We start from the raw sequence: 57,671 nt of genomic DNA on the forward strand, positions 1-57,671 counted from the left end.
ATATATGTTACCTCGCGCCCGACCCGGTAGCCGTAAGGGATAAGTCGAGGGCACCGCGCAGCGGCGATTTTGTTCGCCAGAGCCCGGGGGTGCAGGGGGCGGCGGCGATTGGCCGCCCCCTGCGCGCTCCTTGCGTCAGTGGCAATATGTGGCTTAGCTCATGAAAGGAGCGCAACAAGATGATAAACCAACATATAACAACATCTTAAAAAAAAGGCCTGACATTGCGCCAGGCCTTCTGCGTTAATTAATCACGCTTTTCCAGCAGGGTCCGGTAAATCAGACCACCGATAATACCGCCGACAATTGGCACTACCCAGAAGAACCACAGCTGTTCTAACGCCCAGCCGCCCTGGAAGATGGCAACTGCGGTGCTGCGCGCCGGGTTAACGGAAGTGTTAGTCACCGGAATACTGATTAAGTGAATCAAGGTTAACGCCAGACCAATCGCGATCGGCGCAAAGCCTGCCGGCGCGTATTTGTCGGTTGCACCGTGGATCACCAGCAAGAAACCGGCACTCAATACCAGTTCAACCACCAGTGCAGAAAGCATGGAATAGCCGCCCGGTGAATGCTCGCCATAACCGTTAGAAGCAAAGCCGCTGGCCGCTGCGTCAAACCCAGCTTTACCGCTGGCGATTAAATACAGCAGTGCCGCCGCAACAATACCACCGACAACCTGGGCTACCACGTAACCAACGACTTCTTTTGCCGGGAAACGGCCACCAGCCCATAAACCAATAGTGACCGCCGGGTTAAAGTGGCCACCGGAGATATGACCGACAGCGAAGGCCATCGTCAGTACAGTCAAACCAAACGCCAGCGCGACACCGGCAAAGCCAATGCCTAATTCCGGGAACGCTGCCGCCAGCACGGCGCTACCGCAGCCACCAAATACAAGCCAGAAAGTACCAAAACATTCAGCTGCTAATTTTCTGAACATATCCACCTCAATTAAAAATTGACCCTGTGAAAAATATGGTCGTTTTATAGGGTCGTCGTAAAAAATGACGACAGAAATAATGCATCGGTATTTTAAAAACGAAGTCGAGCCATTCGCCAGATAAATAAATCCAGTAATTTTGATTTAGGGCAACAGTAAGTTCCCCCATATAGTCATTTGCCTGATTGACAGTGTAGTGCAAACGGCTGAAATAAGCCTTTGGAGGTAATAAAAATAATTTACAAGGTTAATTATTTGATTTTATTGTTTTTTAATGAGAGACAACATGAAGACGTATAACACAATTATTCGCTCATTTTTCAGACATTTGCCATGCTTAATTGTGATGTCGTCACGTATTGTCTCGGCCTTTCCCGTTATACTGCCAGAGTAAAGGATGAGTAACATATTTCTGGAGGGGATATGATTCTTGAGCGCGTTGAAATTGTGGGCTTTCGCGGTATCAACCGATTGTCATTGATGCTGGAGCAAAACAACGTCCTGATTGGGGAGAACGCGTGGGGTAAATCCAGCTTGCTGGACGCCTTAACCCTGCTGTTATCACCAGAGTCAGATCTCTACCATTTTGAACGCGATGATTTCTGGTTTCCGCCAGGTGATATCAATGGTCGGGAACACCATCTGCATATCATTCTGACCTTTCGCGAATCGCTGCCTGGACGGCATCGTGTACGCCGTTATCGCCCGCTTGAAGCATGCTGGACGCCCTGTACTGATGGTTATCACCGCATTTTTTATCGCCTGGAAGGGGAAAGTGCGGAAGACGGTAGCGTGATGACGTTACGCAGCTTTCTTGATAAAGACGGTCATCCGATTGATGTCGAAGATATTAACGATCAGGCGCGTCATCTGGTGCGTTTAATGCCGGTTCTGCGTTTGCGCGACGCCCGTTTTATGCGCCGCATTCGCAATGGAACTGTACCAAATGTACCCAATGTGGAAGTCACCGCGCGCCAGTTGGATTTTCTCGCCCGCGAGTTATCCTCACACCCGCAAAATCTTTCCGATGGGCAGATTCGCCAGGGGCTTTCGGCAATGGTGCAACTGCTTGAGCATTATTTCTCGGAGCAAGGGGCCGGGCAGGCGAGATATCGCTTAATGCGTCGGCGAGCCAGCAATGAGCAACGGAGCTGGCGTTACCTCGATATCATCAACCGGATGATTGACAGGCCAGGGGGGCGTTCGTATCGGGTCATTTTACTCGGCCTGTTTGCCACTTTATTGCAGGCAAAAGGGACATTGCGACTGGATAAAGACGCGCGTCCGTTATTGCTAATTGAAGATCCAGAAACCCGCCTGCATCCGATTATGCTTTCCGTTGCCTGGCATCTGTTGAATCTTTTGCCTTTACAACGTATTGCTACCACCAACTCTGGCGAGCTGCTTTCGTTAACTCCAGTGGAACATGTTTGCCGCCTGGTGCGTGAATCTTCTCGTGTTGCCGCCTGGCGTCTGGGGCCAAGTGGCTTGAGCACCGAAGACAGCCGCCGCATCTCTTTTCACATTCGTTTTAATCGTCCGTCATCGCTGTTTGCTCGCTGCTGGTTGCTGGTGGAAGGGGAAACAGAAACCTGGGTTATCAACGAACTGGCGCGCCAGTGTGGACACCATTTCGATGCCGAAGGGATTAAGGTCATTGAGTTTGCCCAGTCCGGGCTAAAACCACTGGTGAAATTTGCCCGGCGGATGGGGATTGAGTGGCATGTGCTGGTCGATGGCGATGAAGCCGGGAAGAAATATGCCGCAACGGTGCGCAGCCTGCTGAATAACGATCGCGAAGCTGAACGTGAACATTTGACAACGTTACCGGCGCTGGATATGGAACATTTTATGTATCGCCAGGGGTTTTCCGACGTGTTCCATCGCGTGGCGCAGATCCCGGAAAACGTGCCGATGAATTTGCGCAAAATTATTTCAAAAGCGATCCATCGCTCTTCCAAGCCCGACCTTGCCATTGAAGTGGCAATGGAGGCCGGACGTCGTGGTGTGGATTCCGTACCGACGCTGCTGAAAAAAATGTTCTCACGCGTGTTGTGGCTGGCGCGCGGTCGGGCTGATTAACCGCAAAACATCCTTGCCATCTGCGGCTGAATAGCGTCAAGCATCTCGTAGCGTCGACGGTATTCAGCCCGCTTTTTGCTGGCGATATCCGCAATCTCTTTTCGCGCTATTCTAGCGGGAAGCTGATAATGCCGCTCGGTATCGCATTCGCCACCAACCGATTCCCAGAACGCGTTATAGTCAGCATGGATTTTTCCTTCCTTATCGCGATAACGCAGGCTGCGGTAAATATGTGTTTCATTGCTGACAGCAATAATTTGTTCGACCTGTAAGCGTTGGGCGAAGAGGCAGACCGCTTCCATCACGAGTCGTTTAGGAAATAGCCCGTGGCAGGCTTTCGTCGCATTCTGGATCTGTTGGTGTGGAATTTCCCATTTCGCACCTTGCAGCCCGCCTATAAATAACGTCCTTTTCCCCTGATACTCACACAGTGTAAATGTGATCTCCGCCAGAGGAATACCTTCGCTGTTGCGGAACAGAATTGTGCTGTCACCTTCCTTATCCATTGAGATCATCATGGTCAGTTCAAGCGTGAACTGCTCGCCGTTTTTTCCTTCCAGCTTCGCAAGTTGCAGTCCCGGGGTGTTCAAATATAAGCTGAACTCTTCCGCCGACATGCACGCGCGCAGCAATGCATAATGGTAACGTAACGCCTCCAGCAATTGCTTACGGGTCATATTCACGGCAAGGTAAGGGCGATGCAGGCGAACCGGCAGGCGCGGCTGACGCGTTAACAGCGTTCTGAGATTAGGCCAGTGGGAGAGTTCGTTCATCCACTCAACGCTTAAACGCGGCATAATCAAAGAGCGCAGCAAAAATTTCTGGCGAAACCGACGGCGATGCCAGAATTTACCCGGCCGCCACTGACCCCCTGCCAGATTAAGGAAAAGAGACATGCTGCTAAGAGATTCAGATGGTGTAAATGCTCGTTCAGTGATCTGAGACATATTCATAAAATCAATGATTATACGTAACACCGATTTCACCATCGGGCATCTTAACCAAACATCAATCGTATAATTACTAACGTAAATTTTCGGTTTTTGTTGATGTTTCGTTGAAGTTGGCAGCCCCGTACGCGCATATGGAGCATTCAGAGTATTTATGAAAAAGCGAAAAAACCTTAAGAAGCGTTACGCTATTGCGCTGGTGATAGTCATCGCTGCGCTGATTGCGTTGTGGAGAACACTCAACGCGCCCGTGCCGACTTATCAGACATTGATTGTCCGCCCCGGTGATTTGCAGCAAAGCGTGCTGGCGACTGGAAAGCTGGACGCGCTGCGTAAGGTTGATGTGGGCGCGCAGGTCAGCGGTCAGTTGAAAACGCTGTCGGTGGCGATTGGCGATAAAGTAAAAAAAGACCAGCTTTTAGGGGTTATTGATCCTGAACAGGCTGAAAACCAGATCAAGGAAGTGGAAGCGACACTGATGGAGCTGCGTGCGCAAAGGCAACAGGCAGAAGCAGAACTGAAACTGGCACGGGTGACATACTCACGCCAGCAACGACTGGCGCAAACGCAGGCGGTTTCGCAACAGGATCTTGACACCGCAGCGACGGAGATGGCAGTTAAACAGGCGCAAATAGGTACTATCGATGCGCAAATCAAACGGAATCAGGCGTCACTCGACACGGCGAAAACGAATCTCGATTACACCCGCATCGTTGCCCCGATGGCTGGGGAAGTTACGCAAATCACCACTCTGCAAGGGCAGACGGTGATTGCCGCACAACAAGCGCCAAACATTCTGACGCTGGCAGATATGAGTACCATGCTGGTAAAAGCGCAAGTGTCGGAAGCGGATGTCATTCACCTGAAACCCGGTCAAAAAGCCTGGTTCACCGTGCTTGGCGATCCGCTGACGCGCTACGAGGGGCAGATTAAAGATGTGCTGCCGACGCCAGAAAAGGTCAACGACGCCATTTTCTACTACGCCCGTTTTGAAGTGCCAAACCCCAATGGTTTACTGCGGCTGGATATGACTGCGCAAGTCCACATTCAACTCACTGATGTGAAAAACGTACTCACCATTCCGTTGTCAGCACTGGGGGATTCGGTTGGCGATAACCGTTATAAAATCAAACTGCTGCGTAATGGCGAAATACGCGAGCGCGAAGTGACGATTGGCGCGCGCAACGACACCGATGTTGAGATTGTCAAAGGTCTGGAAGCGGGTGATGAAGTGGTGATTGGTGAGGCCAAACCAGGAGCTGCACAATGACGCCCTTGCTCGAACTAAAGGATATTCGCCGTAGCTATCCTGCTGGAGACGAGCAGGTTGAGGTGCTAAAGGGTATCAGCCTGGATATTTATGCAGGTGAGATGGTGGCAATTGTCGGTGCTTCGGGCTCTGGTAAATCGACCCTGATGAATATTCTCGGCTGTCTGGATAAAGCGACCAGTGGAACCTATCGCGTTGCCGGCCAGGATGTTGCCACGCTGGACGCCGATGCGCTGGCGCAGCTTCGTCGTGAGCATTTCGGCTTTATTTTCCAGCGTTACCATTTGCTTTCGCATTTAACCGCCGAGCAGAACGTTGAAGTACCCGCCGTCTATGCCGGATTTGAGCGTAAACAGCGATTGCTGCGCGCTCAGGAGTTGCTGCAACGACTGGGACTGGAAGAACGTACAGAGTATTACCCCGCCCAGCTTTCCGGTGGCCAGCAGCAGCGTGTCAGTATTGCTCGTGCGTTAATGAACGGTGGGCAGGTGATCCTCGCCGATGAACCTACCGGCGCACTGGACAGCCATTCTGGCGAAGAGGTGATGGCGATATTGCATCAGTTGCGCGATCGCGGGCACACGGTGATTATCGTTACCCACGATCCACAGGTTGCGGCTCAGGCGGAGCGGGTAATCGAAATTCGTGACGGCGAAATTGTGCGTAATCCTCCCGCCATTGAAAAGGTGAATACTGTCACGGGGACGGAATCGATAGTCAAAACGGCGTCTGGCTGGCGGCAGTTCGTCAGTGGTTTTAATGAGGCGCTGACGATGGCGTGGCGGGCGCTGGCAGCGAATAAAATGCGCACCTTACTGACCATGCTGGGGATTATTATTGGTATTGCGTCGGTGGTTTCTATCGTCGTGGTGGGCGACGCCGCCAAACAAATAGTGCTGGCGGATATTCGTTCTATTGGTACGAATACTATTGATGTCTATCCCGGGAAAGATTTTGGCGATGACGATCCGCAATATCAGCAGGCGCTAAAGTACGACGACTTAATCGCCATCCAAAAACAACCGTGGGTCGCCTCTGCCACGCCCGCCGTCTCGCAAAACCTGCGCCTGCGTTATAACAATGTTGATGTTGCCGCCAGCGCCAACGGTGTGAGCGGCGATTATTTCAATGTCTACGGCATGACCTTCAGCGAAGGGAATACCTTTAATCAGGAGCAACTGAACGGCCGCGCACAGGTGGTGGTTCTCGACAGTAACACCCGCCGCCAGCTTTTCCCGCATAAGGCCGATGTGATTGGTGAGGTCATTCTGGTTGGTAATATGCCTGCGAGAGTCATCGGCGTGGCGGAAGAGAAACAGTCGATGTTTGGTAGCAGTAAAGTGCTGCGCGTCTGGTTGCCTTACAGCACCATGTCCGGGCGGGTTATGGGCCAGTCGTGGCTGAACTCCATCACTGTAAGAGTAAAAGAAGGCTATGACAGCACCGAAGCGGAACAACAACTCACCCGTTTGTTGTCGCTGCGCCATGGCAAAAAAGACTTCTTTACCTGGAACATGGACGGCGTCTTGAAAACAGTCGAAAAAACCACACGTACTTTACAACTGTTTCTGACGCTGGTGGCGGTGATTTCGCTGGTGGTAGGCGGCATTGGCGTTATGAATATTATGCTGGTGTCAGTAACAGAGCGGACGCGGGAAATTGGTATTCGCATGGCTGTTGGCGCGCGTGCCAGCGATGTTCTGCAACAATTTCTGATTGAAGCCGTGCTGGTTTGCCTGGTGGGTGGCGCGATGGGGATAATGCTGTCGCTGTTAATTGCCTTCACCCTACAGCTTTTTTTACCCGGCTGGGAGATAGGCTTTTCTCCACTGGCGTTGCTGCTGGCGTTTTTATGCTCAACCGTTACGGGCATTTTATTTGGCTGGCTACCTGCACGAAATGCGGCACGGCTGGATCCAGTGGATGCTTTGGCGCGAGAGTGATTTTTGAGATAAAAATGCCAGCCGATCGGGCTGGCATTTTGCCTTTAGGATGTACACAATGAGACAGAAGAGCTATGCGACTGCTACTTCTACTTCGACGGGCACAATAACACTGGCGTGATTGCCTTTTGGCCCTTGGTGGACATCAAACTGAACGGGTTGTCCAGCTTTTAGCGTTCTGTAACCATCCATCTGGATGGTGGAATAATGAGCGAAAATATCTTCGCCACCGCCTTCAGGGCAGATGAAACCGAACCCTTTGGCATTGTTGAACCACTTAACAGTACCCTTTTCCATGCTTCGACATCCTTCGCAAATCTTATACAAGTAAGATGGAATAAACCGGGGTCAGAGAGGGGGCAGTTCAAAACCTCGCCAACTCTTGAAATACAATTTAGAGAAATGGGGCGAGTCGTCAAGCGTTTGACAGGGGCCAGGGGGTAGGTATGCATCAAAAATTTGAAGCAGTTAACGCTATTGACAGTAATGTCACTGATGTCGCTTATACCAACGATAGATGATAATTATCTATCATGTGGAGTAGATTGGTCAGGCAAATACGCTCTTGTCAGCGGCAGAGCGTTCTGCCGGTAACCGTAACCGAAGATGATAACTGACAATGGGTAAAACGAACGACTGGCTGGACTTTGATCAACTGGCGGAAGAAAAAGTTCGCGACGCGCTAAAACCGCCATCTATGTATAAAGTGATATTAGTCAATGATGATTACACTCCAATGGAGTTTGTTATTGACGTGTTACAAAAATTCTTTTCTTATGATGTAGAACGTGCAACGCAATTGATGCTTGCTGTTCACTACCAGGGGAAGGCCATTTGCGGAGTCTTTACCGCTGAGGTTGCAGAAACCAAAGTGGCGATGGTGAACAAGTACGCAAGGGAGAACGAGCATCCATTGCTGTGTACGCTGGAAAAAGCCTGAATGCAGGTATAAAAATTGGGGGAGGTGCCTATGCTCAATCAAGAACTGGAACTCAGTTTAAACATGGCTTTCGCCAGAGCGCGCGAGCACCGTCATGAGTTTATGACCGTCGAGCACTTGTTACTGGCATTGCTCAGTAACCCATCGGCCCGGGAGGCGCTGGAAGCGTGCTCCGTGGACCTGGTTGCGCTCCGTCAGGAACTGGAAGCCTTTATTGAACAAACCACACCTGTTCTGCCCGCCAGTGAAGAGGAGCGCGACACGCAGCCGACCTTGAGTTTTCAGCGTGTATTGCAGCGTGCAGTCTTCCATGTTCAGTCCTCCGGTCGCAGTGAGGTTACCGGTGCGAATGTTCTGGTCGCTATCTTTAGCGAACAGGAGTCGCAGGCGGCGTATCTGTTGCGCAAACATGAAGTCAGCCGTCTTGATGTGGTGAACTTTATTTCTCATGGCACGCGTAAAGACGAGCCATCTCAGTCTTCTGAACCAGGAAACCAGCCGAGCAGTGAAGAACAAGCTGGTGGGGAGGACCGTATGGAGAATTTCACGACCAACCTGAACCAGCTTGCACGCGTGGGCGGAATTGACCCGCTGATTGGTCGTGAGAAGGAACTGGAGCGCGCCATTCAGGTTCTCTGCCGCCGCCGTAAAAACAACCCGCTGCTGGTTGGGGAGTCTGGCGTCGGTAAAACGGCGATTGCTGAAGGTCTTGCCTGGCGAATTGTTCAGGGCGATGTGCCGGAAATCATGGCTGACTGTACGATTTACTCTCTCGATATCGGCTCCCTGTTAGCAGGCACCAAATATCGCGGCGACTTTGAAAAACGGTTTAAAGCGTTGCTCAAGCAGCTGGAACAGGATACTAACAGCATCCTGTTTATCGATGAGATCCATACCATCATTGGAGCGGGCGCAGCGTCTGGCGGGCAGGTAGATGCAGCCAACCTGATCAAACCGTTGCTCTCCAGCGGTAAAATTCGCGTGATTGGATCGACGACCTATCAGGAGTTCAGCAACATTTTCGAGAAAGACCGTGCTCTGGCGCGTCGCTTCCAGAAAATCGATATTACTGAACCGTCGATCGAAGAAACTGTGCAAATCATCAATGGCCTGAAACCGAAGTACGAAGCGCACCACGATGTGCGTTATACCGCGAAAGCGGTGCGTGCGGCGGTGGAGCTGGCGGTGAAATACATTAACGATCGTCATCTGCCGGACAAAGCGATTGACGTTATCGACGAAGCGGGCGCTCGCGCACGTTTGATGCCGGTAAGCAAGCGCAAGAAAACGGTGAATGTGGCGGATATCGAGTCCGTGGTAGCCCGTATTGCACGTATCCCTGAGAAGAGCGTTTCTCAGAGTGACCGCGATACGCTGAAAAACCTTGGCGATCGCCTGAAAATGCTGGTCTTCGGTCAGGATAAAGCCATTGAAGCGCTTACCGAGGCCATCAAGATGGCGCGTGCGGGTTTAGGTCACGAACATAAACCAGTTGGTTCATTCCTGTTTGCTGGTCCAACCGGGGTCGGGAAAACCGAGGTGACGGTACAGCTTTCCAAAGCACTGGGTATTGAGCTTCTGCGCTTTGATATGTCCGAATATATGGAACGTCATACTGTCAGCCGCCTGATTGGTGCGCCTCCAGGATACGTTGGTTTTGATCAGGGCGGTCTGTTGACCGATGCGGTCATCAAGCATCCGCACGCGGTGCTGCTGCTGGACGAAATCGAGAAAGCGCATCCGGACGTATTCAACATTCTGTTGCAGGTGATGGACAACGGCACGCTGACCGATAACAACGGGCGCAAGGCCGATTTCCGTAACGTGGTACTGGTGATGACCACCAACGCCGGGGTGCGTGAAACCGAGCGTAAATCCATTGGTCTTATCCAGCAGGATAACAGCACCGATGCGATGGAAGAGATCAAGAAGATCTTTACGCCGGAGTTCCGTAACCGTCTCGACAACATTATCTGGTTCGATCATCTCTCTACAGACGTGATCCACCAGGTGGTTGATAAGTTTATCGTCGAGTTGCAGGTTCAGTTGGATCAGAAAGGTGTTTCTCTGGAAGTGAGCCAGGAAGCGCGTAACTGGCTGGCCGAGAAAGGTTACGACCGGGCAATGGGCGCACGTCCGATGGCGCGTGTCATCCAGGACAACCTGAAAAAACCGCTCGCTAACGAACTGCTGTTTGGCTCGCTGGTGGATGGTGGCCAGGTGACTGTCGCGCTGGATAAAGAGAAAAATGAGCTGACCTACGGGTTCCAGAGTGCACAAAAGCATAAACCGGAAGCCGCGCATTAATCAGATTGTTAGGTAAGTTGATGAAGTCCGTAATCTCGTCAGGGGTTACGGACTTTTTGTTTATGGGGTGGAGGAAGTTCAGACCCTTTTTTTGATGATGATGGTAATTTGTTGATAATTAGTGCTGCTGGAAGGTAAGGATAAAAAAGGGTGGCAGCAGGAAAATGAGATGGTTTTGCTTTATTAACAACGGGCTAAACGTGTAGTATTTGAGTTCACTGCCGTACAGGCAGCTTAGAAAACATCATGAACGCGCAGCAAAATGCGGCTATTGTTCACTGCCGTACAGGCAGCTTAGAAAAATCCGGATATGGTGATTTATATCTACCCGCAGTTCACTGCCGTACAGGCAGCTTAGAAAGGTGCGACGGCAGCAGCCAGCTCCGGGACAGAGTTCACTGCCGTACAGGCAGCTTAGAAACAGTCCGCCAGCTCGTTCGTGCCGCCTGATAAGTTCACTGCCATACAGGCAGCTTAGAAAAAAAGATGTCCTCCTGCCGAGTACAGCGGAATGTTCACTGCCGTACAGGCAGCTTAGAAATAAATTTGAGGGTGAGGGTAAGCGGGGTTTCCGTTCACTGCCGTACAGGCAGTTTCACAAATACGATGATGGCAGAAATTTAGCTGCGTTATGGCGTTCTCAACTCCGAACCATTAGCCACAACACGCAATAACAATTGTGATAATTGCGATAGAAATCAATTTCTCGCACAGAAATCAATGCTGTACTAATCCTAACTCCTTCAAATAAAAATAATCACAGGATGTGTTTATGTCTTCCAATTACCTTACTCCATCTGACCTCAAAACCATTCTCCACTCTAAACGCGCCAATATTTATTATCTGGAAAAATGCCGGGTGCAGGTGAATGGTGGGCGAGTGGAATATGTTACCAGTGAAGGTAAGGAGTCGTACTACTGGAATATCCCCATTGCGAATACCACGGTATTGATGTTGGGGATGGGAACATCCGTTACTCAGGCGGCGATGCGTGAATTTGCCCATGCCGGGGTGATGGTGGGCTTTTGTGGTACGGATGGCACGCCGCTGTATTCGGCAAATGAAGTTGATGTTGATGTCTCCTGGCTCAGTCCGCAAAGCGAATATCGTCCTACTGAATATCTTCAGCAGTGGGTTTCTTTTTGGTTTGCTGAAGATAAACGACTTGCCGCCGCGAAACGTTTTCAGTTAATCCGCCTGACACATATCGATAAGCACTGGTCCAGCGCGAAAATGCAGCGTGAACACGCCTTTCAGCCTGATGCTAATGCACTGCAGACCCTACTAAATCGTACTCGTGAAGAAATAGACGCGGCAGAAAACCATACGCAGCTTATGCTCGTAGAGGCCAAATTGACCAAAGCACTCTACAAAATGGTGAGCCAAACCGTGGGCTATGGCGACTTTACGCGCGCAAAACGGGGCGGTGGGATTGATATGGCCAACCGCTTTCTCGATCAGGGTAATTATCTGGCTTATGGGCTGGCGGCAGTTGCGGCGTGGGTAACCGGGATCCCGCATGGTTTAGCAGTAATGCACGGTAAAACACGTCGCGGCGGCCTCGTTTTTGACCTTGCCGATCTGATTAAAGATGCCCTGGTTATGCCACAAGCATTTATTGCCGAAATGGCGGGAGAAGATGCTCAGGAGTTTCGTCAACGCTGCATCAATATCTTTCAACAAGCAGATGCGCTGGATGTCATGATCACCTCTTTGCAAGATACGGCCCAGGCACTGGCTAAGGCTGATTAATGAATGTTCTGATTATCTCGCGCTGTACAAAAAACGCCCGCGTGGAAAGCTGCCGTATTATTGATCAGTTTGCTGAACGCACCGGTGATGCCGCATGGCAAACGGTGATTACTCTGGAAGGCGTTAATACACTCCGCCGTTTACTGCGCAAAACTGCCAGGCGAAATACCGCAGTGGCATGTCACTGGCTGAAAAAGAACGGGCAAATGGAGTTGATGTGGATTGTGGGTAATATTCGTCGTTTTAATGCACAGGGACGCGTTCCCACGAATCGAACAACCCAAACCAGCCTGGTGAACAAGGAAGAAAATCGCTGGCAATGCGCGGAGAGCATTGCGCTGCTGGCGGCTATCGCCGGGTTGTTTCATGATTTTGGTAAAGCAGGACGCAGCTTTCAGCAAAGCCTGACCCATAAGAGCGCACGCAGTTATCAACCTTATCGGCATGAATGGATCTCACTGCGGCTCTTTCAGGCGTTTGTTGGTGAACAGCCAGACGATGTGTGGCTGGAGAAACTCGGGGAATTAACGGCAGATGATGAAGTTGCGATTCTTGAACGTCTGCAAAAAGACACGCCTCATTTTTCAAATAGTCCATTCAGTTCGCTGCAACCGCTAGCCAGGACGGTAGGTTGGCTGATCCTTTCCCATCATCGAATGCCGGAGAATCTTTCTCCACAGCCGGAACAATCATGCAAAGGTTGTGAAAGTTGGCTGGAGAAGCAACTGAATGCTGACTGGAATGCCGTTAACCACCGCAAAAATGACTGGACGCAACAGGATTTTGAGCAAGTCTGGCAGTTTCCATCAGGAACGCCGCTTCAAAGCGCGAGCTGGCGGGAAAAAGCGCGTCAGATTTCTCGCCGGGCAAGCAACGCGCTCGGTTTAAAGACATACGGGCAGATGGAACAGTTGTTCCCCTTACATATGGCGCGTTTTTGCCTGATGCTTGCCGATCACTACTATTCATCTAATGACGCGCAGCAAAAATGGCAGGACCCGGAATATATCGTCTGGGCAAATAGCGATCGCCAAAGCGGCACGCTCAAACAACGGGTAGACGAACATCTTGTGGGCGTCGCGCATCATGCGTATCTGCTTGGGCGGCAACTGATGCACACACGGGCATCGCTTCCGGCAATTGCCCGACATAAAGGTTTTAGCCAGCGGGCCACAGATGTGAAATATCGCTGGCAAGATAAAGCCTGGGATGTGGCGCGAGCGCTACGTGAACGAAGTCGGGAAGAGGGATTTTTCGGCGTCAATATGGCCTCGACGGGGTGTGGTAAAACCTTTGCGAACGCCCGCATTATGTATGCACTTGCCGACGAGCGAGAAGGGTGCCGATTTACCGTTGCGCTGGGATTGCGCACGCTGACTTTGCAAACCGGCGATGCTCTGCGCAGTCGGCTTGGACTGGGTGAGGATGAGCTGGCGGTACTGATTGGTTCGGCGGCAGTTAAGCAACTGTGGCAGCAGGAAAAAATAGACAATGATTACGGAAGTGCTTCGCAAGAGCCGCCAACAGAGGAGCAACAGTTCGTTAAGTACGAAGGCAGCCTGCATACCGGGGCGCTGGAAAAATGGTTGAAGGATGACAGCAAACTTAAGGAGTTAGTTAGCGCACCGATTCTGGTCGCGACGATTGATCATCTTATTTCCGCGACCGAGGGTGTGCGTGGCGGGAAACAGCTTCCGGCGATGTTGCGCCTGTTAACCAGCGATTTAGTGCTCGACGAACCTGATGACTTTGATATTGCCGATCTTCATGCGGTATGTCGTTTGATGAACTGGGCCGGGATGCTGGGAACACGGGTATTACTTTCCTCGGCGACGCTACCTCCAGGGCTGATTCAGGCGTTGTTCGCGGCTTATCTCGCCGGGCGTAAAATGTGGCAGACGTCTTGTGGTACCAACGGCAGGCCCGTCAATATCTGCTGTGCCTGGTTTGATGAAAAAGATGCTGATGCAACGCAAATTTGCGACGGGCCTGGGTTTCGTGATGCACATGCAAAATTTGTTGCGCGGCGAGCGGTAATGCTGGCTGAAAAAGAGCGACTGCATTTCGGGCGTGTTGCTTCAATTTCATCTGCATCAAGCACGATACAAGACGTTAGCGAAAGTGTGGCCCAGACGGTGCATACGCAAATGCTGAAGTTGCATCAGGCGCATCGCCAGCGACACGAAAGCGGTAAAACCGTTTCGCTGGGCCTGGTGCGCTTCGCGAATATCAATCCACTGGTTGCGGTGACCAAAGCTCTGATTGCCATTCCTTCACCAGAAGATGTCTGCATTCATTACTGTGTTTACCACTCCCGACATCCGCTGGCGGTGCGTTCAGATATTGAGAGGCGACTGGATCGCGCGTTTACTCGTCATAACGAACTCGATTTCTGGAACAACGAAGATATCGCAGATGCCTTACATAACCGTCCGGAATCGCACCATCTGTTTGTGGTGTTGGGGACATCGGTTATCGAAGTGGGGCGTGACTGGGATGCGGACTGGGGAATTATCGAACCAAGCTCCATGCGCTCGATTATTCAATTTGCCGGACGTATTCAGCGCCACCGTAGAAATGTGCCGACCAGTGAGAATCTGGTTATTTTGCGTAGCAATATCAAATCATTGCAGAAAAAAGCCCCCGCATTTTGTAAGCCTGGTTTCGAAACAAAAGAACACTTGCTGAATAGCCACGATATTTGCGAACTGATTCCGATTGCGGACTACAGGACGATTAACGCCTTGCCGCGGATCCTGTCTGCCAATAATGACAACAAACTGGCGGAGCTTGAACATAGTCGTTTATCCGCCGAATTGATGAGCAGTAAAAGCAAACATGTGGTGGCGGCGCAATGGTGGCGTGCACCGCTAAGCTGGAACGGCTGGATGCAGCGCCAGACGCCATTTCGTTATTCCCCTTTGCCGGAGGCGGTGTTTTTTCTGCATATGGATGATGAAGAAAGCGAAGCGCGTTTCTATTCCCGCACGGGCGACAACGAGCGTAAAGCGCAAGGGAATTTCAGGCGAGAAGAAGTGAGATGCGCCAGCGGCGTCGCTTGCTGGGGCGTGATGGATTACCAGCACGTTTTGTTGAATTTAGCTGATAAGCAAAGTTGTGAGATAGCAAACGTTGGGGAAAAGTTTGCGGAAGTGAGAGTGCCGGCCAGTGAAGAAGATGCGGTCAATGACTGGCGTTATCACCCCTGGTTAGGTGTGTTTCGCAACCTGTGATGGGGGCGAGCTGCCTGTACGGCAGTTTACAAGTCCGTATCCGGAGATACCTCTATTTCTAAGCTGCCGATGGCAGTGCGTGAATGTTAGTCATTAAACTATTGTGTGGCAAATATTTTATGCATGATAATATCACTCTTAGTTATTGCATGGGTTTGGCTAGATTAAAGCGTAGATACCTCTAGGTGAGCTATCCATGATTATCACCACGGGCGTTGCCCCTTTTGCTGTATGCGTCGTTGTACTGAAGCCTGTTTGGGCTACGGAGATTTTTCAGTGAAGTCAGGGAGCAACTTCAATTTGATGGATTAACGAAAGGAGCCGAAATGGAAAAAACGGCGCTAATACAATTTATTACTGGCTACATCGCTTCGCGAAGGCAACCCAAAATCGAAGCCTTTGAAAAAGAAGCAGCAAAGCGACAGGAACAGGGCGAGGACGCCAGCGTTATCGCTCTGGAGCGGCAGGAACTTGAAGCACGCTACCTACCACGTAACTGGTTAACGGATGCGGCGAAACGTGCCGGGCAAATCAAATTAGTCACTCATGGCGCTAAATTCAGTCATGGTGATTCTAAGGCCAGCAGCTTTTATCTGGATACCTCCGCTACCGAAAACTATTTAAACACGGCATCGTTGGCAAATATCGCTACTGACGCGATTGGCAACGCCGCCGCACTTGACGTCGCAAAGTTGCTACAAACCGATGTGAACGGAGATTCACTGCTTGCCAGCCTGAAGCGTGGTGATTATCAGGCATTAAGTACGTTTGCAGAGGATAAAGCGCAACTGGAGCAGTGGGTAGCTGGGTTTAGCCAGGCATGGACAACTGGACGGCCTGCCAGCCATAAACTGGCAAAACAAATCTATTTCCCTGTTGCGGATGGCTATCACCTGTTATGCCCACTGTTTTCCAGTTCACTGGCGCAGGCGATGTATGAAAAGCTAACCGCCGTGCGCTTTAGTGAGGAATCGAAAGCCATTCGCGATGCCCGCAAAGCAGGAAAATGGCACTCCCAGCCAGATATCTGGTTTCCTAATCTTGCCGAAATGCATTTTGGCGGCACAAAACCGCAGAATATTTCTTTGCTCAATAGTGTGCGGGGTGGCCGAGTCTGGCTGTTGCCATCAATGCCGCCAACCTGGGCGACGCTGGATCGCGCGCCACAAAACATGCGCAGTATTTTTTCCCTACGCGGCGATTTCAATCGGGCGGCTTCAGGCATCATCGCCCGAATGACTTACCTGCTGAAGGTTGACATAAATAATGTTCATATCCGAACTGCGCGGGCGAAATATATTGATGAGTTGATTGATCTGCTGTTCATGCAGGCGTCTTCATTTCAGCAAGAAAAATGGCAGGGATGGTCCGCGCAATCACCAGACTTACCTCGCCACCAACAACTTTGGCTGGACCCGTGGCGAAGCCTCTCAGATGAGACTTTCAAACAGGAGCGTGAGAAAAACGACTGGCAAGAGACAGTAGCCGATGATTTCGCGCGCTGGCTGAACTATCGCCTGAAAAAAGCCCATTTCGATGTCGGTGCTGTCGAGCAAAGGGAGTGGCGCAGTCAGTCCCTGTTTACTCAACGGATGCGTGAAATGGAAGCCGTTTTGCAGGAGGCGCTGAAATGAGTTATCTGCTCTTGTTACCCCATGTACGCATCGAAAACGCTAACGCCGTCTCCGGGTTGACCTGGGGATTCCCGTCGATGACCCATTTTCTCGGTTATGTTCATGCGCTTTCTCGCAAAGTCGTGGATGAATTTGGCGTAAGTTTTGACGGTTGTGCGGTAGTAAGCCATGAACAGCATATTCAGGCGTACAGCTCCGGGCGCGATTTTCAATTCGCTCTCACCCGTAACCCATTAACCAGAGAAGGTAAAACCGCCTCGTTCAATGAAGAGGGCCGTATGCACCTGACGGTTTCTCTGCTGGTTGAATGTAATGGCGAAATTACCAATGGTGAATATGGCAGAAAAGCCCTTTGCGACCATCTGAAAATGCTCTGCCAGAGCCATAAACTGGCGGGCGGCAGCATTGTTGACATGCGCGAACCGCAGCTTTTTCATGCGCCTGAAGATGAAAAGCAACTGCGTAAAATCATCTGGCGTTTAATGCCTGGCTATGCGCTTTACGATCGCAGTGAATGGCTGGCTGAACATCACCAACAACATCCCGATATATCGTTGCTTGATGCCTGGCTTGATTTTGCTGCCGTTAAATATCAGGCCGAATCTCCGGCAGAAGACAACAGCGCACAATGGGTATACCAGCCGAAGCCAATGCCTGGTTTCCTGGTACCGTTAATGTGTGGCTACCAACGCATTTCTCCTGTTTACGCACCCGGTGAAGTTGAAAATGCGCGCGATACCTCGACACCATTTGCCTTTGCCGAAGCCGTTTATGGCATTGGCGAATGGCGCGGATTACATCGTATTACTGGCTTGCAACCGCTGATGTGGCGTTACCGTACAACGGACACTGGCTACTATTGCTCGGCAATACCAGTCGTTGACGACCCTACGATTAATGAAGATGACGATACAGAATAAGGACATAATTATGGCAAAGGCCCCTGTAGCAGTAAAAACGGCGTCAGTACTGGCATTTGAGCGCAAACTGGCAACCTCTGACGCGGTGATGTACGCAGGTAACTGGCAAGGAAATGAATGGCAACCTATTGAGATTCAGGAGAAAGCCGTTCGCGGAACCATCTCCAATCGCCTGAAAGATGCAATTTCCAGTAATGAGTTAAAGCTGAATGCAGAAATCCAAAAAGCCAACTTGCAGCGGGTAGACGTGGCAGCGCTTCCGGTTGATGCGGATACGTTAAAAGTGATGTTTACACTGCGCGTGCTGGGTAATTTATCCACACCGTCAGTATGTAATGATATGGCCTATCAGGAGGCGCTTTCCGACGTTATTGAAGGTTATATCAGCGAACATGGCTTTAAAGAGCTGGCTCTTCGCTATGCCCTGAATCTGGCAAATGGTCGTTTTCTGTGGCGTAACCGTATCGGTGCCGAGCAAATTCAGGTGAAAGTCACCGCTAACGACAAATCATGGACTTTTAACAGCCATGACTTCTCTTTATGTCAATTTGAACAGGGCCAGAGTAGCGTCACGAAACTGGCGGCAACGATTGAACAAGGATTAAGCGGAAAAGAGTGGGTAATGCTTACCGTTGAAGCGCAGGTTCGTCTTGGTGCCGGGCAAGAAGTTTTCCCGTCGCAGGAGCTGGTACTCGACAGCAACAGTAGCAAAAGTCGCGTGTTATACCAGGTGGCTGGCATTGCCGGTATCCACTCTCAGAAGATTGGCAATGCTTTACGTACCATCGATACCTGGCATCCAAAAGTGGATGAATTAGGTGCTATCGCTGTGGAACCTTACGGTTCTGTAACCAGTCGCGGTGTGGCTTGCCGCCAACCGAAAGAAAAACTCGACTTTTATACCTTACTGGACAATTGGGTGACCAAAGGGATGAAACCAGACGTTGAGCAGCAGCACTACGTGATGGCTGTGCTGATACGCGGCGGTGTCTTTGGTGAGAAATCGGAATAAGGAGCTGCCAATGGATCACTACCTTGAGATCCGCGTTCTGCCAGATCCTGAATTTTCGAGCGAAATGTTGATGGCGGCGTTATTTGCCAAACTGCATCGGGCATTAGGTGCAAGAGGGCAAGGCGATATCGGCGTAAGTTTCCCGGACGTAAATGTTATGCCAGGAGCGCGTTTACGCTTGCATGGTAGCGCTCAGGCATTGCAGGCGCTTGAAGCCTCAGCGTGGCGTAAAGGACTTACGGACTATTGCCAATGTTCACCGGTCACTCCCGTACCAGAAATAAAGGGCTGGCGAGTAGTAAGCCGTGTGCAGGTTAAAAGTAACCCCCAGCGTCTGCTAAGGCGTTCAGTGAAAAAAGGCTGGCTTACTGAAGAACAGGCGATTGAGCGACTGGCGACGCAAGCTGAACAGCGGACCGACTTACCTTTTCTTAATATGAAGAGTTTGTCGAGTCAGCAACAGTTCAAATTGTTTATCCGACACGGGGATTTGCGTACAGAACCGGTTAAAGGGGTATTCAGTAGTTATGGATTAAGCGCAACCGCTACTATTCCCTGGTTTTGATTGGTTAGTTGTAATGTATAAAAGACCTGGCCTTACCGTCAGGTCTTTTTGTCTATTGAAAAGCCTATTTCTGGCTGGAAATAGAATAAATAATTCAATGCCCTACACTTTCATCAGTATATGGATATTTATTTAAAACAAGCAATCCTCAATTAATAATACGTATTAATCTACCTTGTAATGACATCAAATAATGACGAATAGTAAACAAGGAAAATATTTTTATGGGTATTTTTTGCTGGGTATGTGTTTTTTATAATTTGATTTAAATCACGAAAACAACTTGTTTACATTGCGATAGAAAATGTAATTTGCGAAATTCATTTCCGAGAGGACAGAAACTCTTAATCACCTGGAATAAATTAGTTAAGGAATAGACTATGAAACGTTCAATTATTGCAGTTGCAGTATTATCTTCTCTTTTTATGAGTGCAGGGGCTTTTGCGGAAGGGAATCAACAGGGCGAGTTGATTATTACCGGTAATATCGCAGGAACTACTTGTCAATTCGATGGATCAACTACTGCAACAATTACGATGAACGAGATTGGGGCTGATCAATTTCAAGGTAAGGATGCAGGCTATATTCACGACGCTTATTCAAATACAACAATTTTACCGCTGAAAGTTATATGTACGGGAGACAATGCACCTAAAATTACTTTCTCCAGGGATCAATTTGACGTAGGCAATAGCGGTATTACTCGTAACACCGCAGAAGAAAATGGTGCTGGTTTTGCTGTCTATTATGAGGGGGCGGACGGTCAATCTCAACAGATTAAAGGTGATGACTATATTCATTTAGTAAAAAACAACACTAATGAATATGAGTTGAATTTCAGGGCGAAATACGCAAAAGCAGGTGCTGAAGTGAAGGCTGGCTCGGTTAACTCTGCCCTGACAATGACTGTCGTGACAGATTGATACCGTGTTTATCGGCGGCTTCGGTCGCCGATTTTCAATAACAAGGATTGTTATCATGAAAAAATTAATAGCCTTCTTGCTGGCCGGCATGGTCACGCCTGCGTGGGGTGGCATCTATATCTACGGCACTCGTGTTATTTATCCAGAACAGAAAAAAGAGATTACCGTTCAGTTAATGAATGAAGGTAATCGTAGCGCCCTGGTTCAGTCATGGATTGATGATGGCGATACCAGCCAGCCTCCAGAAAAAATTCACGTCCCGTTCGTGTTGACGCCACCGGTCGCTCATGTAAAAGGGGGCGAGGGACAACAACTCAAAATCAAAAAATTGGCGAATACCCTACCAAAAGATCGCGAAAGCTTGTTCTTTCTCAATGTCCTGGACATTCCACCTAATAGTGAGAAAAATGAAGGTAAAAACCAGATTAAATTCGCGATGCAAAACCGCATCAAATTTATTTATCGTCCGGAGGGTATAGCTGGTGTCGATAAAGGAAGTTTTTCTCGACTGAATATAAGAACTGTCAGTAATGGTATTAATATAAAAAATAATTCAGCTAACTGGATAACTATTCCTGAACTGAAAGGTAATACCAAATTAAATAAAGAAACGCTGGTACTAGCACCCTGGTCAGAACAGACCGTCACCACATCTTCCGTTGTTAGCCAGTACAATGTTACGCTGATTGATGATCATGGAAACTACTTGAGTGAAAAAGTAAAAACCGTCAAATAGATCAGGGATTGATTATGTCTAAACTTAATTCTATTACGCTGGCTATCCTGTCGGTGTTGGCAACTTCGTCTGCATGGGCGGAAGATGAAACATTTGACACCCATTTTATGATTGGCGGATTAAATGGGGAAAAAATTTCTGACTATCATATTGATAGTGATAAGCCGATGCCCGGTATCTATGATATGGATGTTTACCTGAATAATCAGTGGCGCGGACATTATAATGTCGATATTAAAGATGATCCGGATGCAACATGTTTATCCTGGGAGCAGTTAAAGCAAATAGGTATCCTCACTGAAGAAATTAATATCGATAAAAGCGTAGAATGTGTACCACTTCGGGAAGCGGTACAGGGCGGCAGCGTTGACTATGATATTGGGCATTTTAACCTGAAGTTAAGTGTACCCCAGGCCTATGTCGTTGAGTATGAACGCGGATATGTCCCGCCTGAGGCATGGGATCGCGGGATTAACGCATTATATACGTCTTATTATGCCAGTCAGTATTACAGTAATTATAAGCACGGAGGAGATAATAAAAGTAGCTATTTAAATCTGAATAGTGGTTTGAATCTTCTGGGCTGGCAGTTGCATTCAAATGCCAATTATACGAAAAGTGACGAGAGCAGCGGTAAATGGAAGAGTAACACGTTATATCTGGAGCGCGGAATTCCACAAATTCTTGGCACATTGCGTGCTGGTGAAATGTATACCGGTTCTGATGTTTTTGATTCCGTGCGTTTTCGCGGTGTACGCCTGTGGCGCGATATGCAGATGTTGCCGAACTCTAAACAGAATTTTACTCCAGTGGTGCGTGGTGTTGCCCAAAGTAACGCACTTGTCACTATCGAACAAAATGGCTTTGTGGTTTACCAGAAAGAGGTTCCGCCAGGTCCATTCGCCATTGATGATTTGCAACTCGCTGGTGGTGGTGCAGATCTGGAAGTTACCGTTAAAGAAGCTGACGGTTCGGTGTCGCGTTATCGTGTACCTTATTCATCTGTACCAAATATGTTGCAACCGGGCGTTTCGAAATATGAATTTGCTGCCGGACGTAGTCGTATCGAGGGAGCCAGCGATCAGTCAGATTTTATTCAGGGAAGCTATCAGTATGGCCTTAATAATTTGCTGACACTCTATGCTGGCGCGCAGTTGTCTGATAATTACTCATCGTTTGTTCTCGGCACGGGATGGAATACACCGATTGGTGCTGTATCGGTTGATTTTACCCATTCCCATAGTGAACAAGATAACGGTGATGTGTTTAATGGTCAAAGTTATCAGATTGCCTGGAACAAATATCTCTCTCAAAGTGGAACGCAATTTTCGCTGGCGGCCTGGCGTTATTCTTCTCGGGATTATCGTACTTTTAACGATCACGTGTGGGCAAATAACAGGAAAAGCTATAATCGAGAAGATGACTCAGTTTATGATATCGCCGACTATTATCAGTACGACTTTGGTCGTAAGAACAGCTTTTCTGTAAATATAAACCAGTCATTACCGGAAAAGTGGGGGTATTTATCAGTCAGTGGTCAATGGCGAGATTATTGGGAACGTAGCGGGACAGGGAAAGATTATCAACTCAGCTATTCGAACTCCTGGGAACGTCTTAGTTATACCTTGTCTGTTAGCCAGACCTACGATGAAGATAACCGCGAAGATAGACGCATTAACTTATATTTCTCAATTCCCTTCTCGTGGGGCGATGGAATCACTGAAAAACGACGAGATTTATTTGTTTCTAACTCGACCACTTTTGATAAAGACGGCTATCGGTCGAATAATACCAGCCTCAGCGGTGTAGCGGGGAGTCGCGATCAGTTCAGCTACGGGGCTAACTTAAGCCATCAACATCAGGGCAGCGAAACAACAGCAGGTGGAAACCTGACCTGGCGTGCGCCATTGGCGACTATTGGTGGCAGCTATAGCCAGTCGAAAAAATATCAACAGGTTAGCGGTAATATTCAAGGCGGTTTAGTCGCGTGGTCGGACGGGGTGGCACTGGCTCCCAGACTTTCCGATACGTTTGCCATTGTCAAAGCGCCTGGACTGGAGGGAGCGGCGGTGCAGGGATATCGTTACCTGACCACGGATAGCAGAGGCTACGCTATTTATGACAACCTGACGCCGTATCGTGAAAATACGTTGATGTTGGATATTGCCGACAGTAAAAGCGATGTGGCGCTACTGGGTAACCGTAAAAACACCGTTCCTTATCGTGGTGCGGTAGTGATGACGCAGTTTGAGACTGATAAACGCAAACCCTGGTATTTCATCTCCCAACGACCTGATGGCTCTCCGTTGCCGTTTGGTTATGAGGTTGAAGATGAAAGTGGCAATAATGTGGGCTTAGTAGGACAGGGAAGTCGGATATTTATTCGCACTAATGATGTTCCCGCGTCGATTCGCGTCTCGGTTAATAAACAGCAGGAACAATTCTGCACTATTACCTTTGATAACGTTATTGATGAGAATAAAGTTTATATTTGTCGTTAAAGGATTTGTTTATGAAGAAATATTGGTTTTTGTTTCTACTGGCTTTGCCATTTTGGGGGCAGGCTAAATGTACTTTGGGGCCGAATACAACAGCAAGCCAAACGATAGAACTAGATATGGCACAGGAAACGGTAACGGCTGTAATTAATACAAACTTAGTTGATACGTTCACATGTAATGCAACAAGCGATAAAATGTATTATGCAACACCGTTAAAAGATTATATTGTTGAACTTAAAGAGTCTGATTCGCAGAAATCAATCTTTATGAAATTTAATCTTGAGAGTAGTGCATTCCCTGTTTCTACTGGAATCGATTCCTGGAATGCTTCTCCAAAAGAATATAACACTCAGGATGTTATAAATACCAAGCCGTTCACTCTTAAGGCAGAATATGTTGGGCCAACGAGTAAAGTAGACCATACAATAACCACCAATATCGACAAGATAACCATCCCGCGTCCTGCCATTAGCATACTAACAGATAACTCTTGCAATGATAGTATCATAAAATGGTTTTTATGTTGGATTAGTGGGCGATTAGATAGTGATGTTTCTTATACTCAGAATATAGAATTTAGCATCAAACACAAACCCACAACCTGTAGTTTCTCGCAACCGACTTACGAAATAAGAATGCCAGAAACAACGATAAGTGAGATGCAATCTGCCAATAATACAAAATCAGGCTCTATAGATCTGGTTTTAAATTGCGACAGTGTTTATAACGTCACGACTAATCCAGTAACTTTTAAAGTTGCGCGCGGTGAATGGGATGATAGTGGAACCATTCTGAAAAATACATCGCTTAATGGTGCTAAGGGGGTTGGGTTCCAGATTTATAATGGTAACGAAACGACACCGCTAAAGCTGGGTGATACTCTGATGAACAAACTAACTAAAATGGCGGCCATTGAGAATCAGTACACCTTCCCGATTACCGCGAAATATGTCCGCGTGAATGAGGAAGCACTACAGCCAGGAGAAGTCCAAAGCAAAGCCATATTTGCCGTATCCTACGACTAGTGGGTATAGTAATCAGCCACTGATTTTCACGTACTTTCGAAGAGGAAGTACGTGTTTTTTATTTAAGGCACATCAATGTGAAAAAAAAGCCCGTACTTTCGTACGAGCTCTTCTTAAAATATGGCGGTGAGGCGGGGATTGACTCGCTTCGCTCGCCCTGCGGGCAGCCCGTTCACTGCGTTCGCGGTCTGTCCAACTGGCTGGCGCCAGTTGTCGAACCCGGGTCCGGGCTTCTCATCCCCGCCAGGCTGTGCAATATGCGAAAAAAAAGCCCGTACTTTCGTACGAGCTCTTCTTAAAATATGGCGGTGAGGCGGGGATTCGAACCCCGGATACGTTGCCGTATACACACTTTCCAGGCGTGCTCCTTCAGCCACTCGGACACCTCACCAAATTGTTTTGCTGCCTGACCTCATGGGTGGCAACGGGGCGCTACTATAGGGAGTTGGAGTAAAACGGTCAAGAAGAATTTATAGAGATTGATTCGTTTGGTTACGCAATGAACACGCTGTTTGCGTGACGGAGATTATGACCGTATGTGTTCTGTTCAATTGTTTATCAAAAGCTATGCATAAAATATGAGATTGAAGAAGTACCAAATCGACCCTTTTTTTAGGTTGAAATGTAACTCATTGATTTTGTTTATTGCTGTTTTGAAGTCTGGAAAAAGGGTTTAAATCTGCGACTTTGTAAGTTTTAACAGTAAATCAATCGGATAGTCTGCTATTATTCCAGTTCACTGCCGTACAGGCAGCTTAGAAATCTTTCATCTCCTCCAGTCTCGCCCACGCAATGTTCACTGCCGTACAGGCAGCTTAGAAAAATTCTATGCATACTAAATTATTGACACTGAAGTTCACTGCCGTACAGGCAGCTTAGAAATTAAAAAGACCTTCCGTGGCTCAACATGTATTGTTCACTGCCGTACAGGCAGCTTAGAAAATTCACGCAGGCGCTGAACACCGCGCGCGCATGTTCACTGCCGTACAGGCAGCTTAGAAAAGAACGGCGACATTGTGGACGTATTAGTAATCGTTCACTGCCGTACAGGCAGCTTAGAAAAGATCTGCCAGCGCCTCTGCGGGGCGGTAAACGTTCACTGCCGTACAGGCAGCTTAGAAACGGCACCAGCAATGGAATTAGCGAAAAGCGGGGTTCACTGCCGTACAGGCAGCTTAGAAAGTGTACGCGCATTGGAGTAACCGCAATTAACTGTTCACTGCCGTACAGGCAGCTTAGAAAGTTCAATTATCAAATATTACCCGCGATATGATGTTCACTGCCGTACAGGCAGCTTAGAAATGCGATAACGAAGCTGTTGTTTCGTCGCCGTTGTTCACTGCCGTACAGGCAGTTTTCAAACTTAACTCACCATCCTCCAGTATTTATTCCCCGTAACTCCAAACGCAAAAAAGGCCGGTTAAACCGACCTTTTACTCGTTCTTTCTCTTCGCCCATCAGGCGGTAAAACAATCAGCGACTACGGAAGACAATGCGGCCTTTGCTCAGGTCGTACGGGGTCAGTTCAACAGTCACTTTGTCGCCCGTCAGGATGCGGATGTAGTTTTTGCGCATTTTACCGGAGATGTGTGCAGTAACCACGTGACCGTTTTCTAACTCTACGCGGAACATGGTATTAGGCAACGTTTCAAGAACGGTACCTTGCATTTCAATATTGTCTTCTTTGGCCATCTAATCCTCTGGGGTATCACTACCGTAATTTGAACCGGCAAGATAATGCCGAAGTTCTGTAAATAAGTAAAGATTTGTGCGCTAATTCGCAACAAACAGGTTTGGCACATAACTCCGAAAACACACGGCTAAGCCGCACTATAAGCGCAACGTATAAGGGAGCGGTGAGATAAACGGTGGGCGTTACCTGACGCGAAAAATTCCTTATCGGCAGCGGAGTAATGAGCATAACCAACTCTGCGACCGCAATTATAACACTCTGGGGAGAAATGTGCCGAAAACATTCATTCTTGTGGTGAAAACAATCGCCGTGGTACCCAGAAATTATTTGGTAACCGTTCGGGGCGCAGTTGATTGAGATAATTGAGGTAATCCCGGCGAGGGATTTCGCAGGCACCAAGCGAGGCCGTATGGTCATTTAATACCTGGCAGTCGATAAGCTTGCCGCCGTGGCGGATAAATTCGTCACAAAAAACCAGGAGCGCCGTTTTCGAGGCATTCTCCATGCGGCTGAACATCGACTCGCCACAAAACAGTGTTCCCTGCGCCACGCCGTACATGCCGCCGACAATTTCGCCTTCACGCCACACTTCTATGGAATGGGCATGGCCCAACTCGTGAAGACGATGGTAGGCTTCGACGACGTCACGCGTAATCCAGGTCCCTTCTTCGCGATCGCTGGCGCAGCCTTCAATGACCTGACCAAACGCGTAATTCAGCGTGACGCGATAGGGAGAGCGCTTATGAAAACGTTTCATGCTGCGGCTGATATGCAGTGATTCTGGCCATAAAACCGCACGTGGATCAGGCGACCACCAGAGAATAGGATCGCCAGGAGAAAACCACGGGAAAATACCGCGCTGATAAGCCATGAGTAGCCGAGCAGGGCTAAGATCGCCTCCCAGCGCCAGCAGACCGTTAGGCTCACGTAATGCGCCCTCCGGGGAAGGGAAGGCTATTGAATGGCGAGAAAGCTGAACCAGGCGCATGACTGCAAAACTCCACTACGCAAGTCGGATCGTTCAATAATAGCTTACAAACCCTGCTTAAACTGGTAATAACGCCCCTGTCTGGCAAGCAGTTCTGCATGGGTACCTTGTTCAATAATTTGCCCGTTGTCCATCACTATTATTTGCTGAAAATGTGAAAGTCCACGCAGCCGATGTGTAACCATCAATAGCGTTTTCTCACGCATCATTTCAGCCAGTAATTCGAGGATCTGACTTTCAGTCGTGGCATCTAAGCCTTCGGTTGGTTCATCCAGCAATACTAACGGCGCATCGTGCAATAGCGCACGGGCGATAGCCAGACGACGCAGTTCGCCGCCGGAAAGCTGACGTCCGCCTTCTCCCAACCAACTGTTGAGCCCTGTGTCTTCGAGTAGTTTCTCCAGACCGACGCGACGGAGAATTTCAGCAAGAGTCTCATCAGCAGCGCCAGGTGCGGCGAGTAACAGATTATCGCGCAGTGTGGCGCTAAACAGATGCACTCGCTGTGGCACAACGCTGATGGTCTGGCGCAATGTCGATTCATTCAGGTCAGAGATCGGGCTGCCGTTAAGCAAAATCTCACCCTGTTGTGGGTCCCATGCGCGGGTTAGCAGTTGTAACAACGTTGATTTGCCGCATCCGGTTCGCCCGAGAATCGCAATATGTTCTCCGGCGTTTGCCTGAAGAGAAATCCCTTTGAGCGCTTGTTGGGATTGTTCCGGATAAGTGAACGCAACATCCCGTAATGTCAGGGAAACCTGCTCAGGAACGGCAGACTGAGTATCCGGGAAGGTCACTTCTGGTTTTTGGTCCGTTAAGTCAGTGATACGCACGGCAGAAGCAATAACTTGCCCCAGATGCTGAAATGCACCTGTCACCGGGGCCAGGGCTTCGAATGCAGCCAATGCACAGAAGACAAACAGCGCAATTAACGCGCCTGGCTGGCTATTACCGCCAACGCCGCCGGAGGCCATCCATAGCATCAGAATCACCGCCAGCGCGCCAATCAACAGCATAATTGCCTGCGAGAGCGCAGTCAGTTCGGACTGACGACGTTGCGCTTCCAGCCACTGAATTTCGGTGTTCTCTAACTGCGTACGATAACGATCGCTGGCACCAAAAATGGTCAGTTCAGCTTGCCCTTGCAGCCAAGCGGTTAACTGTTGGCGATACTGCCCGCGAAGATGAGTCAGATTTTGCCCGGTGCTTTTCCCCGCACGATAAAACAGCGGTGGCATCAGGAAAAGCGTCAGTAACATAATGCCGCCCAGCGTAAAGGCGAGGGTGAAATCAAGGAAACTTAACCCGATTGTCACCACCATAATCACCACAAAAGCGCCCACCAGCGGCGAGATAACGCGCAGGTAAAGATGATCGAGCGTATCAACATCCGCCACCACGCGGTTGAGCAATTCGCCCTGACGATAGCGCGCCAGTCCGGCAGGGGAGAGGGGCAGCAATTTGCTGAAGGTGTAAATGCGCAGATGCTGCAACACGCGGAAAGTCGCGTCGTGACTTACCAGACGTTCAAAATAACGCCCGGCAGTGCGGGTGATTGCCGCGCCACGTACACCTGCGGCAGGCAGCATGTAGTTAAAGCTGTACAGTCCTGCAACTCCCGCCACTGCCGAAGCGGAGAGGAACCAACCAGAAAGCGTCAACAAGCCGATACTGGCGAGCAGTGTGACAATTGCCAGCACAATACCAAGGCTTAACATCCACTTATGACGCTTATATAGAGCCAGATAAGGAAGTAACGCGCGCATTTAAATCTCCTCCTGACGGTGGGCCAGCAACGTGGCGAATGGACCGTTAGCCACGCTTAAATCAGCGTAACAACCTTGCTCGATAATTTGGCCATCCTGCATCACCCAAATGACGTCCCAGTCGGCGAGATTTTCTAACTGGTGGGTGACCATCAGCGTTGTCTGGCGCTGCGAGGCAGCGTTTAGCGCCTGCATCACACGCTGCTCGCTGTGTGCATCGAGGCTGGCTGCAGGTTCATCCAGTAATAACAGTGAGCAGGGATGAAGTAATGCACGCGCTACGGCCACACGTTGTGCCTGACCTACGGAAAGGCGAGCTGCCTGATCGCCCACGGGAGTATCGATACCTTGCGGCAGGAGCGGCAGAAACTCACTGACCCAGGCGTTATCCAGGGCCGTTTGTAACTCTTGCTCGCTGGCATCCGGTCGTGCCAGCAGCACATTGTCTCGTACTGTTGCCGCGGGTAATTGCGGATTCTGGCCAACCCATGAGAGATGTTTTCGCCATGATTCCGGGGATAAATCCCGCAATTCAATGCCGTTGATTTGCAGCGAGCCTTGATAAGAGAGAAAACCGGAAAGCGCATTTAATAGTGAACTTTTCCCGGATCCGCTTCGTCCCACCAGTACCGCACGTTTGCCTGCAGGTAGTGTAAAGTTCAGCGGGCCAGCCAGTGTTTTACCTTCAGGCGATGTGATAAACAGATCTTTGGCTTCAATGGTCACTGGTTCGGTAGACGTTAACTCAACGTCACCACGCTGTGGATGGGCGAGCGGTGTTTCCATAAATGTTTTCAGGCTGTCAGCCGCGCCAACAGCCTGGGCTTTGGCATGATAAAACGTGCCGAGATCACGTAACGGCTGGAAAAACTCGGGGGCGAGGATCAACGCAAGGAAGCCCGCAGACAACGTCACGCCCGTGCTGTAGTGACCGAAATCCAGCTCACCAAGATAAGAGAAACCAAAGTACACCGCGACCAGGGCAATCGACAGCGAGGTAAAGAATTCAAGAATACCGGAGGATAAAAACGCCAGGCGTAATACTTCCATGGTCCGTTGGCGAAAATCTTCCGAAGCCGAACGGATACTTTCAATTTCAGCCTCGCCACGACCAAAAATACGCAGGGTTTCCATGCCGCGCAGACGATCGAGAAAATGCCCGCTTAAGCGAGCAAGCGCGAGAAAGTTGCGTCGGTTAGCATCGGCAGCACCCATCCCAACTAAAGCCATAAACAACGGAATTAACGGTGCAGTGCCGAGTAAAATAAGTGCCGCGGCCCAGTTAGAAGGGAAAATTGCGACGACAATCAGTAGTGGCACTGAGACTGCCAGCGCCATTTGCGGTAGGTAGCGAGCGTAGTAATCATGCATATCGTCAATTTGCTCGAGCACCAGCGTCGCCCAGCTCCCCGCAGGTTTGCCCTGAATCCAGGCAGGCCCCGCCTGCTGCAAACGGTCAAGAACCTGGCGGCGGATGGCAAAACGAATATGTTGCCCGGCGTGATAGCCCACCCGTTCGCGTAACCAGACCACCCATGCACGCAGCACAAAGGTCATCACCAGCAAGGTAAAGGGAAGCAGCAAGGCTTCTCGGGGGATGTTCTCCATGATCATATGTTGCAGAATTCGCGCCATAAACCAGGCCTGGGCAATTATTAATATGCCGCTCACAAAGCCCAGCAGACGAGAAATATTCAGCCAACGTTGGGAGATGACGCTTTGCTGTTTTAACCAGCGGGTTAACTCTTTTTGACGGGATTTATTCATTGCACGCTTAGCAGGTGAGTTATCAGAATTATTTGCAGAGCAATGTTACAACGGGGAAAAAATAAAGGCGACCCATAGTCGTATGGTGTCGCCTTCTTTACTTTTGTTACTGATTTGTAAAATTATTTTGCATCAGCTAAACCGTCGAGGTAGCGTTCCGCATCAAGTGCTGCCATGCAGCCTGTACCGGCAGAAGTAATGGCCTGGCGATAAATATGATCCATCACGTCACCTGCGGCAAAGACGCCCGGAATGCTGGTCTGGGTGGCATTACCATGAATACCCGACTGCACTTTGATGTAGCCGTTTTCCAGTTCCAGTTGTCCTTCAAAAATAGCCGTGTTCGGACTGTGACCGATAGCAACAAACAGACCAGCAACGTCGAGAGACTCGATATTATCGCTGTTTTGCGTATCGCGCAGACGAACGCCAGTGACGCCCATCTGATCGCCGATCACTTCTTCCAGCGTACGGTTGGTGTGCAGAATGATGTTGCCGTTCTCCACTTTGTCCATAAGACGCTTAATGAGGATTTTTTCCGCACGGAAACCATCGCGGCGGTGGATCAAATGTACTTCGGAAGCGATGTTAGACAGATACAGCGCCTCTTCAACTGCGGTATTGCCACCGCCGATGACCGCCACTTTCTGATTGCGATAGAAAAATCCATCGCAGGTTGCACAGGCAGAAACCCCACGGCCTTTAAAGGCTTCTTCAGAGGGCAGGCCGAGATAGCGTGCAGAAGCCCCGGTGGCAATAATCAGCGCATCGCAGGTATATTCGCCGTTATCGCCAGTCAGGCGGAACGGACGATTCTGCAAATCCACTTTATTGATGTGGTCAAAAATAATTTCAGTTTCAAACTTGGTAGCATGTTCATGCATGCGTTCCATGAGCAACGGGCCGGTCAGATCATTTGGATCTCCTGGCCAGTTTTCTACTTCAGTGGTCGTCGTCAGCTGGCCGCCTTTTTCCATGCCGGTAATCAGCACCGGTTGCAGGTTGGCGCGTGCCGCGTAGACAGCAGCGGTATATCCCGCCGGGCCTGAGCCCAGGATAAGCAGTTTACTGTGTTTGGTCGTGCCCATGAGATCCCCATAGTTGTTGGCAGACAATGGGCAGGATTGTAGGGAATTTACAGACGTAAAAAAAGAGTATGACGATTTTGTTAACGATTTGTGCAATCGTCAAAAGCGATAATCGTGTCAAATTCTCCTGTCATTCTCCCGTCATTATCACGTCTGCTACTTAATTTTTCCGGTTTACAAGCCGATTAAATGATGATTAAACGTCACTGTTAATGAATAACTGGCATGTTGTACTAAAAAACGATGTTTTGCTTTGACAATCACCTGGTGTTTTGCGAAAACATTCGAGGAAGAAAAAAACAGTATTGTTATGTGCGCATAATCATGCATGTAAATACCATGTTTACCGTGCTAGTGAAATCTACGCATGGCGTGGACAGACGCCATTCGTGATGTCGATAGCTGCCTCAAGGCAACGGTCTTCTCACCGTAGACCCAGGCATTGCGAGCCGTGAATCTTAATGATTTCGGTCTATCGTGACAGGTAGCGACTCTGAACAGTGATGTCTTCAGGGTCAGACAGGAGTAGGGAAGGAATACAGAGAGACAATAATAATGGTAGATAGCAAGAAGCGCCCTGGCAAAGATCTCGACCGTATCGATCGTAACATTCTTAATGAGTTGCAAAAGGATGGGCGTATTTCTAACGTCGAGCTTTCTAAACGTGTGGGACTTTCCCCAACGCCGTGCCTTGAGCGTGTGCGTCGGCTGGAAAGACAAGGGTTTATTCAGGGCTATACGGCGCTGTTGAACCCGCATTATCTGGATGCATCACTTCTGGTATTCGTTGAGATTACTCTGAATCGTGGCGCTCCGGATGTGTTTGAACAATTCAATACTGCTGTGCAAAAACTTGAAGAAATTCAGGAGTGTCATTTAGTATCCGGTGATTTCGACTACCTGTTGAAAACACGCGTGCCGGATATGTCAGCTTATCGTAAGCTGCTAGGGGAAACCCTGCTGCGTCTGCCTGGCGTCAATGACACACGGACATATGTTGTTATGGAAGAAGTCAAGCAGAGTAATCGTCTGGTTATTAAGACGCGCTAACACGGAACAGGTGCAAAATAAGCGTATTTTGATTACACTCCTGTTAATCCATACAGCAACAGTACTGGGGTAACCTGGTGCTGTTGTCCGTTTTAGCATCGGGCAGGAAAAGCCTGTAACCTGGAGAGCCTTTCTTGAGCCAGGAATACACTGAAGACAAAGAAGTCACATTGACAAAGTTAAGCAGCGGGCGCCGACTTCTGGAGGCGTTGCTGATTCTTATTGTCCTGTTTGCCGTCTGGTTGATGGCAGCCTTATTAAGCTTTAACCCTTCGGACCCCAGCTGGTCGCAAACGGCCTGGCATGAGCCTATCCATAATTTAGGCGGGACGCCTGGCGCGTGGCTGGCAGATACGCTGTTCTTCATTTTTGGCGTGATGGCTTACACCATCCCGGTCATTATTGTTGGCGGCTGTTGGTTTGCCTGGCGTCATCAGTCCAGCGATGAGTATGTTGACTATTTCGCCGTTTCACTACGAATTATTGGCGTGCTGGCGCTTATCCTTACGTCCTGTGGCCTTGCGGCAATCAACGCGGACGACATCTGGTATTTTGCCTCCGGTGGTGTAATCGGTAGTTTATTAAGCACTACGCTGCAGCCGCTGTTGCACAGCAGTGGTGGGACCATTGCGCTGCTCTGTGTTTGGGCGGCTGGCCTGACGCTGTTTACCGGCTGGTCCTGGGTGACCATTGCCGAAAAACTGGGGGGCTGGATTTTAAACATCCTCACTTTCGCCAGTAACCGCACTCGTCGCGATGATACCTGGGTTGATGAAGAAGAGTATGAAGACGACGAAGAGTATGAAGACGAGAAAAACGGCAAACAGCATGAATCGCGCCGTGCTCGTATTCTTCGTGGCGCGTTAGCGCGTCGTAAACGTCTGGCGGAAAAATTCATCAATCCGATGGGGCGGCAAACAGACGCTGCATTGTTCTCGGGTAAGCGGATGGATGATGAAGACGACATTACCTACACTGCGCGCGGCGTAGCCGCTGATCCTGATGATGTCCTCTTTTCGGGCAACCGTGCAACGCAGCCAGAATATGACGAATACGATCCATTATTAAACGGTGCACCAATTACCGAACCTGTTGCTGCAGTTGCTGCTGCTACCACGGCGACGCAAAGCTGGGCTGCTCCGGTTGGGCCTGTTACTCAGACGCCGCCTGTTGCGTCGGTTGATGTTCCACCTGCTCAACCTGCTGTTGCCTGGCAGCCTGCGCCAGGGCCGCAAACGGGCGAGCCGGTCATTGCTCCAGCGCCGGAAGGTTATCCGCAACAACCTGTGCAGTCACAGCAGCCATATTATGCGCCAGCTGCGGAACAACCTGTTCAACAACCCTATTATGCGCCAGTGCCTGAACAGTCGGTTCAGCAGCCATATTATGCGCCTGCTGCAGAACAACCTGTTCAACAACCCTATTATGCACCAGTGCCTGAACAACCAGTGGCTGATAACGGGTGGCAAGCCGAGGGGACACAATCCACTTTTGCGGCGCAGTCTACATACCAGCCTGAGCAAACCTACCAGCAGCCAGCCGTTCAGGAGACGTTGCGTCAACAGCCGCAACCGGTTGAACAGCCGCCTGTTGTAGAACCTGAACCGGTTGTTGAAGAAACAAAACCTGCGCGTCCGCCGCTTTACTACTTTGAAGAAGTTGAAGAGAAGCGTGCGCGCGAACGTGAGCAGCTCGCCGCCTGGTATCAGCCTATTCCTGAACCAGTTAAAGAACCTGAGCCTGTTAGACCTGTTCAGTCAGCTAAATCTGTTCAGTCATCGCCGACTGCTGCCGCAGTCCCTCCGGTAGAAGCCGTGGCTGGTGTTTCGCCGCTGGCATCGGGCGTGAAGAAAGCGACTCTGGCGACGGGGGCCACAGCAACGGTTGCTGCACCTGTTTTTAGCCTGGCAAATAGCGGTGGACCTCGACCACAAGTGAAAGAGGGGATAGGCCCGCAGTTGCCACGACCAAAGCGTATTCGTGTTCCGACTCGTCGTGAACTGGCATCGTATGGCATTAAACTACCTTCACAACGAGCCGCCGAAGAGAAAGCTCGCGAAGCGCAGCGCAATCAATACGATTCTGGCGATCAGTATAACGATGATGAAATCGATGCGATGCAGCAAGATGAGTTGGCACGTCAGTTTGCCCAGGCACAGCAGCAACGCTATGGTGAACAGTATCAGCATGATGCGCCAGTTAACCCTGAAGATGAAGATGCAGCGGCGGAGGCTGAACTGGCTCGTCAGTTTGCCCAGACTCAGCAGCAACGTTATTCCGGTGAACAACCTGCGGGAGCAAATCCATTCTCGCTGAATGATTTTGAATTTTCACCGATGAAAGCGTTGGTGGATGATGGCCCACACGAGCCACTGTTTACGCCCATTGTTGAACCACAGCAACCGGTAGCGCCGCAGCAGCAGTATCAGCAGCCACAGCAACCGGTAGCGCCGCAGCAGCAGTATCAGCAGCCGCAACAACCGGTGGCGCCGCAGTCGCAGTATCAACAGCCGCAACAACCGGTGGCGCCGCAGCAGCAGTATCAGCAGCCGCAACAACCGGTGGCGCCGCAGCCGCAGTATCAACAGCCGCAGCAGCCAGTAGCGCCGCAGCCGCAATATCAGCAGCCGCAGCAACCGGTAGCGCCACAGCAGCAATATCAGCAGCTGCAGCAACCGGTGGCGCCACAGCCGCAGGATACCCTGCTTCATCCGTTGTTAATGCGCAACGGTGATAGCCGTCCGTTGCATAAACCAACGACGCCACTACCCTCGCTGGATTTGCTGACACCACCGCCAAGCGAAGTTGAGCCAGTAGATACCTTTGCGCTTGAGCAAATGGCGCGTCTGGTAGAAGCACGGCTGGCCGATTTCCGCATTAAAGCTGATGTGGTCAATTATTCACCAGGGCCTGTAATCACCCGTTTTGAGTTGAACCTGGCGCCGGGCGTAAAAGCAGCACGTATTTCTAACCTGTCACGAGACCTTGCCCGTTCATTGTCGACCGTGGCGGTGCGTGTGGTTGAAGTCATTCCTGGCAAACCTTACGTAGGTCTGGAGTTGCCGAACAAAAAACGACAAACCGTTTATCTGCGCGAAGTGCTGGATAACGCGAAGTTCCGTGATAACCCATCGCCGCTGACGATTGTTTTGGGTAAAGATATCGCAGGCGATCCGGTCGTAGCCGATCTGGCTAAAATGCCTCACTTGCTGGTTGCGGGGACCACTGGTTCCGGTAAGTCGGTGGGAGTAAACGCCATGATCCTGAGCATGCTCTATAAAGCGCAGCCGGAAGATGTTCGTTTCATTATGATCGACCCGAAAATGCTGGAGCTTTCGGTTTATGAAGGCATCCCGCATCTGTTAACGGAAGTCGTTACCGACATGAAAGATGCTGCCAACGCTCTGCGCTGGTGCGTAAATGAAATGGAACGCCGTTATAAGCTGATGTCGGCACTGGGAGTGCGTAATCTTGCGGGGTATAACGAAAAAATTGCTGAAGCGGACCGAATGATGCGTCCGATTCCAGACCCGTACTGGAAGCCAGGTGACAGTATGGATGCCCAGCATCCAGTGCTGAAAAAAGAGCCGTACATTGTAGTGCTGGTGGATGAATTTGCCGACCTGATGATGACGGTAGGTAAAAAAGTGGAAGAGTTGATTGCGCGTCTGGCGCAAAAAGCCCGTGCCGCAGGTATTCACCTCGTGCTGGCAACGCAGCGCCCTTCGGTGGATGTTATTACGGGGCTGATTAAAGCGAACATTCCAACCCGTATCGCCTTTACCGTATCCAGCAAGATCGACTCACGTACCATTCTTGATCAGGCTGGCGCGGAATCACTGCTTGGTATGGGGGATATGCTTTACTCCGGGCCGAACTCAACCATGCCGGTACGTGTCCATGGTGCTTTTGTTCGCGATCAGGAAGTTCATGCCGTGGTGCAGGACTGGAAAGCGCGTGGTCGTCCGCAGTATGTAGATGGCATCACCTCCGACAGCGAAAGCGAAGGCGGAGCTGGTGGTTTCGACGGTGCTGAAGAACTGGATCCGCTATTCGATCAGGCGGTGGCGTTTGTCACTGAAAAACGCAAAGCGTCTATTTCTGGTGTTCAGCGTCAGTTCCGCATCGGTTACAACCGTGCAGCACGCATTGTTGAACAGATGGAAGCGCAAGGGATCGTCAGCGAGCAGGGACACAACGGTAATCGTGAAGTGCTGGCCCCGCCACCGTTTGACTAATTAGTGCATCGTAGGCCGGATAAGACGCGATAGCGTCGCATCCGGCACTCTATCAACTGAAAATTCAGTATTTTCTTCTTTCCTCAAGCTGATTATTAGCCTGGAATAGAGAGTAGAGGGAACTCCCGATCGGGAGTGACGTAATTTGAGGAACAATGATGAAAAAAATTGCCATCACCTGTGCATTACTCTCAAGTTTAGTGGCGTCCAGTGTTTGGGCTGATGCCGCAAGCGATCTGAAAAGCCGTCTGGACAAAGTCAGCAGCTTTCACGCCAGCTTTACGCAAAAAGTAACTGACGGTAGCGGTGCTGCGGTGCAGGAAGGTCAGGGTGATTTGTGGGTCAAACGCCCTAATTTATTCAACTGGCATATGACTCAACCTGATGAAAGCATTCTGGTTTCTGATGGTAAAACACTGTGGTTCTATAACCCGTTTGTTGAACAGGCTACGGCGACCTGGCTGAAAGATGCCACCGGGAATACGCCATTTATGCTGATCGCACGTAACCAGTCCAGCGACTGGCAGCAGTACAACATCAAACAGAACGGCGATGACTTTGTTCTGACGCCGAAAGCCAGCAATGGCAATCTGAAGCAGTTCACTATTAACGTGGGCCGTGATGGCACCATCCATCAATTCAGCGCGGTGGAACAGGACGATCAACGCAGCAGTTATCAGCTGAAATCCCAGCAAAACGGTGCTGTGGATGCAGCGAAATTTACCTTTACCCCGCCGCAAGGCGTAACGGTAGATGATCAACGTAAGTAGAGGCACCTGAGTGAGCAATCTGTCGCTCGATTTTTCGGATAATACTTTTCAACCTCTGGCCGCACGTATGCGGCCAGAAAATTTAGCACAGTATATTGGCCAGCAACATTTGCTGGCTGCGGGGAAGCCGTTGCCGCGCGCTATCGAAGCCGGACATCTGCATTCCATGATCCTCTGGGGGCCGCCAGGTACCGGTAAAACTACCCTTGCCGAAGTGATCGCCCGCTATGCAAATGCTGATGTGGAACGTATTTCTGCTGTCACTTCTGGCGTGAAAGAAATTCGCGAAGCGATAGAGCGCGCGCGGCAAAACCGCAATGCCGGTCGCCGTACCATTTTGTTTGTTGATGAAGTGCATCGCTTTAATAAAAGCCAACAGGATGCGTTTCTGCCGCACATTGAAGATGGCACCATCACGTTTATTGGCGCAACCACTGAAAACCCGTCGTTTGAGCTTAATTCGGCGCTGCTTTCCCGTGCTCGTGTCTATTTGCTCAAATCCCTGACCACCGAGGATATAGAGCAGGTACTGACTCAGGCGATGGAAGACAAAACCCGCGGCTACGGTGGGCAGGATATTGTTCTGCCAGATGAAACACGCCGCGCGATTGCTGAACTGGTGAATGGCGACGCGCGCCGGGCGTTAAATACGCTGGAAATGATGGCGGATATGGCCGAAGTCGATGACAGCGGCAAACGTGTCCTGAAGCCTGAGTTACTCACCGAAATTGCTGGTGAGCGTAGCGCTCGTTTTGATAACAAAGGTGATCGCTTTTACGATCTGATTTCCGCGCTGCATAAATCGGTACGCGGTAGCGCACCCGATGCAGCGCTTTACTGGTATGCGCGGATTATTACTGCGGGCGGTGATCCGTTATATGTCGCACGTCGCTGCCTGGCGATTGCTTCAGAAGATATCGGTAATGCCGATCCGCGGGCAATGCAGGTGGCGATTGCGGCCTGGGATTGCTTTACCCGCGTAGGTCCGGCAGAAGGTGAACGCGCCATTGCCCAGGCGATTGTTTATCTCGCTTGTGCGCCAAAAAGTAACGCTGTCTACACCGCGTTTAAAGCCGCGCTCGCCGATGCCCGTGAACGTCCGGATTATGACGTGCCGGTACACCTGCGTAATGCGCCAACCAAACTGATGAAGGAAATGGGCTACGGGCAGGAATATCGTTACGCCCACGATGAAGCAAACGCTTATGCTGCCGGTGAGGTTTACTTCCCGCCGGAAATAGCACAAACGCGCTATTATTTCCCGACAAACAGAGGCCTTGAAGGCAAGATTGGCGAAAAGCTCGCCTGGCTGGCTGAACAGGATCAAAATAGCCCCATAAAACGCTACCGTTAATGTTATCGTTGCGGTAATGTTGTTACTGTATCCCTGTGGTCGCAGGCTGTGGCCACATCTCCCATTTAATTCGATAAGCACAGGATAAGCATGCTCGATCCCAATCTGCTGCGTAATGAGCCAGACGCAGTCGCTGAAAAACTGGCACGCCGGGGCTTTAAGCTGGATGTAGATAAGCTGGGCGCTCTTGAAGAGCGTCGTAAAGTATTGCAGGTCAAAACGGAAAACCTGCAAGCAGAGCGTAACTCTCGATCGAAATCCATCGGCCAGGCGAAAGCGCGCGGGGAAGATATCGAGCCTTTACGTCTGGAAGTGAACAAACTGGGCGAAGAGCTGGATGCAGCAAAAGCCGAGCTGGATGCTTTACAGGCTGAAATTCGCGATATCGCGCTGACAATCCCTAACCTGCCTGCAGATGAAGTGCCGGTTGGTAAAGATGAAAATGACAACGTTGAAGTCAGCCGCTGGGGTACCCCGCGTGAATTTGACTTCGAAGTTCGTGACCACGTGACGCTGGGTGAAATGCACTCCGGCCTCGACTTTGCGGCAGCGGTTAAGCTGACAGGTTCGCGCTTTGTGGTGATGAAAGGGCAGATCGCTCGCATGCACCGCGCACTGTCGCAGTTTATGCTGGACCTGCACACCGAGCAGCATGGCTATAGCGAAAACTATGTCCCGTACCTGGTTAACCAGGATACGCTGTACGGTACGGGCCAGTTGCCGAAGTTTGCTGGCGATCTGTTCCATACTCGTCCGCTGGAAGAAGAAGCTGATACCAGTAACTACGCGCTGATCCCAACTGCAGAAGTTCCGCTGACCAACCTGGTTCGCGGTGAAATCATCGATGAAGATGATCTGCCGATCAAAATGACCGCTCATACCCCATGCTTCCGTTCTGAAGCCGGTTCTTATGGTCGTGATACCCGTGGTCTGATTCGTATGCACCAGTTCGACAAAGTTGAAATGGTTCAGATCGTGCGTCCGGAAGATTCAATGGCGGCACTTGAAGAGATGACTGGTCATGCGGAGAAAGTCCTGCAACTGCTGGGCCTGCCGTACCGCAAAATCATCCTTTGCACTGGCGACATGGGCTTTGGCGCTTGCAAAACTTACGACCTGGAAGTATGGATCCCGGCGCAGAATACCTACCGCGAGATCTCTTCCTGCTCCAACGTCTGGGATTTCCAGGCGCGTCGTATGCAGGCACGTTGCCGCAGTAAGTCTGACAAGAAAACCCGTCTGGTTCATACCCTGAACGGTTCTGGTCTGGCTGTTGGTCGTACGCTGGTTGCGGTAATGGAAAACTATCAGCAGGCTGATGGTCGTATTGAAGTACCAGAAGTTCTGCGCCCGTATATGAACGGACTGGAATATATCGGCTAATATCCAACTATTCTGAATCTAAAAAGCGCCTGCGGGCGCTTTTTTTATCTCCCTTTGATACCAAACAATAATTACAGCTGACTTAAGCGCAATACTACTTTCGAGTGAAAATCTACCTATCCCGTTGATTTTCAAATTATTCGATGTATACAAACCTATATAGCGTGCCGCTATGAAAATAATTACATAAGACGGTTTGTTACTGGAATCAATCGTAAGCAAGCTTGAGTGAGCCATTATGAAAACGAAAATTCCTGATGCGGTATTGGCTGCTGAGGTGAGTCGCCGTGGTTTGGTAAAAACGACAGCGATCGGCGGCCTGGCGATGGCCAGCAGCGCTTTAACATTACCCTTTAGCCGGATTGCGCACGCTGCTAATAGTGTCGCTCCGGCAAATTCAGACGAAAAGGTGATATGGAGCGCCTGTACTGTTAACTGTGGCAGCCGCTGTCCACTGCGTATGCATGTAGTGGACGGCGAAATCAAATATGTCGAAACGGATAATACCGGGGATGACAATTACGAAGGACTGCACCAGGTGCGCGCGTGCCTGCGTGGGCGTTCTATGCGTCGCCGCGTTTACAATCCCGACCGCCTGAAATATCCGATGAAACGAGTAGGTGCTCGTGGCGAAGGTAAGTTTGAGCGTATTAGTTGGGAAGAAGCCTACGATATCATCGCCACGAATATGCAGCGCCTGATAAAAGAGTACGGTAACGAATCCATCTATCTGAACTATGGTACCGGTACGCTGGGCGGCACCATGACCCGTTCTTGGCCGCCGGGAAATACTCTGGTAGCGCGTTTGATGAACTGCTGCGGCGGTTATCTGAACCATTATGGTGACTACTCCTCGGCGCAAATAGCCGAAGGTTTGAACTATACCTATGGCGGCTGGGCCGATGGCAACAGTCCGTCAGATATCGAAAACAGTAAACTGGTGGTGCTGTTTGGTAACAACCCTGGCGAGACGCGTATGAGCGGCGGCGGGGTGACTTATTACCTGGAGCAGGCGCGGCAAAAATCAAATGCACGTATGATCATTATCGATCCGCGCTATACCGATACGGGCGCCGGACGCGAAGATGAATGGATCCCGATTCGTCCGGGAACAGATGCGGCACTGGTTAACGGTCTGGCGTATGTCATGATCACCGAAAACCTGGTTGATCAGGAATTCCTCGACAAATATTGTGTCGGCTACGACGAAAAAACGTTGCCTGCCAGCGCGCCGAAAAATGGTCACTACAAAGCGTATATTCTGGGTGACGGGCCAGACGGTGTTGCCAAAACACCGGAATGGGCCTCGCAAATTACCGGTATCCCGGCAGATAAAATCATCAAACTTGCTCGTGAAATCGGTAGCACCAAACCGGCATTTATCAGCCAGGGGTGGGGGCCGCAGCGCCATGCCAATGGCGAAATCGCCACGCGTGCCATTTCGATGCTGGCAATCCTCACCGGGAATGTCGGTATTAACGGTGGTAACAGCGGTGCGCGAGAAGGTTCATACAGCTTACCGTTTGTGCGGATGCCTACTCTGGAAAACCCGATTCAGACCAGCATTTCCATGTTTATGTGGACCGATGCCATTGAGCGTGGCCCGGAAATGACGGCACTGCGTGATGGTGTGCGCGGGAAAGATAAGCTGGATGTTCCGATCAAGATGATCTGGAACTATGCCGGTAACTGCCTGATTAACCAGCATTCGGAAATCAACCGTACCCATGAAATCCTCCAGGATGATAAGAAGTGTGAGCTGATTGTGGTTATCGACTGCCACATGACCTCATCGGCAAAATATGCTGACATCCTGCTGCCGGACTGCACTGCCTCCGAACAGATGGACTTTGCGCTGGATGCATCCTGCGGGAATATGTCTTACGTCATTTTCAACGACCAGGTCATTAAACCGCGATTTGAATGTAAGACTATCTATGAGATGACCAGCGAACTGGCAAAACGTCTTGGCGTCGAGCAACAGTTTACTGAAGGTCGTACCCAGGAAGAGTGGATGCGCCACCTGTATGCCCAGTCGCGCGAAGCGATTCCGGAACTGCCAACATTTGAAGAGTTCCGCAAACAGGGGATCTTTAAAAAGCGCGATCCGCAAGGGCATCACGTTGCTTACAAAGCCTTCCGTGAAGATCCGCAGGCTAATCCATTGACCACGCCATCGGGCAAAATTGAGATCTATTCACAGGCGTTGGCTGACATTGCTGCCACCTGGGAATTGCCGGAAGGCGATGTGATCGATCCGCTACCGATCTATACACCGGGCTTTGAAAGTTATCAGGATCCGCTCAACAAACAGTATCCGCTGCAGCTTACGGGGTTCCATTACAAATCTCGTGTTCACTCGACTTACGGTAACGTAGACGTGCTGAAAGCAGCTTGCCGTCAGGAAATGTGGATCAACCCACTTGATGCGCAAAAACGTGGTATCAGCAACGGCGATAAGGTGCGGATCTTTAACGATCGTGGTGAAGTCCATATTGAGGCGAAAGTGACGCCACGAATGATGCCGGGCGTGGTCGCATTGGGCGAAGGTGCCTGGTATGACCCGGATGCGAAACGTGTCGATAAGGGCGGTTGTATTAACGTACTGACCACTCAACGTCCGTCTCCTCTTGCCAAGGGGAATCCATCACATACGAACCTTGTTCAGGTTGAAAAGGTGTAAGGAGTAACCGATGACAACCCAGTATGGATTTTTTATTGATTCCAGCCGTTGCACCGGTTGCAAAACCTGCGAGCTGGCCTGTAAAGACTACAAAGATCTGACGCCGGAAGTTAGTTTCCGCCGCATTTATGAATATGCTGGTGGAGACTGGCAGGAAGATAACGGCGTCTGGCATCAAAACGTATTTGCCTACTATTTGTCGATTTCATGCAACCACTGCGAAGATCCGGCTTGTACCAAAGTCTGCCCAAGCGGTGCGATGCATAAACGTGAAGATGGTTTTGTCGTTGTCGATGAAGATGTGTGTATTGGCTGTCGTTACTGCCATATGGCCTGCCCGTATGGCGCACCGCAGTACAACGCAACCAAAGGTCATATGACCAAATGTGATGGTTGCTATGACCGCGTCGCAGAAGGTAAAAAACCGATCTGCGTCGAATCTTGCCCGCTACGGGCGCTGGATTTCGGACCTATCGACGAGCTGCGTAAAAAACACGGCGATCTGGCGGCTGTTGCGCCGTTGCCGCGTGCGCACTTCACCAAACCGAATATTGTGATCAAACCTAACGCCAATAGCCGCCCAACCGGGGATACCACTGGCTATCTGGCAAACCCGAAGGAGGTGTGAGATGGGAAGTGGATGGCATGAATGGCCGCTGATGATCTTCACGGTCTTTGGGCAATGTGTGGCGGGCGGTTTTATCGTTCTGGCTTTGGCACTGCTTAAAGGTGACCTGCGAGCAGAAGCCCAGCAGCGTGTTATCGCCTGCATGTTTGGCTTATGGGTTCTGATGGGCATTGGGTTTATCGCCTCTATGCTCCATCTTGGCTCACCAATGCGCGCCTTTAACTCGCTTAACCGGGTAGGGGCTTCAGCACTGAGTAACGAAATCGCCAGCGGTTCGATCTTTTTTGCCGTAGGTGGCATCGGCTGGTTGTTGGCGATGCTGAAAAAATTGTCACCGGCATTACGCACGCTTTGGCTGGTGGTGACGATGGTTCTCGGCGTGGTCTTTGTCTGGATGATGGTGCGTGTCTATAACAGCATCGATACCGTACCGACCTGGTACAGCATCTGGACGCCGATGGGCTTCTTCCTGACCATGTTTATGGGCGGCCCGTTGCTGGGTTACCTGTTGCTGAGTCTTGCTGGCGTTGATGGCTGGGCGATGCGTCTGCTGCCTGCAATTTCCGTGTTGGCACTGGTGGTGAGTGGCGTGATGTCAGTAATGCAGGGCGCAGAACTGGCGACCATTCATAGTTCAGTGCAACAGGCTGCCGCACTGGTGCCGGACTATGGTGCGCTGATGTCCTGGCGGATTGTGCTTTTGGCCGTGGCACTGTGCTTGTGGATTGCACCGCAGGTGAAAGGCTTTCAGCCTGCGGTGCCTCTGCTTTCCGTATCATTCATCCTGCTTCTCGCAGGGGAATTAATCGGCCGCGGGGTATTCTACGGTTTGCATATGACCGTTGGCATGGCCGTTGCCAGTTAAGGTGTAATAACCGGGGTTTCGGCCCCGGGTATCTCTTATTTCTGTTTCGTTAATGTGTCATAACTGGTCATCAAATTACGATAATCAGGAATGTGATTAGAGAACAACGTTGCCAGTCCCTCAATATCATTACGCCAGTCGCGGTGCAGTTCACAAGCCACGCCGAACCATGTCATCAATTGAGCGCCAGCTTGTGACATACGATCCCACGCTGAATGCCGGGTAATCTCGTTAAAGGTTCCAGAAGCGTCGGTTACCACAAAGACATCAAACCCTTCTTCAATAGCCGAAAGCGCTGGGAATGCTACGCAAACCTCGGTTACCACCCCTGCAATAATCAGTTGTTTTTTACCTGTCGCTTTAACTGCTTTGACAAAATCTTCGTTATCCCAGGCGTTAATATTTCCAGGACGCGCAATATAAGGCGCATCCGGAAACTGTGCTTTCAGCTCGGGGACTAATGGGCCGTTAGGGCCGGTTTCAAAACTGGTGGTGAGAATGGTGGGGAGATTGAAATATTTTGCTAAGTCACCCAGCGCCAGCACGTTATTTTTGAATTTGTCGGGGTCAATATCCCGCACAAGGGAAAGCAAACCAGCCTGGTGATCAACTAACAAAACAGCAGCATCATTTTTATCGAGACGAACATACGGTTTGGTCATTCTCTTCTCCTTTTGAGAGTCAGTGGTACGCCTGAAAGCGTTCAGACGCGATGCGTTGCCCTGAAAGCATAGACGGGAAATTCAGGTTTGCTGTGACCATGAAATTTTTCGACTGAACTAACCATATGAACTTTATGTTAGATCAATAAAAACAATTAGATGAGACTGATTATCTTTTCGTTATTAGTGTTATGAATGAGTAATATAAATCGATAATACAGCCGCTGCGTTATGTACGTATTTTCCCCCCATTGACAATGTTTTGGTTGGTGGCATGATGCGCATGAAATTTGAACTTCCTCACGGTTTTAATTCATGTCCACGTATACCCGGCCTGTCATGCTCTTGCTGTCTGGCCTGCTTTTGTTGACTTTGGCGATTGCGGTGCTGAATACGCTCGTGCCTCTATGGCTCGCTCAGGAACACTTGCCCACATGGCAGGTCGGCGTTGTCAGCTCGTCATATTTTACAGGTAACCTCGTTGGTACCCTGCTAACAGGGTATGTCATTAAACGATTTGGGTTTAATCGTAGTTACTATCTGGCGTCGTTTATTTTTGCGGCTGGATGTGCCGGGCTTGGCCTTATGATTGGCTTCTGGAGCTGGCTTGCCTGGCGTTTCGTTGCAGGCGTTGGTTGCGCAATGATTTGGGTCGTGGTTGAAAGCGCGCTGATGTGCAGTGGGACGTCCCGTAACCGTGGGCGGCTGCTTGCTGCGTATATGATGGTTTATTACGTGGGGACGTTTTTAGGCCAGTTACTGGTCAGCAAAGTGTCGACTGAGCTGATGGCCGTGTTACCGTGGGCAACGGGTTTGATACTGGCAGGCATCTTACCGTTGTTGTTTACTCGTATTCTGAATCAGCAAACGGAAAAACATCCGGCTACGCCGATTACATCAATGCTTAAACTCCGCCAGGCACGGCTTGGGGTCAATGGCTGTATTATCTCCGGGATTGTCCTGGGCTCTCTGTATGGTCTGATGCCATTGTATCTTAACCATCAGGGGATCAATAACGCCAGCATCGGTTTCTGGATGGCTGTACTGGTCAGCGCAGGAATCCTTGGGCAGTGGCCTATTGGGCGTCTGGCGGATAAATTTGGTCGTCTACTGGTACTGCGCGTTCAGGTTTTTGTTGTCATTCTTGGTAGTATTGCAATGTTAAGCCAGGCTGCGATGGCGCCTTCATTGTTTATTCTCGGTGCTGCGGGGTTCACGCTGTATCCAGTAGCGATGGCCTGGGCTTGTGAGAAGGTTGAACATCATCAACTGGTGGCGATGAATCAGGCTTTACTGTTGAGTTATACAGTCGGTAGTCTGCTTGGTCCGTCTTTTACCGCCATACTGATGCAGAATTTTTCCGATAAACTGTTATTTATTATGATTGCCAGTGTGTCATTTATCTACTTGTTGATGCTGCTGCGTAACGCCGGTCATACACCCAAACCTGTCGCTCATGTGTAAATGAATTAGTGTAGAGTGTGAACATGCTGTATCACACTCTGTTTTTTTGTTTCCTCCATACAACTTGCTTTTACCAAATTTCATTTATGGAAAAATAAAGTGTGCAGCAGGTTATAATTTTTCGTTCCGCTATTTTCGTACTTCTTATTAGCTGCGCATAATCCCTCGTTTTACAGATATCTATTAAAAAAATAGCGAAGGATCGGTCTATGGCTGGGAACGTTCAGGAAAAACAGTTGCGCTGGTACAACATTGCACTGATGTCTTTTATTACGGTTTGGGGATTTGGCAATGTTGTTAATAATTATGCCAACCAGGGGTTGGTCGTTGTTTTTTCATGGCTGTTTATATTTGCGCTCTATTTTACACCATATGCATTGATTGTCGGTCAGTTGGGGTCGACTTTTAAAGATGGGAAAGGCGGAGTCAGTACCTGGATTAAACACACAATGGGCCCCGGATTGGCTTATCTTGCCGCGTGGACCTATTGGGTGGTGCATATACCCTATCTGGCACAAAAACCACAGGCCATTCTGATTGCGCTCGGCTGGGCGATGAAAGGTGACGGTTCGTTAATCAAAGAATATTCAGTCGTAGCGTTACAGGGGTTAACGCTGGTGCTGTTTGTCTTCTTTATGTGGATCGCTTCACGTGGTATGAAATCGCTGAAAATCGTCGGTTCTGTGGCAGGGATTGCGATGTTTATCATGTCGCTCCTGTATGTGGCGATGGCAGTAACCGCGCCTGCGATTACTGAAGTGCATATTGCGACCACGAACATTACCTGGGAAACGTTCATTCCCCATATCGATTTTACCTACATTACCACTATTTCAATGCTGGTTTTCGCGGTTGGCGGTGCAGAGAAGATTTCTCCCTACGTTAATCAAACGCGCAACCCAGGAAAAGAATTTCCAAAAGGGATGCTATGCCTGGCGGTGATGGTTGCGGTTTGTGCCATTCTGGGCTCTCTCGCAATGGGGATGATGTTTGACTCGCGTAATATTCCTGATGACTTAATGACTAACGGTCAGTATTACGCTTTTCAGAAGCTGGGCGAGTATTACAACATGGGGAATACCCTAATGGTGATTTACGCCATTGCAAATACCCTGGGACAAGTCGCCGCTCTGGTGTTCTCCATCGATGCTCCTCTGAAAGTGTTATTAGGTGATGCGGATAGTAAATATATTCCTGCCAGATTGTGCCGGACCAATGATTCAGGTACACCGGTTAATGGTTATCTACTGACCCTGGTGCTGGTGGCGATTCTGATTATGCTGCCAACACTGGGTATTGGTGACATGAATAATCTCTACAAATGGCTGCTCAATTTGAACTCAGTAGTGATGCCACTGCGTTATTTGTGGGTGTTCGTGGCGTTTATTGCAGTAGTTCGCCTGGCGCAGAAATATAAACCGGAATATGTCTTTATTCGTAATAAGTCTCTGGCGATGACTGTCGGGATTTGGTGTTTTGCCTTTACTGCTTTTGCCTGTTTGACGGGGATCTTCCCGAAAATGGAAGCCTTCACTGCAGAGTGGACCTTCCAGCTAGCGCTGAATATCGCTACACCATTTGTGCTGGTGGGGTTGGGGTTGATATTCCCGCTATTGGCTCGTAAAGCGAATACGGACTAATCATTGTGGTTAGTTCTGCAGAATGAAGCGAGGAATAACAAAGCGGCAACTCAATAAAGTTGCCGCTTTACGGGGAAATTAGAACATTACTTTATGACCATATTGCTCAAGAATACCTTTCACGCGTTCCATGGTCTCTTTCTTCGGTGGTTTAACACCATCAAGTTTGTATTCTTCACCCATCGCCACCCATTTGTGTTTGCCCAGCTCGTGGTAGGGAAGAAGCTCGATTTTCTCAACGTTGCCCATATCACGGGTAAATTCACCGAGGCGATGCGCTGAATCGTCATCGTCAGACCAGCCTGGGACAACAACGTAGCGGATCCAGACCTTCACATTTTTGTTCGCTAGATATTTGGCGAACTCCAGCGTACGATGATTGGAAACGCCGACCAGATTCTGGTGGATCTCGTCGTTCATCTGTTTGAGATCGAGCATTACCAGATCGGTCACTTCCAGCAGTTCATCAATCACTGGATCGTAACGACGAACAAAACCGTTGGTATCCAGGCAGGTATGAATGCCTTCTTTTTTGCAGGCGCGGAACCAGTCACGAACAAATTCAGCTTGCAGGATTGCTTCACCGCCGGATGCGGTAACGCCACCGCCTGAAGCATTCATAAAGTGGCGATAGGTCACCACCTCTTTCATTAAATCTTCAACGGTAACTTCTTTGCCGCCATGCGTGTCCCAGGTGTCGCGGTTATGGCAATACAGGCAGCGCATCAGGCAGCCCTGGAAAAAGGTGATAAAGCGAATACCCGGGCCGTCTACGGTTCCACAGGATTCAAAGGAGTGAATGCGACCAATAACTGACTTGGTAGCCCCCGCCGCAGCGGTATTTTCTGTTGTATTACAATTAGTTAAATTACTCATATCGCTTCAATTGGCTCTAGTTAACTCTGGTTTATGGACGCATTATGGACATTCCTGACACCGGGTTAAGAGTCACAGCATCTTGTAAGAAATCCGGTGCAAAGTGTGCGTAGGTCATAGTTTGCTGAATGTTAGAATGACCCAGGATGCGCTGCAATGTGATTATGTTACCTCCATTCATTATAAAATGTGTGGCAAATGTATGCCTCAAAACATGTACTGCTTGTCCGTCAGGTAAATCGGGTTTTACTTCCCGGAGAGCGTTACGCACTTTGTAGTAACTGGCATTAAAAAGCCTGCCTGAATTTTTGGTCTTGATCCGTTTAATCAGATCCTGCGAAACGGGAATTGTCCTGCGCTTTCCGTTTTTAGTTTTCATAAACGTAACCATCTGGTTAATGATGTGTTCAGCTTTTAAATTAGACACTTCACTCCAGCGTCCACCAGTAGAAAGGCAGACCAGCGTTGCATTTAATTCATCGCCATCAAGCATGGATAACAGCCGCGTAATCTCTTCACTGGACAAAAAAGCCATTTCCGTAACAGCTTCACGTAACCGCTTCACCTCACGGAACGGGTTGTGAGAGTGGTATTCACCGGCGTCAATTAACTTGGTGAACATCCCGCTCATTATTGCCAGATGCCGATTTACGCTGGCTGGTTTTAGACCATCGTTCATCATTACAACGCGATAATCAGTTATCGTTTTCTTTGTTAGCTGGTCTGCTCTGGACACTCCCATTTCTGCAAATTTGGCGATTATTGTCGTTAAACGCCCTCGTTCAATATCTCCACGCTCATGTGATTTTCCGTGATAGATCCACCATCTGCCTAATAACTCTGTAAGAGTTCGGCGGTCGGCTGGCTTCTCTAACCACTCTTTGTTGTGGTAGTTAACCAGCACATGACGTTCGAATGCCTGAGCTTCACCTTTAGTTTTAAATTTCCGCCTGATACGTTTTCCATCTGCACCCTGCGGTCTGACGTCCACTTCATAACGACCATCATCGAGCTTTTTAATAGACATAAAGCCCTCCGATGACGCTGTTTACTTTTACTACTTGAAAATTAATGCAATTTTCTATCGTACATTTACTGCACACATATGCTGAATAAATCGTCAGCCAGTCTTTTGGTCTGAGTGGTGCAAGGTTGTTGAGTCTTGCCCAATGTGCGCGAGCGCCGGGGCTATTTGTCCGCCAGCGGGATCAGTTTCATCAAACATAAACCAGTCACGGTACTTGCGAAATCTTTCTGGCTTGAAAAATTTCATACCTGCGTCAAAAGACATCTTTACTTTTCCCTGCTCATATCCAGCATAGGTGTTGTAGTTAATCCCAGTTAATTCAGCGACTTGCTTCCTTGTCATCCTTTCTGACTCCCTAATAAGTGCGAGCTTCTCTGCTTGAGATGTGATTTGTGTATTTGACATGAATTGTCGTATCTCGTAATTTATGTTGCATGCGACAAGCCAAAACAACGCAGAGCGGCTTCAAATAGCTCTGGTTGAATGGCACCAAAGTTGAGGATATCAAAATGAGTATTGGATCAGAAATGAATAACGATGTTGGAGAAAAAGTATCTGATCTCACAAAAAGTAAAAAATGTGACATCAAGCTCGCTGCCGCACCGTCGGATCTACTCTCGAAAGAGGGTTTTGCTCTTTACATCGGTAAGACGCCTCGCGCTGTAGCTGAAATGGCGAAAGCAGGCAAGCTGCCTGCCTTTTACATGGCAGACCCATTAAAGCCGGGAGGTCATGCTGAGTTATGGATTAATCGTCGTGAGTGGGACAAGTACGCAGCACAGCTAGTCGATGAAGCTCCATCAGAATGGCACGACTGGAAAAATCGCATTAGTTATAGCAAATCAAGACATGGCCGTGCGGCTTAAGGTGGAAAGGATGAAGGAGCCGCGTTGTATTGCTCAGTTATTGCGTAACGAAAGCCCCAGGGCGATTGACTTCACCATCACCCACGGGAAGGGACGCAAGGGAATCATTATCCGCACCAAAAAACAGAGTCCGTTAAAGAAGGCTCTGACCTTTCTGAAAAGCCGGAGGGTCTGGAAATGACAGTGATGACACTTAATCTCGTCGAAAAACAGCCAGCAACTATGCGCCGGATAATTGGTAAGCATCTGGCCGTCCCTCGCTGGCAGGAGACATGTGATTATTATAATCAGATGATGGAACGCGAACGGTTAACGGTTTGCTTCCATGCGCAGTTAAAACAACGTCACGCAACGATGCGTTTTGACGAAATGAACGACGTCGAACGTGAACGGCTGGTTTGTGCAATTGATGAACTGCGTGGGGCATTCTCAAAACGCCGTCAGGTTGGTGCAAGTGAGTATGCATATATTAGTTTTTTAACCGTCAGTCAGCGCCGTACATTATTTATGCATGCCGGATTGACAGAAAAAGAATTTAACCAGCCATACTGGCGAATTAATGAAGAGTCATGTTACTGGCGTGATGCTTTATTCCGTGCATTACGTGAATTATTCAGTCTGTTTGAGTATGCACCGACAATTCTGACGTCGGTAAAACCAGAGCAATATCTGCATTAAGTAATTAACCAGAGTTTTTAACGCACTTAATTGTGCGGGACTTCTTTTTGCCTGGAGAAAGTCATGCATAGAGTTTCTGAAAATCAGAGCGGTAAATACGCATTACTGCTGCAACAGGCCAGAACCGAAGCACAGGCCGACGCAGCGACGCGCTTTTCTTCTCATCTTGACGCCATGATTCGCCAAATCACAAAGGCGGAGTTATCCCGCGTGGAGATAGTCGAGCTGCTCAGTCAGGAGTCGGAAAATTTTCACAATATCGGATTGTCTCGCGGGGAGGTGCTTTGATGTCCTGTTCTCGTTCAATTGTATTACTGAATAACGCCTTAAAAATCGCCGTTATGGAAAATGGCGATTTGTCTCTTATTCAACTTTGTCTTGATAAAGAAAAGCGCGACATAACTGAATCTGTTATCGCGATTTATCAGAGTGAATTAAATCTCCTGTCTGATGTGGTCAATTTACTTGTTAAACGCGCTGTATTTCACAAGCAAATTTCCACCGTGGATGAACTGACAAAATTAACGACAGAAATCGCCAGTTATTGCGCTGATGTATCCAGGAAACTTAACGATAAAAGGAGCTGATAATGCCGGACAACGTAGATTTTATTCAGGAACAACAGGCTGAATTACTGGAGCGCCAGATTAACGCGGCAAGGGTAAAACATTGCGGTGCTTCTGCGCTGGTTTGCGAAGAGTGTGACGCGCCAATACCTGCTGCCCGTCGTGCGGCTTACCCGTCAGCCACGCGTTGTGTTTCCTGTCAGTCAGTCTTTGAAGCAAAAAACAAACATTACCGGAGAACGGCATGAGTATTCGTATTGAAATTGGCGAACGTTATGTCGTTACCAGTGACAGCTTTCAGTTTATTCTCCACGAGAAAAAGAGAGCGGAAAGCGGTAAAAACGCCGGTCAGGAATGGCTGGCGGTGGTTGGTTATTACCCGAAATTAAGCCAGCTCGTTTCCGGCCTGATGCATCACGATATTCTGACCGGAAGCGCAAAGTCTTTTGCTGATTTAAACGCGCAGGTTGAGCAACTCAGCAAGCGTTGTTCAGAGGCTTTTGGCTCATATGGCCGTTAAAGCCTCCGGGCGTTTTGTCCCTCCGTCAGCATTTGCCGCAGGCACCGGTAAGACGTTTACCGGTGCTTATGCATGGAACGCGCCACGCGAGGCTGTCGGGCGCGAAAGACCTCTTACACGTGACGAGATGCGTCAGGTGCAAGGTGTTTTATCCACGATTAACCGCCTGCCTTATTTTTTGCGCTCGCTGTTTACTTCACGCTATGACTACATCCGGCGCAATAAAAGCCCGGTGCACGGGTTTTATTTCCTCACATCCACTTTTCAGCATCGTTTATGGCCGCGCATTGAGCGCGTGAATCAGCGCCATGAAATGAACACCGACGCGTCGTTGCTGTTTCTGGCAGAGCGTGACCACTATGCGCGTCTGCCGGGGATGAATGACAAGGAGCTGAAAAAGTTTGCCGCCCGTATTTCATCGCAGCTTTTCATGATGTATGAGGAACTCTGCGATGCCTGGGTGGATGCGCATGGCGAAAAAGAATCACTGTTTACGGATGAGGCGCAGGATCATCTGTATGGTCATGTTGCTGGCGCTGCACGTGCTTTCAATATTTCCCCGCTCTACTGGAAAAAATACCGTAAAGGACAGATAACCACGAGGCAGGCATATTCTGCCATTGCCCGTCTGTTTAACGATGAGTGGTGGACTCATCAGCTTAAAGGCCAGCGTATGCGCTGGCATGAGGCGTTACTGATTGCTGTCGGGGAGGTCAATAAAGACCGTTCTCCTTATGCCAGTAAACATGCCATTCGTGATGTGCGTGCACGCCGCCAGGCAAATCTGGAGTTTCTTAAATCGTGTGACCTTGAAAATAAGGAAACCGGCGAGCGCATTGACCTTATCAGTAAGGTGATGGGCAGTATTTCTAATCCTGAAATTCGCCGGATGGAGCTGATGAATACCATTGCCGGTATTGAGCGTTACGCCGCTGCAGAGGGTGATGTGGGGATGTTTATCACGCTGACCGCGCCGTCAAAGTATCACCCGACACGTCAGGTCGGAAAAGGCGAAAGTAAAACCGTCCAGCTAAATCACGGCTGGAACGATGAGGCATTTAATCCAAAGGATGCGCAGCGTTATCTCTGCCGTATCTGGAGCCTGATGCGCACGGCATTCAAGGATAATGATTTACAGGTCTACGGTTTGCGAGTCGTCGAGCCACACCACGACGGAACGCCGCACTGGCATATGATGCTTTTTTGTAATCCACGCCAGCGTAACCAGATTATCGAAATCATGCGTCGCTATGCGCTCAAAGAGGATGGCGACGAAAGAGGAGCCGCGCGAAACCGTTTTCAGGCAAAACACCTTAACCGGGGCGGTGCTGCGGGGTATATCGCTAAATACATCTCAAAAAATATCGACGGCTATGCACTGGATGGTCAGCTCGATAACGATACCGGCAGGCCGCTGAAAGACACTGCAGCGGCTGTTACCGCATGGGCGTCAACGTGGCGTATCCCGCAATTTAAAACGGTTGGTCTGCCGACAATGGGGGCTTACCGTGAACTACGCAAATTGCCTCGTGGCGTCAGCATTGCTGATGAGTTTGACGAACGCGTCGAGGCTGCACGCGCCGCCGCAGACAGTGGTGATTTTGCGTTGTATATCAGCGCGCAGGGTGGGGCAAATGTCCCGCGCGATTGTCAGACTGTCAGGGTTGCCCGTAGCCCGTCGGATGACGTTAACGAGTATGAGGAAGAAGTCGAGAGAGTGGTCGGCATTTACGCGCCGCATCTCGGCGCGCGTCATATTCATATCACCAGAACCACGGACTGGCGCATTGTTCCGAAAGTTCCGGTCGTTGAGCCTTTGACTTTAAAAAGCGGCATCGCCGCGCCTCGGAGTCCTGTCAATAACTGTGGAAAGCTCACCGGTGGTGATACTTCATTACCGGCTCCCACGCCTTCTGAGCACGCCGCAGCAGTGCTTAATCTGGTTGATGACGGTGTTATCGAATGGAATGACCCGGAGGTCGTGAGGGCGCTCAGGGGCGCATTAAAACACGGGCTGAGAACACCAAATCGTCAGCAGAGAAACGGAAGCCCGTTAAAACAGTATGAAATGGCACCATCGGCCAGACTGACCCGGTCGGAACGAGTGCAATTTACCCGTATCCGCGTTGACCTCGCTCAGAACGGTATCAGGCCGCAGCGATGGGAGCTTGAGGCGCTGGCGCGTGGAGCAACCGTAAATTATGACGGGAAAAAATTCACGTATCCGGTCGCTGATGAGTGGCTGGGATTCTCAACAGTAATGGAGTGGACATTATGGCAAAAATTCACGAGGTAAAGCTGCACGCAAAATATTTCGACCTTGTGCTGGAAGGAAAGAAACGCGCAGAGTTTCGGAAAAATGACCGTAATTATGAGCGCGGGGACACGTTGATTTTGCATGAATGGGTGCAGGGTGTGTATACGGGGCGAAAGGTTGAAGCCCGGATAACAGATGTTACTGACCTGTCAGACTGGCTGGAAGATTATGTCTTGCTAAGTATTGAGCTGCTTAATACAGGTGCATATGAGATTGTGAACTGGAAAGAACTTAGTGAGCGTGGCCTGGTATTCAGAATTAATCATGAAATTATGCATCAGCTCGGCCTTGCTGTTATGTATGAACCAGAGACGGGGATGTCTGGCGGGGCAATGGTTGCCACGGATGGAGCATGGAACTATTCAGATGAACAGATTGAGCGTGCACAGCAAAACGGGTGGCTTGGATAATGCACAGAATACCAGGTGAGATACCGCACCATAAAACTAAAAATATCAAGCTGATGGCTATTGTTCAGCGTTTGCAGCAGATTATGGTCAACGAAAATCTGACGCCCGATGAGCTGGTCGGGTGTGCCGAAATAGTCCGGGATAATTACGGGCGGCTTAACGATATCGGTCAGTCCAGAGTTATGCCACCACCACGCAGACGATAGAGAACGCCGCCAGTCGTGAAACTTGTTTTCAGGGCTGGCGGGGTTGAACAACGAGCGAAGCGAGGCGTTAGTTGACAGTCATATTTTTACTGCGTTGGTGCTGGTTTTTGACGGTTGAAAGGAGTTAGCTCGGAGAGCTAAAGCTAACAACTTACAAATATTCAAAAGTAAGCTTCCTGTTGTTAACATAAGGTCGATTTTTTATGTGGATGATGCAAAAAGGATAGCTATGGATACTGTAATCGCTTTTCTATCACTCGCTTTTTTCGTTGCTTTTTTCATCGGGTTAATCAAACCATCACTGGTGCGGATGCCGAACCGTAAACGTGCAAGTGCGGTTTATCTCGGAGGAGGTTTTGTATTGAGCATAATTGGTTCAATACTCTATCCAACAGAAAAAAGCCAGCCAGTTGCTAAAACTGATACATCAACCGTTGCAGAACACCAAGTCCAAAAAACATTCGAATATGGTGGAAAAACACTCAAGGAATATCGGAACGAGCCAAAGAAAACTCGACACGATATTGTGAATAGTTACATTGATTTTAAGAAAGTGCCAGTCACCGCATCAGATGCATTTTATGCCTGCATGAGTGAATATACTTTTACCAAAGATGATGAGTTGAAACTCGGTGATGTTCTTGGGTGGTGCTTTAATGATTATGAAAATGACCCGAATTCACTAAACAATAAAATCAATCTTGATACATTTCAGAGTAATTTTAGTGGTTGGGATGGTTCTTATCGTCCATTGGAAAAACTAATTAAAGATAATATGAACGATGATTCATCTTATAAACATGTGTCAACGGTATATCATTTGGTTTTGAATAAAGACCCGCACGCCATTGTGAAAACCACATTTCGTGGCACTAATGCTTATGGAGGAGTAGTTAAACAGACTATTGCTGCGCGTGTCGACATCCGAACGGGCGAAGTCGTTTCAGTATTAGATAACTAATCGTTGATGCCGTATTGACACTTGTTATACTAGTGGTGGAACGAGACTGCAATAGTCTGTTCCACTACAGGAGTAATTACCTTGACTGTAAGTTGCTTTTATTGAGGGAACTATGAAGTTTAAGACTGAATTGAGTCGAAAATTGCATGACTCGGTAGTGTTTGATTTGAAAAAAGACCTGGTAAAATTAGAGGGAAACCTAAAAAATACAGATTTGTTGTTGTCGTTTCAGTTCAAAATAATAAGGAATATAATTAGAAGTGAAAGGATGATCAAAGGATTAAAGTCTTTCTTAGGGGAACTAAAGGCAACAAAAAGAAAAGGTGGTTTAAAAAAAGAACAATCTAAACTTATTAAGGAAAATATTAAGAGTGTTGAGCAGGTTATTGATGATGTGAAATTTAAAATATATATCTTCAAAATGTTTGGTGATAGTGTTGCTTTTTTGTATTTGGATAAGTTTGATAT

The 57,671-nt window shown here is 49.4% G+C and carries 49 protein-coding genes, 1 tRNA gene and 2 CRISPR repeat arrays (1 of these 52 running past the window's edge); of the genes, 37 read left to right on the plus strand and 13 right to left on the minus strand.

Going from position 1 to position 57,671, the window contains the following annotated elements; translation table 11 throughout:
• Positions 1-247: 247 nt before the first annotated feature.
• Positions 248-943, minus strand: coding sequence for an aquaporin Z (gene aqpZ, locus D9741_RS11150; protein WP_130215654.1), 696 nt, complete (start codon positions 941-943; stop codon positions 248-250).
• A 423-nt stretch (positions 944-1,366) separates the two neighbouring features.
• Here aqpZ and D9741_RS11155 point away from each other — a divergent pair, with 423 nt between their 5' ends.
• Positions 1,367-3,025, plus strand: a complete 1,659-nt coding sequence (locus tag D9741_RS11155) for an ATP-dependent endonuclease (RefSeq protein WP_130215656.1) — start codon at positions 1,367-1,369, stop codon at positions 3,023-3,025.
• Here the strand turns inward: D9741_RS11155 and D9741_RS11160 are convergent.
• Entirely contained in the window at positions 3,022-3,978 is a 957-nt protein-coding gene (locus D9741_RS11160) for a VirK/YbjX family protein (RefSeq protein ID WP_130216129.1), read from the minus strand. The two genes, D9741_RS11155 and D9741_RS11160, sit on opposite strands and share 4 nt — an antisense overlap.
• A gap of 151 nt (positions 3,979-4,129) precedes the next feature.
• Between D9741_RS11160 and macA the strand changes: the two genes are divergently transcribed.
• Positions 4,130-5,245 (plus strand): macrolide transporter subunit MacA, encoded by a 1,116-nt coding sequence (gene macA / locus D9741_RS11165; protein WP_130215658.1) that lies wholly within the window; start codon positions 4,130-4,132, stop codon positions 5,243-5,245.
• Positions 5,242-7,188: a macrolide ABC transporter ATP-binding protein/permease MacB gene (macB, locus tag D9741_RS11170; RefSeq protein WP_130215661.1), complete on the plus strand. Its 1,947-nt coding sequence runs from the start codon at positions 5,242-5,244 to the stop codon at positions 7,186-7,188. Before macA ends, macB begins: the two co-directional genes overlap by 4 nt.
• Positions 7,189-7,260: 72 nt before the next feature.
• Here macB and cspD read toward each other — a convergent pair whose 3' ends face one another.
• On the minus strand, positions 7,261-7,485 hold the full coding sequence (gene cspD / locus D9741_RS11175) for a cold shock-like protein CspD (protein WP_064530179.1): 225 nt from the start codon (positions 7,483-7,485) through the stop codon (positions 7,261-7,263).
• Positions 7,486-7,634: 149 nt separating this feature from the next.
• Here cspD and D9741_RS23580 point away from each other — a divergent pair, with 149 nt between their 5' ends.
• The 13 genes from D9741_RS23580 to D9741_RS11240 all read left to right on the plus strand — a co-directional run bounded on the left by D9741_RS23580 (position 7,635) and on the right by D9741_RS11240 (position 24,737).
• A complete protein-coding gene (locus tag D9741_RS23580) occupies positions 7,635-7,709 on the plus strand; it encodes a hypothetical protein (RefSeq protein ID WP_214251107.1) in 75 nt (24 codons plus the stop codon).
• A 98-nt stretch (positions 7,710-7,807) separates the two neighbouring features.
• The gene (gene clpS, locus D9741_RS11180) at positions 7,808-8,128 is read left to right on the plus strand and encodes an ATP-dependent Clp protease adapter ClpS (RefSeq protein ID WP_000520781.1); all 321 of its coding nucleotides are present in this window, start codon (positions 7,808-7,810) and stop codon (positions 8,126-8,128) included.
• 30 nt (positions 8,129-8,158) lie between these two features.
• Positions 8,159-10,435, plus strand: a complete 2,277-nt coding sequence (clpA, locus tag D9741_RS11185; RefSeq protein ID WP_130205255.1) for an ATP-dependent Clp protease ATP-binding subunit ClpA — start codon at positions 8,159-8,161, stop codon at positions 10,433-10,435.
• A gap of 213 nt (positions 10,436-10,648) precedes the next feature.
• A CRISPR array of direct repeats spans positions 10,649-11,036; the repeat unit is 28 nt; unit sequence GTTCACTGCCGTACAGGCAGCTTAGAAA.
• A 171-nt stretch (positions 11,037-11,207) separates the two neighbouring features.
• Positions 11,208-12,188 (plus strand): type I-F CRISPR-associated endonuclease Cas1f, encoded by a 981-nt coding sequence (cas1f, locus tag D9741_RS11190; protein ID WP_130215663.1) that lies wholly within the window; start codon positions 11,208-11,210, stop codon positions 12,186-12,188.
• Positions 12,188-15,421, plus strand: coding sequence for a type I-F CRISPR-associated helicase Cas3f (gene cas3f / locus D9741_RS11195; RefSeq protein WP_130215665.1), 3,234 nt, complete (start codon positions 12,188-12,190; stop codon positions 15,419-15,421). The genes cas1f and cas3f overlap by 1 nt, the downstream gene beginning before the upstream one ends.
• A 326-nt stretch (positions 15,422-15,747) precedes the next feature.
• Complete coding sequence (gene csy1 / locus D9741_RS11205) at positions 15,748-17,055, plus strand: type I-F CRISPR-associated protein Csy1 (protein ID WP_130215667.1); 1,308 nt, start codon at positions 15,748-15,750, stop codon at positions 17,053-17,055.
• Positions 17,052-17,975 (plus strand): type I-F CRISPR-associated protein Csy2, encoded by a 924-nt coding sequence (gene csy2, locus D9741_RS11210; RefSeq protein WP_130215669.1) that lies wholly within the window; start codon positions 17,052-17,054, stop codon positions 17,973-17,975. Before csy1 ends, csy2 begins: the two co-directional genes overlap by 4 nt.
• A 10-nt stretch (positions 17,976-17,985) precedes the next feature.
• Positions 17,986-18,987: a type I-F CRISPR-associated protein Csy3 gene (gene csy3 / locus D9741_RS11215; protein WP_130215671.1), complete on the plus strand. Its 1,002-nt coding sequence runs from the start codon at positions 17,986-17,988 to the stop codon at positions 18,985-18,987.
• A gap of 10 nt (positions 18,988-18,997) precedes the next feature.
• Positions 18,998-19,552, plus strand: coding sequence for a type I-F CRISPR-associated endoribonuclease Cas6/Csy4 (cas6f, locus tag D9741_RS11220; protein WP_130215673.1), 555 nt, complete (start codon positions 18,998-19,000; stop codon positions 19,550-19,552).
• A 380-nt stretch (positions 19,553-19,932) separates the two neighbouring features.
• Positions 19,933-20,475 (plus strand): fimbrial protein YehD, encoded by a 543-nt coding sequence (gene yehD / locus D9741_RS11225; RefSeq protein WP_130215675.1) that lies wholly within the window; start codon positions 19,933-19,935, stop codon positions 20,473-20,475.
• Positions 20,476-20,530: 55 nt separating this feature from the next.
• Positions 20,531-21,211 (plus strand): fimbrial assembly chaperone, encoded by a 681-nt coding sequence (locus D9741_RS11230; RefSeq protein WP_130215677.1) that lies wholly within the window; start codon positions 20,531-20,533, stop codon positions 21,209-21,211.
• A gap of 14 nt (positions 21,212-21,225) precedes the next feature.
• Entirely contained in the window at positions 21,226-23,712 is a 2,487-nt protein-coding gene (locus D9741_RS11235) for a fimbrial biogenesis outer membrane usher protein (protein WP_130215679.1), read from the plus strand.
• Positions 23,713-23,723: 11 nt separating this feature from the next.
• The gene (locus D9741_RS11240) at positions 23,724-24,737 is read left to right on the plus strand and encodes a fimbrial protein (RefSeq protein WP_130215681.1); all 1,014 of its coding nucleotides are present in this window, start codon (positions 23,724-23,726) and stop codon (positions 24,735-24,737) included.
• A gap of 303 nt (positions 24,738-25,040) precedes the next feature.
• Here D9741_RS11240 and D9741_RS11245 read toward each other — a convergent pair.
• The 6 genes from D9741_RS11245 to trxB all read right to left on the minus strand — a co-directional run bounded on the left by D9741_RS11245 (position 25,041) and on the right by trxB (position 32,039).
• Positions 25,041-25,128 (minus strand) — tRNA-Ser (locus D9741_RS11245).
• 343 nt (positions 25,129-25,471) lie between these two features.
• Positions 25,472-26,099: direct repeats of the CRISPR family, unit length 28 nt; unit sequence GTTCACTGCCGTACAGGCAGCTTAGAAA.
• Positions 26,100-26,210: 111 nt separating this feature from the next.
• Positions 26,211-26,429: a translation initiation factor IF-1 gene (infA, locus tag D9741_RS11250; RefSeq protein ID WP_001040187.1), complete on the minus strand. Its 219-nt coding sequence runs from the start codon at positions 26,427-26,429 to the stop codon at positions 26,211-26,213.
• A gap of 284 nt (positions 26,430-26,713) precedes the next feature.
• The gene (aat, locus tag D9741_RS11255) at positions 26,714-27,418 is read right to left on the minus strand and encodes a leucyl/phenylalanyl-tRNA--protein transferase (protein WP_130205277.1); all 705 of its coding nucleotides are present in this window, start codon (positions 27,416-27,418) and stop codon (positions 26,714-26,716) included.
• A gap of 44 nt (positions 27,419-27,462) precedes the next feature.
• Positions 27,463-29,184: a cysteine/glutathione ABC transporter ATP-binding protein/permease CydC gene (gene cydC / locus D9741_RS11260; RefSeq protein WP_130215683.1), complete on the minus strand. Its 1,722-nt coding sequence runs from the start codon at positions 29,182-29,184 to the stop codon at positions 27,463-27,465.
• Positions 29,185-30,951: a cysteine/glutathione ABC transporter permease/ATP-binding protein CydD gene (gene cydD / locus D9741_RS11265; RefSeq protein WP_130215685.1), complete on the minus strand. Its 1,767-nt coding sequence runs from the start codon at positions 30,949-30,951 to the stop codon at positions 29,185-29,187.
• 122 nt (positions 30,952-31,073) lie between these two features.
• Positions 31,074-32,039, minus strand: coding sequence for a thioredoxin-disulfide reductase (gene trxB / locus D9741_RS11270; RefSeq protein WP_130205283.1), 966 nt, complete (start codon positions 32,037-32,039; stop codon positions 31,074-31,076).
• A gap of 555 nt (positions 32,040-32,594) precedes the next feature.
• On the opposite strand from trxB, the gene lrp reads away from it, so the two are divergent.
• The 8 genes from lrp to dmsC all read left to right on the plus strand — a co-directional run bounded on the left by lrp (position 32,595) and on the right by dmsC (position 45,010).
• Positions 32,595-33,089, plus strand: a complete 495-nt coding sequence (gene lrp, locus D9741_RS11275) for a leucine-responsive transcriptional regulator Lrp (RefSeq protein WP_000228473.1) — start codon at positions 32,595-32,597, stop codon at positions 33,087-33,089.
• A 134-nt stretch (positions 33,090-33,223) separates the two neighbouring features.
• Positions 33,224-37,327, plus strand: coding sequence for a DNA translocase FtsK (ftsK, locus tag D9741_RS11280; protein ID WP_130221276.1), 4,104 nt, complete (start codon positions 33,224-33,226; stop codon positions 37,325-37,327).
• Positions 37,328-37,485: 158 nt separating this feature from the next.
• Positions 37,486-38,097 carry an outer membrane lipoprotein chaperone LolA gene (gene lolA, locus D9741_RS11285; RefSeq protein WP_001295343.1) on the plus strand — a complete coding sequence of 204 codons (612 nt, stop codon included), beginning with the start codon at positions 37,486-37,488 and terminating at the stop codon, positions 38,095-38,097.
• Positions 38,098-38,107: 10 nt separating this feature from the next.
• Entirely contained in the window at positions 38,108-39,451 is a 1,344-nt protein-coding gene (gene rarA, locus D9741_RS11290; protein WP_130205287.1) for a replication-associated recombination protein RarA, read from the plus strand.
• A gap of 90 nt (positions 39,452-39,541) precedes the next feature.
• Complete coding sequence (gene serS, locus D9741_RS11295) at positions 39,542-40,834, plus strand: serine--tRNA ligase (RefSeq protein ID WP_000886683.1); 1,293 nt, start codon at positions 39,542-39,544, stop codon at positions 40,832-40,834.
• A gap of 238 nt (positions 40,835-41,072) precedes the next feature.
• The gene (gene dmsA / locus D9741_RS11300) at positions 41,073-43,517 is read left to right on the plus strand and encodes a dimethylsulfoxide reductase subunit A (protein WP_130215687.1); all 2,445 of its coding nucleotides are present in this window, start codon (positions 41,073-41,075) and stop codon (positions 43,515-43,517) included.
• Between the two features lie 10 nt (positions 43,518-43,527).
• Positions 43,528-44,145: a dimethylsulfoxide reductase iron-sulfur subunit DmsB gene (gene dmsB / locus D9741_RS11305; RefSeq protein ID WP_000213094.1), complete on the plus strand. Its 618-nt coding sequence runs from the start codon at positions 43,528-43,530 to the stop codon at positions 44,143-44,145.
• 1 nt (position 44,146) lies between these two features.
• Positions 44,147-45,010: a dimethyl sulfoxide reductase anchor subunit DmsC gene (gene dmsC / locus D9741_RS11310; protein WP_130205291.1), complete on the plus strand. Its 864-nt coding sequence runs from the start codon at positions 44,147-44,149 to the stop codon at positions 45,008-45,010.
• Positions 45,011-45,045: 35 nt separating this feature from the next.
• Here the strand turns inward: dmsC and ycaC are convergent, their stop codons facing one another.
• Positions 45,046-45,672: an isochorismate family cysteine hydrolase YcaC gene (gene ycaC, locus D9741_RS11315; RefSeq protein ID WP_012133028.1), complete on the minus strand. Its 627-nt coding sequence runs from the start codon at positions 45,670-45,672 to the stop codon at positions 45,046-45,048.
• Between the two features lie 315 nt (positions 45,673-45,987).
• Between ycaC and D9741_RS11320 the strand changes: the two genes are divergently transcribed.
• The gene (locus tag D9741_RS11320; protein ID WP_130215689.1) at positions 45,988-47,136 is read left to right on the plus strand and encodes an MFS transporter; all 1,149 of its coding nucleotides are present in this window, start codon (positions 45,988-45,990) and stop codon (positions 47,134-47,136) included.
• A gap of 209 nt (positions 47,137-47,345) precedes the next feature.
• Entirely contained in the window at positions 47,346-48,776 is a 1,431-nt protein-coding gene (locus D9741_RS11325) for an amino acid permease (protein ID WP_130215691.1), read from the plus strand.
• Positions 48,777-48,854: 78 nt separating this feature from the next.
• On the opposite strand, the gene pflA is transcribed toward D9741_RS11325, so the two are convergent.
• The 3 genes from pflA to D9741_RS11340 form a co-directional block, all read right to left on the minus strand.
• Complete coding sequence (pflA, locus tag D9741_RS11330; RefSeq protein ID WP_000067977.1) at positions 48,855-49,652, minus strand: pyruvate formate lyase 1-activating protein; 798 nt, start codon at positions 49,650-49,652, stop codon at positions 48,855-48,857.
• A 31-nt stretch (positions 49,653-49,683) separates the two neighbouring features.
• Positions 49,684-50,679, minus strand: a complete 996-nt coding sequence (locus tag D9741_RS11335; RefSeq protein WP_000023391.1) for a tyrosine-type recombinase/integrase — start codon at positions 50,677-50,679, stop codon at positions 49,684-49,686.
• Positions 50,680-50,772: 93 nt separating this feature from the next.
• Positions 50,773-51,084 (minus strand): helix-turn-helix transcriptional regulator, encoded by a 312-nt coding sequence (locus tag D9741_RS11340; protein ID WP_000072552.1) that lies wholly within the window; start codon positions 51,082-51,084, stop codon positions 50,773-50,775.
• A 104-nt stretch (positions 51,085-51,188) separates the two neighbouring features.
• Here D9741_RS11340 and D9741_RS11345 point away from each other — a divergent pair, with 104 nt between their 5' ends.
• From D9741_RS11345 to D9741_RS11395, 11 genes are all read left to right on the plus strand, one after another.
• On the plus strand, positions 51,189-51,545 hold the full coding sequence (locus D9741_RS11345; protein WP_001576635.1) for a Cox family DNA-binding protein: 357 nt from the start codon (positions 51,189-51,191) through the stop codon (positions 51,543-51,545).
• A gap of 177 nt (positions 51,546-51,722) precedes the next feature.
• Positions 51,723-52,223, plus strand: coding sequence for a replication protein B (locus D9741_RS11350; protein WP_130215693.1), 501 nt, complete (start codon positions 51,723-51,725; stop codon positions 52,221-52,223).
• Between the two features lie 63 nt (positions 52,224-52,286).
• Positions 52,287-52,511, plus strand: a complete 225-nt coding sequence (locus D9741_RS11355; protein ID WP_130215695.1) for a DUF2732 family protein — start codon at positions 52,287-52,289, stop codon at positions 52,509-52,511.
• Positions 52,511-52,810, plus strand: a complete 300-nt coding sequence (locus D9741_RS11360; protein WP_130215697.1) for a DUF5405 family protein — start codon at positions 52,511-52,513, stop codon at positions 52,808-52,810. Before D9741_RS11355 ends, D9741_RS11360 begins: the two co-directional genes overlap by 1 nt.
• 2 nt (positions 52,811-52,812) lie before the next feature.
• Positions 52,813-53,037: a TraR/DksA C4-type zinc finger protein gene (locus D9741_RS11365; RefSeq protein ID WP_001113264.1), complete on the plus strand. Its 225-nt coding sequence runs from the start codon at positions 52,813-52,815 to the stop codon at positions 53,035-53,037.
• Positions 53,034-53,309, plus strand: coding sequence for a DUF5405 family protein (locus D9741_RS11370; protein WP_000027664.1), 276 nt, complete (start codon positions 53,034-53,036; stop codon positions 53,307-53,309). The genes D9741_RS11365 and D9741_RS11370 overlap by 4 nt, the downstream gene beginning before the upstream one ends.
• Positions 53,299-55,605: a replication endonuclease gene (locus D9741_RS11375; protein WP_130215699.1), complete on the plus strand. Its 2,307-nt coding sequence runs from the start codon at positions 53,299-53,301 to the stop codon at positions 55,603-55,605. The genes D9741_RS11370 and D9741_RS11375 overlap by 11 nt, the downstream gene beginning before the upstream one ends.
• Positions 55,584-56,036 carry a DUF3850 domain-containing protein gene (locus tag D9741_RS11380; RefSeq protein WP_130215701.1) on the plus strand — a complete coding sequence of 151 codons (453 nt, stop codon included), beginning with the start codon at positions 55,584-55,586 and terminating at the stop codon, positions 56,034-56,036. The genes D9741_RS11375 and D9741_RS11380 overlap by 22 nt, the downstream gene beginning before the upstream one ends.
• Complete coding sequence (locus D9741_RS11385) at positions 56,036-56,242, plus strand: hypothetical protein (RefSeq protein ID WP_130215703.1); 207 nt, start codon at positions 56,036-56,038, stop codon at positions 56,240-56,242. Before D9741_RS11380 ends, D9741_RS11385 begins: the two co-directional genes overlap by 1 nt.
• Before the next feature lie 229 nt (positions 56,243-56,471).
• Entirely contained in the window at positions 56,472-57,203 is a 732-nt protein-coding gene (locus D9741_RS11390; protein ID WP_130215705.1) for a hypothetical protein, read from the plus strand.
• A 112-nt stretch (positions 57,204-57,315) separates the two neighbouring features.
• On the plus strand, positions 57,316-57,671 hold the 5' end (the start) of the coding sequence (locus D9741_RS11395; RefSeq protein ID WP_130215707.1) for a hypothetical protein. It continues 934 nt past the right edge of the window; only the first 356 of its 1,290 coding nucleotides appear in the window; the start codon lies at positions 57,316-57,318; its stop codon lies off the right edge, out of view.

This window comes from Escherichia sp. E14V7, assembly GCF_004212225.1.
Classification (GTDB): Bacteria; Pseudomonadota; Gammaproteobacteria; order Enterobacterales; family Enterobacteriaceae; genus Escherichia.

Excerpts from the sequence above, each read along its gene's own strand:
- aqpZ (WP_130215654.1), bottom strand. The coding sequence starts at position 943 with ATGTTCAGAAAATTAGCAGCTGAATGTTTTGGTACTTTCTGGCTTGTA.
- D9741_RS11155 (WP_130215656.1), top strand. The coding sequence starts at position 1,367 with ATGATTCTTGAGCGCGTTGAAATTGTGGGCTTTCGCGGTATCAACCGA.
- D9741_RS11160 (WP_130216129.1), bottom strand. The coding sequence starts at position 3,978 with ATGAATATGTCTCAGATCACTGAACGAGCATTTACACCATCTGAATCT.
- macA (WP_130215658.1), top strand. The coding sequence starts at position 4,130 with ATGAAAAAGCGAAAAAACCTTAAGAAGCGTTACGCTATTGCGCTGGTG.
- macB (WP_130215661.1), top strand. The coding sequence starts at position 5,242 with ATGACGCCCTTGCTCGAACTAAAGGATATTCGCCGTAGCTATCCTGCT.
- cspD (WP_064530179.1), bottom strand. The coding sequence starts at position 7,485 with ATGGAAAAGGGTACTGTTAAGTGGTTCAACAATGCCAAAGGGTTCGGT.
- clpS (WP_000520781.1), top strand. The coding sequence starts at position 7,808 with ATGGGTAAAACGAACGACTGGCTGGACTTTGATCAACTGGCGGAAGAA.
- clpA (WP_130205255.1), top strand. The coding sequence starts at position 8,159 with ATGCTCAATCAAGAACTGGAACTCAGTTTAAACATGGCTTTCGCCAGA.
- cas1f (WP_130215663.1), top strand. The coding sequence starts at position 11,208 with ATGTCTTCCAATTACCTTACTCCATCTGACCTCAAAACCATTCTCCAC.
- cas3f (WP_130215665.1), top strand. The coding sequence starts at position 12,188 with ATGAATGTTCTGATTATCTCGCGCTGTACAAAAAACGCCCGCGTGGAA.
- csy1 (WP_130215667.1), top strand. The coding sequence starts at position 15,748 with ATGGAAAAAACGGCGCTAATACAATTTATTACTGGCTACATCGCTTCG.
- csy2 (WP_130215669.1), top strand. The coding sequence starts at position 17,052 with ATGAGTTATCTGCTCTTGTTACCCCATGTACGCATCGAAAACGCTAAC.
- csy3 (WP_130215671.1), top strand. The coding sequence starts at position 17,986 with ATGGCAAAGGCCCCTGTAGCAGTAAAAACGGCGTCAGTACTGGCATTT.
- cas6f (WP_130215673.1), top strand. The coding sequence starts at position 18,998 with ATGGATCACTACCTTGAGATCCGCGTTCTGCCAGATCCTGAATTTTCG.
- yehD (WP_130215675.1), top strand. The coding sequence starts at position 19,933 with ATGAAACGTTCAATTATTGCAGTTGCAGTATTATCTTCTCTTTTTATG.
- D9741_RS11230 (WP_130215677.1), top strand. The coding sequence starts at position 20,531 with ATGAAAAAATTAATAGCCTTCTTGCTGGCCGGCATGGTCACGCCTGCG.
- D9741_RS11235 (WP_130215679.1), top strand. The coding sequence starts at position 21,226 with ATGTCTAAACTTAATTCTATTACGCTGGCTATCCTGTCGGTGTTGGCA.
- D9741_RS11240 (WP_130215681.1), top strand. The coding sequence starts at position 23,724 with ATGAAGAAATATTGGTTTTTGTTTCTACTGGCTTTGCCATTTTGGGGG.
- infA (WP_001040187.1), bottom strand. The coding sequence starts at position 26,429 with ATGGCCAAAGAAGACAATATTGAAATGCAAGGTACCGTTCTTGAAACG.
- aat (WP_130205277.1), bottom strand. The coding sequence starts at position 27,418 with ATGCGCCTGGTTCAGCTTTCTCGCCATTCAATAGCCTTCCCTTCCCCG.
- cydC (WP_130215683.1), bottom strand. The coding sequence starts at position 29,184 with ATGCGCGCGTTACTTCCTTATCTGGCTCTATATAAGCGTCATAAGTGG.
- cydD (WP_130215685.1), bottom strand. The coding sequence starts at position 30,951 with ATGAATAAATCCCGTCAAAAAGAGTTAACCCGCTGGTTAAAACAGCAA.
- trxB (WP_130205283.1), bottom strand. The coding sequence starts at position 32,039 with ATGGGCACGACCAAACACAGTAAACTGCTTATCCTGGGCTCAGGCCCG.
- lrp (WP_000228473.1), top strand. The coding sequence starts at position 32,595 with ATGGTAGATAGCAAGAAGCGCCCTGGCAAAGATCTCGACCGTATCGAT.
- lolA (WP_001295343.1), top strand. The coding sequence starts at position 37,486 with ATGAAAAAAATTGCCATCACCTGTGCATTACTCTCAAGTTTAGTGGCG.
- serS (WP_000886683.1), top strand. The coding sequence starts at position 39,542 with ATGCTCGATCCCAATCTGCTGCGTAATGAGCCAGACGCAGTCGCTGAA.
- dmsA (WP_130215687.1), top strand. The coding sequence starts at position 41,073 with ATGAAAACGAAAATTCCTGATGCGGTATTGGCTGCTGAGGTGAGTCGC.
- dmsB (WP_000213094.1), top strand. The coding sequence starts at position 43,528 with ATGACAACCCAGTATGGATTTTTTATTGATTCCAGCCGTTGCACCGGT.
- dmsC (WP_130205291.1), top strand. The coding sequence starts at position 44,147 with ATGGGAAGTGGATGGCATGAATGGCCGCTGATGATCTTCACGGTCTTT.
- ycaC (WP_012133028.1), bottom strand. The coding sequence starts at position 45,672 with ATGACCAAACCGTATGTTCGTCTCGATAAAAATGATGCTGCTGTTTTG.
- D9741_RS11320 (WP_130215689.1), top strand. The coding sequence starts at position 45,988 with ATGTCCACGTATACCCGGCCTGTCATGCTCTTGCTGTCTGGCCTGCTT.
- D9741_RS11325 (WP_130215691.1), top strand. The coding sequence starts at position 47,346 with ATGGCTGGGAACGTTCAGGAAAAACAGTTGCGCTGGTACAACATTGCA.
- pflA (WP_000067977.1), bottom strand. The coding sequence starts at position 49,652 with ATGAGTAATTTAACTAATTGTAATACAACAGAAAATACCGCTGCGGCG.
- D9741_RS11335 (WP_000023391.1), bottom strand. The coding sequence starts at position 50,679 with ATGTCTATTAAAAAGCTCGATGATGGTCGTTATGAAGTGGACGTCAGA.
- D9741_RS11340 (WP_000072552.1), bottom strand. The coding sequence starts at position 51,084 with ATGTCAAATACACAAATCACATCTCAAGCAGAGAAGCTCGCACTTATT.
- D9741_RS11345 (WP_001576635.1), top strand. The coding sequence starts at position 51,189 with ATGAGTATTGGATCAGAAATGAATAACGATGTTGGAGAAAAAGTATCT.
- D9741_RS11350 (WP_130215693.1), top strand. The coding sequence starts at position 51,723 with ATGACAGTGATGACACTTAATCTCGTCGAAAAACAGCCAGCAACTATG.
- D9741_RS11355 (WP_130215695.1), top strand. The coding sequence starts at position 52,287 with ATGCATAGAGTTTCTGAAAATCAGAGCGGTAAATACGCATTACTGCTG.
- D9741_RS11360 (WP_130215697.1), top strand. The coding sequence starts at position 52,511 with ATGTCCTGTTCTCGTTCAATTGTATTACTGAATAACGCCTTAAAAATC.
- D9741_RS11365 (WP_001113264.1), top strand. The coding sequence starts at position 52,813 with ATGCCGGACAACGTAGATTTTATTCAGGAACAACAGGCTGAATTACTG.
- D9741_RS11370 (WP_000027664.1), top strand. The coding sequence starts at position 53,034 with ATGAGTATTCGTATTGAAATTGGCGAACGTTATGTCGTTACCAGTGAC.
- D9741_RS11375 (WP_130215699.1), top strand. The coding sequence starts at position 53,299 with ATGGCCGTTAAAGCCTCCGGGCGTTTTGTCCCTCCGTCAGCATTTGCC.
- D9741_RS11380 (WP_130215701.1), top strand. The coding sequence starts at position 55,584 with ATGGCAAAAATTCACGAGGTAAAGCTGCACGCAAAATATTTCGACCTT.
- D9741_RS11385 (WP_130215703.1), top strand. The coding sequence starts at position 56,036 with ATGCACAGAATACCAGGTGAGATACCGCACCATAAAACTAAAAATATC.
- D9741_RS11390 (WP_130215705.1), top strand. The coding sequence starts at position 56,472 with ATGGATACTGTAATCGCTTTTCTATCACTCGCTTTTTTCGTTGCTTTT.